This is a genomic window from Pseudarthrobacter sulfonivorans (assembly GCF_024391045.1).
Taxonomy (GTDB): Bacteria; Actinomycetota; Actinomycetes; order Actinomycetales; family Micrococcaceae; genus Arthrobacter; species Arthrobacter sulfonivorans_B.
In genome coordinates, this window is sequence record NZ_JANFCZ010000022.1 from 1 (window position 1) to 54,872 (window position 54,872).

Genomic DNA, 54,872 nt, shown 5'->3' on the forward strand with positions numbered 1-54,872 from the left:
GATGCCGTTTCAACTGATGCCAAGCCGCAATGCCGTTCGCGGGCAGTCCTGTTAAACCTCTTGTCGTCCGATAGATAACGATATATCTTTAACTATCGGTGATGAAGTCACCGACAAAACCATCTCAGAACACATGAAGGGACGATGCCACCATGAAAGGCATTCACGATGACAAGTTTTTGGAACCGCAGTTTGGCGCGGGAAAGTTTGAGCGCGGTCGGGGGCGCCGAGGGCCGCACGGGCACCGCGGCGGAGGGTTTGGCCCGGGATTCGGGCCGCGCAGCGGATTCGGGCCGGGATTTGGCCCGGGGTTCGGTCCGGGCGGAGGATTTGGTCCCGGGTTCGGGCCGGGCTCCCGGCGGGCCAGCAGGGGCGACGTCCGGTGGGCGATCCTGTCGCTCCTGGCCGAAACCCCGTCCAACGGTTATGGCCTGATCAAGACCATCGCGGAGAAGACCTCCGGCGCATGGCGGCCCAGCCCGGGCTCGGTCTACCCCACGCTCCAGCAGCTCGTGGACGAGGAACTCATCACACCGCTCAGCGAGGGCAGGCGGACGGACTTCACCCTCACGGACGCGGGCAAGGCCTACGTGGCGGAGCATGCGGAAGAGCTTGAAAACGCATGGAATAACGACGCCGAAGGCTCAGGGCCCGCATTCCACCAGAGTGTGGGAAAACTGATGGGAGTCATCCATCAGTTCCGGAGCGCCGCAACCGATGAGCAGCGCACCGCGGCAGTGGAGAAGCTCGACGAAACGCGCCGCGCGCTCTACCGGATCCTGGCCGACTAGCCAGGATCCGGCGTCGCGCGTTGTCTTTAAAGACTCTGGCGCGTGGTGAACGGCAGGACCAGCCGGGACGGGTGGTTGGCGTCGCGGTAGATCTTGTGGGTGACCGGGCGGCCCACGGGCAGGTGGAACGCGTCCGGGGGGAGCAACGCGTTGTGTTCGTCGGCCAGCGGCTCGTTGTTGGACAGTTCCACCGTCAGCTTGTGGCCGGGCAGGAACGTGTTGGCGAACGGGAAAAGGCGCAGCACATACTCCTCGATCTTCCCCGGTTCCACGGGCTCCGTGCGAGTGTGCGGGTGCCGCGGGTTGCCCTCCGTGGTCCGCTCATCCAGCTCACGGTGCGAGGCCTTGAGGTATCCGCTGGTGATGAGCTGGCGCTTTCCATTCGGGGCGTAATCCCAGAGCCGCATGATGAAGTTGGTGTCCGGCTGGTCGATCTCGGCGAAGATGTGTGCCGCGCCGGTGCCGATCATCTCCGTCGCCTCTTCGAACACAGGCGTGGACCAGCTGATGATTTCCACCTTGTCGGTGACCGTCAGCGGGGCCTGGTAGAAACCGTCCGGGGCGGCGTACTCCGTGTCCATCAGTTCGGGCTCGGTGGACAGTGCGCGACGCGGGCGCAGGTACAGGGCCTTGTACTCAATCTCCTTCGGCGGCCACTGGTCCGCGGTGACCACCTCGCGGGAGCCCTCCACGAAGACACTGACGGCGGGTTCGTCCATGACGCCGTTCTCGATGCCCTTGATCCAGTAGTCGTACCACCGGAACATCTTGTCGTGTTCTTCGATGAAGGGACGCGACTGCATGGGCGGGTAGGGGCCGATGTCCAGTTTCTTGGGCCCCTTCAACTCGTTGTAGAGGTCGATGGTGCCATCGAGGGTCCAGCCGCGGCCCTGGTCCAGCTGCAGCCAGACGGGGATATCGATGTTCGGGGCCAGCGTGATGGGGTTGCGCTCCTCGTACCAGTCGCCGTCGAGCTCGTTCATGACGATGTCGAACCAGGCCTCATGGTTCTTCGGGTAATGGAGGACGTGGACCAGGTTGGGCCAGGCGGCCACATCCGGATCCTGCAGGCGTTCCCGGACGAGCTTCTTCAGTTCCTCGGGGGAGTATTTCTCCACCATGCGGGACTTGACCCGGTCGGTGAAGGCCCAGCCGGAGTCGCCGCCGCGGCCTTCACGGGCAGCGCGCGGCATGAACCACATCACGCCGCCGTGGTAGGTGGTCTCGTAGAAGTCGTAGTGGCCGCCGGAGACGAAGATGGCCTTCAGGTGCGGCGGGCGTTCGGCTGCCGCGAGCACCTGCATGGAGCCGAAGTAGGAGATGCCCACCATGCCCACGTTGCCGTCGCACCAGGGCTGTTCGGCCACCCACTCAATGAAGTCGTAGGCGTCCTGTCCCAGGGACACGCCGCCGGCGTTGTAGTTGCCGATGTGCTCGCCCTCGGAGTCGCCGGAGCCGCGCAGGTCGCCGATGACGTGGACGTAGTCTTCCTTCACGATCCTGGCGATGTCGCCGGCCTCGATGCAGCCGTCCCACATGGGGCTGGGGCGGCGCTGCGGCGGGGTGGTCAGGGCGAGGGCCTGCAGTTCCTTGCCGTAGGGGCTCAGTGCCACCAAGGCAGGGCGGGGTTTGTCATCGACACCCTGGTAGGCGTCGGCGGCAAGCTCGATCCCGTCACGCATCGGAACCCGAAGGTCCTTGCGGACAGCGATCTTTTCACCGCCGGCAGTCAATAGCTGGAAGTCATCCACGAGTGCTTATCTCCTCATTCTTCGTCAAATCATCGAACGTGGTGCGGTAGCCGTGCAGCGTTGTGAAGAACGGCGACGGCTCCAGCGTGGGATCGCCCGCATAGCCAAGGTCCTCTGCCACCGTTGCGAACGGCGAGTAGGGGGAGTCGGAATCCTGCAGCCCGGCCGCGAGGCAGCCGCAGGCCGCGTCCTTGACCTTGGCTTCGATTTCCAGGCTTCCCTGCAGCGCCTCCCTGGCCTGGTCGGCGTCGAGCTCCACACCGTACGGCGTGCCGTCCGCCCGGCGGTAGGGGTGGCCCAGGTACAGGTGCTGCGGACGGATCTGCTCGCTCAGGTACTGAAGGCTGGTGCGGTACCCGTCCGGGTCCACAAATCCGGGGAATCCGTTGGCCGCGCCGTGGACCTGCACCGCGTCGCCCACAAAGACGTCGTTCTGGCCGTCGATGACGTAGGCCACCGACCCCGGGGTGTGCCCCGGGATGGAATGGACCGAAACCGTGACGTCCCCGCCCAGTGAGATCGTCTCGCCGCCCCTCACCAGGAGGCTGGGCTCCATCTCGCCGGAGATGACGGCGTTGGTGGCGGCTGTCAGCTTGGCCTCGCCGTCAGGGTCCTGCAGATACTGCGCCCGCCCGGCCAGGTACTCGTCCACGTGGGCGCGGCGCGAGCGGAGCATGGGTGCGTCAGCTTCATGGATCACCACCTTGGCACGTCGCCCCGTCAGTTCCCACAATGCGTGGGCGCCGCCGATGTGGTCGATGTGCCCGTGCGTCAGCAGGATCCAGCGGACGTCCTCGATCCGGCGGCCGATCGCCTCCAGCGCCGGCACCATGCCTTCGGCGGGCGAGGATGCGATGCCGGTGTCCACGATGGCCGGCTCCGGCGCATCGATGAAGAAGCTGTAGAGCCCGAACCGGCCCCACGGCGAGACCAGGGGATGGACGGCAACCGGCGCCGTCATCGCCCGGCCTGCGCGTTCAGGATCTCAGCGTTCGGGATTTCAGCGTTCAGGATTTCAGCGTTCGGGATTTCAGCGTTCAGGAAGGCGCCGGTCTCCTCGAACGCCCGGTGGTATTCCGGCAGCCAGGAGAAGTGCTGGACGAAGCCGTGCCCGGCGCCCGCGTAACGGCTGACGGTGGCCGGCACGCCGGCCACCGTCAGCCGCTGGCCGTAAAGTTCGCCTTCATCGCGCAGGGGATCGAGCTCGCCCGTAATAACCAGCGCCGCCGGCAGGCCGGTGAGGTCCTCGCGCTTGATCGGTGAGACGAGGGGATCCGCCGGATCCGCCCCATTCTCGAGATAGAAGGAATTGAACGGCTTGAGGCCGGCCGTCTCCAGACCGTACCCGACGGCGTTCTCCCGCATCGAGGGGTACCGGTCTTCGTCGAAGTCCAGGTCCAGGGACGGGTAGAACATGACCTGGTGGGTGATCGCGTCAAACCCGTCGTCGTGGGCTTTGGCTGCGACGGCGGCCACGAACGTCCCGCCCGAGCTGTCACCAGCGATGGCGAGGTTCTTCCCGTCCCAGTTGAGGCTTTCACCGTGCCCGGCGGCCCAGCGGACCACGCCATAGCAGTCCTCGAGCCCTGCCGGGAAGGCGGACTCGGGCGCCAGCCTGTAGCCGACGGAGATGACCTTGTGACCTGTTTCCTTCGCCAGGGCCCGGGCCACGTGGTCGTGGGTGTCGAGGCTGCCCAGGAAGAACGCGCCGCCGTGGAAGTAGACCAGCAGGCCGTAAGCGTCGGCATCAACGGGGGTGTAGATCCGGACCGGCACGTCACCGGTGGGCGTCGCGGCGGTGGCGTCCTCAACGGAGTACAGCGGGAGCCGGTCTTCCAGCGGCGGAACCTGCGCTGCCTCGCCGGCGCGCATGGCCCCGGGGTTCAGCGGGCCGGGAGGGGGCGGCGGCAGGGTGCCGAGAATCCGGGCGATTTCGGGGTGCAGGGCCATGCCTTATACCTCCGCCGGCGCGGCGGGCTGCTGGGACTTGGGCTTCTGGCCCGGGAAGACGTCGTTGACTTCTTCTTCGCTCCAGCCTTGGCGGGAGATGCGCTGCAGTTCGTCCGTCGCGGGCTTGCGGGTGGCCTGGAACAGTGCCAGCGCTTCCTTTACGGAGCCGGCCTGGGCCAGCGCGTCGGCGAGTGCTCCGGCGTCCTCGATGGCGGAGTTCGCGCCCTGGCCCTGGTGGTGCAGCATGGAGTGCGCAGCGTCGCCCATCAGGACCACGGAGTCGGTGTGCCAGGTGTCCACGGGGTCGATGTCGTACACGGCACGGATGTTCACGGTGTCCATGTCCAGGCCGCGGGCGATCGCCACGATCCGGTCGTCGAAGCCTTCCACGGTCTTCAGGAGGTCTTCCTTGGTGATGCTGGGCGCCCAGGTGCCGTCCGGGTTCAGGGCGGTGATGTCGAAGGACATCTGGTTGCGGTGGCGCAGCGGCAGCAGGTAGACCTTGGTGCCCTTGCCGATGTACATGCGCAGGTTGTCGTCGGTCACCAGGCCGTGGGCGTCGTCGGCGGAGATCACCACGCGGTAGGCGTGCTCGCCGGAGAATACCGGGCCCTTGTCGCTGAAGAGCTGCTCGCGGACGGAGGACTTGATGCCGTCGGCGCCCACCACCAGGTCCGCTTCGGCGGTCTCCCCGTTGGCAAACGTCAGGACGGACCGGCCGCCCTTGTCTTCAATGGTCTGCAGCCTGTGGCCGAGCTGCACCATGCCCTCGGGGAGCACACCGAGCAGGGCTTCAATGAAGTCGCGGCGGTGGATGAGGTAGGTGTGCTTCTCTTCGCCGAACTCCGGCCAGGTGTCCTTCATTATCGGATCACCGGTGGCCGTGAGGATCTCAAAGTAGTCGCTGGCCGAGCTGACCTTGGCGATGGCGTCGAAGATGCCCCACTGGCGGAACCGGGCCATGGTGGCGGGACGCAGGCCGATGCCGGCGCCCACCTCGCCCATCTGGGGAGCCTGTTCGTAGACCGTGACGTCCGCGCCGAGCAGGCTCAGGGCCTTGGCCGCGGCAGCGCCGCCGTAGCCTGCGCCGACGATGGCGATCTTGAGGTTCTTGATGTCTTCAGCCTTCATTGGATAAGTCTCTTTCGTGAGCCAGGCGGGCCTGGGGAGGGGTAAGTTGTGGTGGTCCGTAAGGGGTCAGGCGTGGAGCGACAGGAAGTCGGCCGGGTTGTCCTCGAGCAGGAGTTTGAGCGTGGCGTCGTCGATGCCGGCCGCGCGCATGTCCGGGATCATGTCCTCGAAGATGTAGTTGATGGTGTGGCCCTTCACGCCCGGCCAGCCCAGGGGGCTGCAGTTGGCGTCGGCCGAGACGAGGAGCTTGTCCGCGTAGCCCTTGTTCACGAGCTTGACGAAGTGTTCCATGCGTTCGGCGCGCTTGCGGCCCCAGAACGGCGGATCCGGCAGTTCAAGGTCGTACCCGAAGGTGTCGAAGCCGATGCGGCCGCCCTGTTCGTAGATCCAGTCGTGCGGGGTGATCGGTGCGTTCAGGCCGTCGTCGGCGTGGCCGAACAGGACGCGGTCCAGCGGGAGGCCTTCTTCGTTGAAGATGGTCACCGCCGGTTCCGGATCGATCGCCAGGTGGGTGAGGATGGGTGCGCCGGTGACGACGGCGGCGCGGGCCGCGGCGCGGTAGATCCGCTTGTCGAGGTCCGTCATGCGTCCGCCGCGGCTCACGCCGACCTTGATGACGCCGGCCTTGGCGCCGGTGTTGCCGATGCCCACGGTGATTTCGTGGATGAAGACCTTCGCGAGGTAGTCCACGGTGGCGCGGGAGAAGTGCGGGAGTGCGGTGTCGCCGCCAACGAAGCCGGTGCAGGCCACGATGTGCACGCCCGTCTTCCGCGACAGGGACTTGTAGTAGTCGACGTCGCGGCCATTGCAGATGCCGGTGGCGTCCACGAAGGTGCCGCCGCCGTATTCGCGGAATTTCCGCAGCTTCGGCACCGTCTCCTCGTAGGCCTGCTCCGGCGACTTCCACCATTTGGTGTCCAGTTCGGAGCCGGGCATGCCGTAGCCGATGTGTTCGTGGACCGCCACGATTTCCAGTTCTTCAGCCGGGATGGTTCCCAGCACGGTGTTGACCTTGGTCATTCGTTCACCTCAGGGGTTCGAAAGCTTGTTATGGGTGGGGTGCCGCGTGCTTAGCGCACGGTCAGCAGGTTGCGCGGGTTGCCCTCGAGGATGCGCCGGGCGTCGTCTTCACTCAGGCCCTTGGACTTGAGGAAAGGCACAAACGTGGTCAGCACGTGGCTGAAGGGCAGGTTGTATTCCGGCAGGCCCTTGGCGACGCCGATCGAGTTGCCCGAAAGGATGATCCTGTCCGCATGGCCCGCCTCGACCAGTTCAAGGACCAGTTCAGCGCGTTCGTTGTCGCTGAGGTAATCGGCGTGGTCGTTCAGGCCCACGTGGTCAATTCCAATGAACGCTCCACGGGCGGCCACTTCGGCGGCGGAGCCCTTTGCGTCCCGGCGGTCGAGGTCGCCCACCAGCACCCGGTCGGCCGGAATCTGCTCGTCCAGGACAATGTCCAGGTCGTGCAGGACGTCTGCGCCGAAGCGGATGGAGACCGGGACGCCGGTGTCTTTGGCCGCGCGGGCTGAACCGCGGAACAGGCTTTCCTCCGTCGGGGTCATGCCGGCGCGGTCCGCGACGGTGGCCACGATGCCGGCCGCGGCCCGGCGCTCGACGCGGGGAACCACCATGCCCTCAGTGACCTCCTTGCCGAAAAGATCGGCGAACTTCTCCGCGGGCCACGGAGTGGGCGGATTGGTCTGGGGCGTCAGGAAGTAGCCGCCGAGTTCCTCCTCCGGGCCGAGGCCCGTTGAAGCGACAATGTGGACACCCGTTGAGCGGGACAGTGCTTCGTAGAGCTTCAGGTCGCGGCCGTGGAACATGCCGGTGCTGTCCACGATGGTCCGGCCGCCGTGGCTGCGGAAGTCCTGGAGTTTCGCAGCGAGTGCGTGGAAGATCTCCGCCCGGTCCATGGAGATGTCGGGTGCGTACTGGGCCCCGGGGAGTACTGACAGCAGGGCCTCATGGACCGCAACGACGCCCAGTTCGGCAGCGGGAACGGGACCCAGGACGGTGTTGACCGTGGGCCCGGCCGGGGCGTGGTTCGCGTCGCCGGTAGCGACGGGTGTGGTGTGACTCACTTGGCTTCTCCCTTGGGAAATGGGGGGCTGAATGCAGGGGCGCCGCGGAGCTGGACCATGCCGTCGCTCCGTTGCAATGTAGCCAGCATCACATAATTCTTTACACGGTGTCAAGGAAATAGTCGAAGCGTTTTCCTTGCCGCATCAAACCGTTTATGAAGCCAACGTTCCGTCCGTCCTCTTGACATCGTGTAAAGAATGACGTCAGAATGTGGGCAGCGCCACATCAGAATTCGCCCTGCCGGATACCGGTTCCTGGGCATACGTGAAAATCGATCCGGAGACAAGGAAGTTTCATCGATGAGTCAGACCTTGAAGTCGTCGAGCCGCGGCTCGATACGTGCCACCTTCGTGGCCGCCTACAGCGCGGTCACGCTGGCCCAGATTACCAACGCCCTGCCAGGCGCACTCAGCGGCACGTTTGCGGTGGAATTCCACACCTCGGGTGCTGGCCTGACCTGGATCGCCGGCATGTTCCTCATGGGGATCGTGGTCTTTGAGCTCAGCTGGGGCCTCCTGGGCGACATGTTCGGTCGCAAAAAGCTCTTGTACGTCGGCGCCGCAGTCAGCATTGTCGGCTCCGTGCTGGCCGCACTGGCGCAGACCACCGAAATGATGATTTTCGCGCAGGCAGTGGGCGGCATCGGGGCGGGCATCCTGTTCCCCATTTCGCTGTCCATGATTGCGGCGATCACTCCGGACCACCGGGCACGGGCAAAGGTCATCGCCACCTGGGCCGGGTTCCTCTCGCTCGGCGCGGTGATCTCACCCGTGCTCGCCGGGTTCACGGCACAGGTCTTTACCGTGCCGGGTGCTGCTCCGGGGGCACCGAACGAGTTCAGCGGCTGGCGGGCGGCCTACCTGATAGCGGCAGCAATCGCCGTGCTCGTCCTCATTGTCGCGCTCCGGGCCAAGGACTCAGCGGCCGCTGAGGGACGCAAACTGGATCTGCCCGGCCAGGTCACGCTCGCCCTCGGCCTGATCGCCGTCCTCTACGCCACGGTGACAGCCGTGGATGCCGGCTTCGGCAGCCCCCAGGTGATCGCAAGCTACGTGGCCGGCGTGGTCCTCCTCGTCGCCTTCGTCATCATTGAATCGCGCACCGACCAGCCACTGATCCACCTCTCCCTGTTCAAGAACAGCGCCTACTCCATCACTGGCATCGTGGCAGTCACGGGCATGTTCGCCTTCCTCGCGATTTGCTTCAGCACAAGCGTCGCGGTGAGCGGGCTCGCCCTGGCCGAGACCTGGAAGATTGGCGTGCTCTTCGTCTTCATCCAAGGCCCCGCCTTCGCCTTTATCCCTGTGGTGGGATGGCTCATTCACCACGTGGCCCCGCGCTGGGTACTCACCGCCGGTTTCGCACTGATGGCCATCTCCGGTTTCTGGCTTTCGACCTTCGCACTCGGTACTCCCGAGGCTTTCGGGGGCACCCCCTGGACGGCGTTCATCCCGCCGCTGCTGGTCCTGGGCATTGGGTTTGCCCTCACCGTGGGCTCCGTCACCGCGGTGGCCATCAACACCGTCCCGCCCCAGCAAATCGGCATGGCGTCGGCCACCACCAACCTCCTGCGCGACCTCGGCTTCGCCCTTGGCCCCGTCGTCGGCTCAGCCATCGCCTTCGGCATCGGAGCGACTGCCTTCGCGGGTCCGCTAGCCGGGATTCTGAATGGCGCCGGTCTTCCGGCGGAAGCCGTTGCGGGGCTGTCAAACGTGCCACCGCTGGGATTCCTCTCCGGCTGGGACGGCATCATTGCACAGTTCACGGGCCAAGCAACTGCCGGCGGCGCACCCGCCCAGGCGGTCGACGGCATGATCCAGGGCCTCACCGCCGCGCGGCCGCAAATCCAGGGTGTGGCAGGGACCTCGCTCGGCCAAGGCTTCCAGACCGTGTACCTTACCGCGGGCATCGCCGCGACCCTCTCCGCCGTCCTGACCCTCTTCATCTCCGCGCGCAGCTCCGCCCCGACAGCAGACGCCATCGCCGAAACTACCGAAGCAAACGCCGAAGCCGCCGTCTAGTACTGCCGCGCCGGCCCGCGCTCAACAAACCCCCTGACCTATTCCCAAGGAGAACACCATGACTGCAGCCACCGAATCAGACATCGACATCTGGGATGACGCTATCCTCGTCGATCCCTACCCCACTTACGCCCAGCTCCGCGAGCAGGGCGCCGTGGTCCACCTGCCCAAGAATGATCTCTACGTCTTGACCCGCTATGACGCCATCCGTGATGCGCTTGGCGATCCTGAAACGTTCTCGTCCACCAGCATCGGCTTCAACCCGATGGTGAACGAGGCATTGCAGGGCACCTCGCTGGCCTCCGATCCGCCCGTCCACACCCAGCTCCGCGCCACCCTGTCGCAGAACCTCACCCCCCGGGCACTTCGCGGCCTGAAGGTGGTCATCGACGAAAAGGCCGACAAGCTTGTCGCCGAGCTCGCCGCCAGCGGCAGCTTCGAAGCCATCGATTCCCTGGCCCGTGCCTTCCCGATCGAAATCGTCGCCGACCTGATCGGGTTCCAGGGACACGTCAAGGACAACATGCTCCGCTGGGGCCAGGCCGCCATGCAGGTCCTCGGGCCGCTGAACCAGCGCACCCAGGAGAGCTTCCCCATCGCCGGCGAGCTCTACGGCTGGTGCTCGTCGGTCACCGCCGAAGACCTCGCCCCCGGCTCCATTGGCCGCGGAATTTTCGACGCCGAGACCCGGGGTGAGATTCCGGAAGGCACCGCAGGGCACATCATCCACCAGTACCTCGGCGCCGGCGTGGACACCACCATCGCCGCGATCGGCAACATCGTGGCGTTGTTTGGCCGCCACCCGGAGCAGTTTGACCTCGTTCGTGAGAACCCGGACCTCGTCCCTGCGGCCTTCGCCGAGGTGCTGCGCTACTGGGCTCCGGTCCACATCTGGGGCCGGAAGGCGACCCGCGACGTCGAAATTGACGGCGTGACCATCCCCGCCGGCGCGCAGGTGGGCATCCTGTTTGGGGCCGGAAACCGCGACCCGCGGCACTACGAGAACCCGGACACCTTCGATATCAGGCGCAACCCCGTGGACCACCTGGCCTTCGGCTACGGACCGCACGGCTGCGCCGGCCAGGGCCTGGCGAAGCTTGAAGCTCACGCCGTCATCGACGCCCTGGCCCGCCGGGTGCAGTCGCTGACCATCGGGGATGCGGTCCGCGAGCCCAGCAACATCACACGGAGCATCGAAAAGCTCGAAGTAGAAAAGGTAGTGGCAGCATGAAAATCGAACTGGATCGTCCCCGCTGTGAAGGACACGGACTCTGCGAGGAAGCCGCCCCGCAGCTGATGCATTTGGATGACGACGGCGAACTGGTCATCGATGTGCCCGAGGTGGAAGGCGCCGAGCTTGATGCGGCCAAGGCGGCGGTCAGGGTCTGTCCGGTGGCCGCACTGCGTTTGGCTGCGGCATGACGATGGACAGGATCGTGGTGGTTGGCAACGGCATCGCGGGGCTGACAGCCTGTGATTCGCTGCGCTCGGCAGGCTTCGACGGCGAGCTGACCGTTGTGGGCGCCGAGCGCCACCACCCCTATAGCCGCCCTGCCCTTTCCAAAGCACTGCTGCACGATTCTGACGGGAACGGCGACGATGCCCTTCAGGCCCACGAGCTCCCGGACCCGACGCACGAGGCAACCGAACTGCTCGGCGTCAGCGCCACGGGCCTGGACGCCGAAGCCCGCCTGGTCCGCCTGGACAGGGGAGAGGCCCTGCCGTATGACGGCCTGGTCATCGCCTCCGGCTCCCGGGCCAGGCGGCTTGGCCACGGGCCCGCCGGCCCGCAGGCGTCCGGCTCTCCGCAGGAGCTGACCCTGCGCACCATCGAGGACGCCATCCTCCTGAAGGAGCGGGTTGCCGCCCGCCCCTCGGTCATCGTGATCGGCGGCGGACCGCTCGGCATGGAGGTGGCCTCCGGGTGCCTGCACTTGGGCTGCGAAGTCACGCTGGTCTCGGAAGGCAAACCCCTGGCACTCCAACTGGGGGACCACCTGGCCGGCATCTTCACGTCCGCCGCCATCGGGCACGGGCTGCGGGTGGTGGAGGGCGGACGGGCCAGCCTCCTCGAGCGTGGCACCGGCGTTGTCCTGGCCGACGGCACCGAACTCCGGGCGGACCTTGTGGTCACGGCCGTCGGCGACCAGCCGAACGTCGAATGGCTGGCCGGCTCGGGCCTGCTCACCGAGGGCCAGCTGCGGGTTGACTCACGCGGGCGGCTCCGGCCGGACATCGTGGCCGCCGGTGACGTGGCCTTCTTCCCCTCCAGCCGCGGCGTGCACCGGGTTCCCCTGTGGACCAGTGCCATCGACCAGGCCAAGAATGCCGCCGTCGGCCTGCTGCAGGGTGACGCGGCTCCCGAGCTCAGCTTCCAGTCCTATTTCTGGACCGAGGGCTTCGGCCTGTCGCTCAAGGCGGTCGGCTTCACCCCGGTCGTGGGAACTCCCGATTTCTGCGAGCCCGGAGACGGGCCGGACTCCATGCTGCTGCGCTGGGACAACCACGACGGCTCCGGCACGGCTGCCGCAATCAACTACCGGATTCCGGTCCCCAAATTGCGCCGGCTGGCCAACACCGGGCCCGCGGCTCTGCAGCGGACCGCGCCGGTGGGCGTCTGATGTGCCCGGCACGGTTTCGGTTTCACCAGGCGCCGGCGGTCCACGGACGCCGGCGCCCTGTGTGCGTTCCTGCACCACCCACCACGGATAGGATGTACTCATGTCGTCGCTGCGAGAAGCCCAGAAGCAGCTGACCCGTGACGTGATCGTCGAACGGGCGCTGGAGCTCTTCACCGAGAAGGGGTACGCCGCCACAACCATCGACGAGGTGGCCGCTGCCGCCGGAACCACACGCGCCACGTTCTATGCGTATTACCCGTCACGCAGCGACCTGATGCGGGACTTCATGGCCCGCGTCAACGCCGTCCTGGACCGTGCCGATGCTCCTGACCAAGGCAGCACCGCCCCCGAACTGGTGGACGTGGTGCGCGAGGGGACGCTCTCCGGCATCCTGGCCTGGCTGGAGTCACGGGCCGTCCTGTGGCCGGTCTTCCGTCCCTACCTCGACATCCTCGACGAAGCCGCCGCCGGCGACCGTGAGGTGCGGGCCATGCTGGAGCAATGGCATGAAGAAGTCATTACGGACATTGTCCGCGGCATGGAACTGGCCGGGCGCTTCGCCGAAGAGACACGGCACATCCGGGGAACACTGGCCTTCACCTCGCTCGACTACGTGGCCACGCTCTGGACGCGGCGCAAGTTCGAACCCAACCGTGAACATGCGCTCGATGTCCTGGCAGACAGCTGGTACCACCTGCTGTGCGATGAAGGCTGACGCTTAGGCGAAGGTGTCTTCCTGGACCCGCCGGGATACTGCGCTCCCGGCGGAACCCGACACGGCGGGCACCGGGAGCCGGTGGTCAAGCGGGCTGAAGTGGCCGCCGGAGAGTTCCCCGAAGGCGTAGGCGGTCTCGGCGTGCTCGGCCAGGTCCACTCCTACCGTTTCAGCCTCGTGGCTGACGCGGAAGCCGATGAACCGGTTAATGACCCGTCCAATAACCAGGGTGGCGATGCCGGACAACAGCACGGTCACCACCACGGCGGCCGCCTGCGCCACCAGCTGCTGGAGGCCGCCGCCGTAGAGGAGCCCGCCGCCTTCACCGTCAACCGGGAGGGCGATGAAGCCCAGGGCCAGGGTTCCGATCAGGCCGGCACCGAGGTGGACACCCACCACATCCAGGGAATCATCCAGGCCGAAACGGTATTTCAGGTCAACAAACACGCAGCAGGCCGCGCCGGCCACCAGGCCCAGGCCGATGGCGGCCACTGGGCTGATGTTGGCGCAGGAGGGCGTGATGGCCACCAGGCCTGCGACCACGCCGGACGCTGCTCCCAGCGACGTGGGGTGGCCGTGGCGGACCTTTTCCACGACCAGCCAGCTGAGCATCGCGGCGGCCGGAGCAACCAGGGTGTTCACCCAGATCAGGCCGGCCTGCGCCGCGGAGGTAGCGGCGCCGCCGTTGAACCCGAACCAGCCGAACCAAAGGATGGCCGCACCGAGCATGATGAACGGGACATTGTGCGGGCGGTGGCCGGGGTCCTTCGCAAAACCGTGGCGCTGCCCCACCACCAGCGCCAGGACAAGGGCCGCCGTGCCCGAGCTGATTTCCACCACGGCGCCGCCGGCAAAGTCGATCACCTGGCCGAAGACTGCCGTCATGGCGCCCCCTGCGCTCATGAGCCCGCCGCCCCAGATCATGTAGGCCAGGGGGCAGTAAACCAGCGTGACCCAGACCGGCACAAACACGGCCCAAGCACCGAACTTGGCGCGGTCAGCGATGGCGCCGCTGATCAACGCCACAGTAATGATCGCGAACGTGGCGCTGAAGCCTGCCTTGATCAGATCGGGTGAGCCCATGAGGTTCTGCAGGCCGAAGTTGGCGAACGGGTTGCCGAAGATGCCCAGGACGCCGTCGCCCGTGGTCATGGAATATCCCCACAGCACCCAGACAACGCCCACGATTCCGGCGGAGATGAAGCTCATCATGATCATGTTGAGGGCGGCCTTGGCCCGGGTCATGCCGCCGTAGAAGAGGCCAAGCCCCGGGGTCATGAACAGCGCCATTGCCGCCGCGATCATCAGCCAGACTTGTTGCGCAGTGATTTCCACCGGCGTCCCTTCCCATTGATCCAGATCGCAGGGACTTCTGCCCGTGCAATCCCCCTGTTCAATGGTGGTGGGGCCGTGTTTCGTTCTGTGCAGCAGCAGATTGCGTGCTTGTTACGTAACGGGCCGGCGCGTGAAGACCGCGTGACCGGCATGTTTCGCGCAGGTTAAATGGCTGCCCGCCGGAACCCAAACGCCGGCCGCGGGTCGCCATATTTCCGCAGCGTCACCAGCGGCTCACCATCCCGGGGCTACTGCTTGTAACCTTCCACTTCCCGGACCGGGCGCGCGGACGCCTCATCCGGATTCTCGCCCGACTCCAGCTTGGCCCGGCGCTGCCGCAGCAGGTCCCAGCACTGGTCCAGGCTCTCTTCCAGGTGCCTCAGCCGTGACCCGTCCGGTGCTTTTCCGGCCCCGGACGCTTCGCGGAGTTCATGTTCTTCCGCGACCAGCGCCTCAATGCGGCCCAGGATGTCATGTTCGTTCACGGCTTCTCCTTTACTCCATGGCGGATCTCCTCAGGCTAATCAGTCCTGCTGGAAGTCACCAGCGATCTTTTCAGACGCCAACCACCGGTAGCATCGAGTCCATGCCCACCGTGCTCGAAATGGCAGGTCCCATCCTGGAGATCCTGACCTGGCTGTGCCTGCCTGCCGGGCTCGCCCTGCTCGTCTACTCCGGCATCCTGCGCCGTTTTGTGCACCCGTGGTCCGTGGCTGAAGCCGTGGTCTACGCGGACAAGAGCGGAACAGGGTTTCGCTGGTTCGACCGCAAGTTCCAGGTCCACCACGCGCCGATGTCGCCCTACGACATCAGGGACCTGGCCGTCGGCGACACCCTGCCCATCTACTACCACCCCAAGCGCCCCACCCAGTGGCAGACCGCAGCCCCCGAGGACGTGGGGAGAACCGCCGTCGTGCTTGGGCGCGTGCTGACCGGAATCGGAGCCGTGGCGTTCATCGTCGGGTTCCTGCTGCCGATGTTCTGAGCAGGCCCGATGTAACGGGCAGGGGCACGGAAGTGCCGCCGGGCCCTAGTCTTAACCACTGCCATGGCCTAGCGTGTTGCCCATGGCAGCCGGACCCAACGCGGGGTTAGACGGACCCGCATCTGATGCAATGCTGAAGCTGGGCCGTTTTTTCACGAAATGGGACCAGACCGACGACGGCAGGGCCGTGTTCCGGGAAGGCGGCCGCCAAGGCGACATCTTCTACCGGGACCGCTGGAGCCACGACAAAGTGGTCCGCTCCACGCACGGGGTGAACTGCACCGGCTCCTGCTCCTGGAAGGTGTACGTCAAGGACGGCATCATCACATGGGAATCCCAGCAGACCGATTACCCCTCGGTGGGCCCCGACAGTCCTGAATATGAACCTAGAGGCTGCCCCCGAGGGGCAGCTTTTTCGTGGTACACGTACTCACCCACGCGGGTCCGTTTCCCGTATGCCCGCGGAGTGCTGGTGGAGATGTACCGGGAGGCCAAGGCCCGGCTCGGTGACCCGGTGCTCGCCTTCGCGGAGATCGCGGCTGACCCGGAAAAGCGCCGCCGCTACCAGCAGGCCCGCGGCAAGGGCGGCCTGGTCCGCGTCTCGTGGCAGGAAGCGATCGAGATCGCCGCCGCCGCGCACGTGAACACCATCAAGACCTACGGGCCGGACCGGTGCGCCGGCTTCTCGCCCATTCCCGCGATGTCCATGGTCTCGCACGCGGTCGGCACCCGCTTCATCCAACTCATCGGCGGCGTGATGACCTCCTTCTACGACTGGTACGCGGACCTCCCGGTGGCCAGCCCGCAGGTCTTCGGCGACCAGACGGACGTCCCGGAATCGGGGGACTGGTGGGACGCGCGGTACCTCATGATGTGGGGCTCCAACGTCCCCGTCACGCGGACCCCGGACGCGCACTGGATGGCCGAAGTCCGGTACCGCGGCACCAAGGTGGTCACCGTCAGCCCCGACTACGCGGACAACACCAAGTTCGCCGACGAATGGCTTCCCGCCCAGGCCGGCACCGACGCCGCGCTCGCCATGGCCATGGGCCACGTGATGCTCAAGGAATTCTTCGTGGACCGCGAGGTCCCGTTCTTCACCGATTACGTGAAGCAGTACACGGACCTGCCGTTCCTGGTCCGGCTGGTGAGGAACGACGACGGCGAGCTGACGCCGTCGAAATTCCTCACCGCCGCGGACGTCCCGGCGGAGTCCAGGGCTGAGGACGCGGCGTTCCGCACCGTGCTGTTCGACAAAAACACGGGAGGCCCCGCCGTCCCGAACGGTTCCATGGGGTTCCGTTACTCGGGCAGCGGCGAGGGCAAATGGAACCTTGATCTCGAGGGGATCGACCCTGCGTTGTCCTTGCGGGAAGTGTCGGGGGAAAGCGCCGAGATCCTGTTGCCCTGCTTCGAGCAGGCGGACGGCACGGGCAGCGTGCTCCGCCGCGGGGTGCCGGTGATCGAGGTGGAAGGCCAGCTGGTGACCACCGTCTTTGACCTGATGCTGGCCCAGTACGGGGTGGGCCGGGAGGGGCTGCCGGGGGAGTGGGCTGCAGGCTACGACGATGTATCAACGCCGTACACCCCGGCGTGGCAGGAGGAAATCACGTCCGTTCCGGCACAGGCCTGCATCCGGGTGGCGCGTGAATTCGCCCGCAATGCCGAGGAATCCAAGGGCCGCTCCATGATCATCATGGGCGCGGGGATCTGCCAGTGGTTCCACGGTGACACCACCTACCGGGCCGTGCTGGCGTTGGTGATGCTGACCGGCTGCATGGGCCGCAACGGCGGAGGCTGGGCGCACTATGTGGGGCAGGAGAAGACCCGGCCGGTCACCGGCTGGCTGTCGCTCGCGAACGCCCTGGACTGGGCCCGGCCGCCGCGGACCATGATCGGCACCGGGTACTGGTACATGCACACGGACCAGTGGCGCCAGGACGGCTACTCGGCCGATGCCCTGAAATCCCCGCTCTCCACGGGCGCGCTGGACGGGCTGCACACGGCCGACGCGATGGCGCAGTCCGCGAGGCTCGGCTGGATGCCGTTCTACCCGCAGTTCGACTGCAACCCGCTGGACCTCGCGGACGAGGCGGAAGCCGCCGTCGCCGCCGGTTCCGCGAAGGACACCCCCAGTTACATTGCGGATGCCCTCAAGAACCGCACCCTGAACCCGGCCATCGAGGACGTGGACGCCCCGGAGAACTGGCCGCGGACCCTGGTGCTCTGGCGCTCCAACCTGTTCGGCTCCTCCGCCAAAGGCAACGAGTACTTCCTGCGGAACCTGCTGGGTACCCATAACAACGTCCTGGGCAAGGACCACGCCGAAGGGCTCAAACCGAGGGACGTGAAATGGCATGAGCAGGCCCCGGAAGGAAAACTCGACCTGCTGGTCTCTGCAGACTTCCGGATGACCTCCACCACGCTGCTGTCCGACGTCGTGTTCCCCGCGGCCACCTGGTACGAGAAACACGACCTCTCCTCCACGGACATGCACCCGTTCGTGCACGCGTTCAGCCCGGCCATCGACCCGCCGTGGGAGACCAAGACGGACTTCGACGCCTTCCACCTGCTGGCGCGCGAGTTCTCCCGGCTGGCCAAAACCCACCTCGGCGTCCGCCGGGACCTGGTCAGTGTGCCGCTGCAGCACGATACCCCCGGCCAGCTCGCCCAGCCCGGCGGGATCGTGCGGGACTGGCGGCAGACGGGCATCCCGGCCGTGCCGGGGCAGAACATGCCGGTCTTTTCCGTGGTGGAGCGGGACTATACGGCCATCGCGGACAAGCTAGCCGCCGTCGGGCCCCTGGCCGACAAGCTGGGCTTCACCGTCAAGAACGTCACCTACAAGCTCGCCGGACCGTTGGACCGGCTCAGCCGCTCCAACGGGGTGATGCTCGGCGGGGCCGCGGACGGCAGGCCGGCGATCGACACGGATGCGAAGATGGCCGAGGCAATCCTGGCGTTCTCCGGAACCACCAACGGTGCACTGTCCGTCCAGGGCTTCAAGGATCTGGAGGTCCGCACCGGCCGGAAGCTGGTGGACCTGTCCGAAGGCTCCGAGGAAAAGTTCATCACCTTCGCCCAGACCCAGGCCGGGCCGGTGCCGGTGATCACCTCGCCGGAATGGTCCGGCTCGGAAACCGGCGGCCGCCGCTACGCCCCGTTCACCATCAACATCGAACGGCTCAAGCCCTTCCACACCCTGACCGGACGGATGCATTTCTTCCTCGACCACGACTGGATGACGGACATCGGCGAGGGCCTTCCGATTTACCGGCCGCCGCTGGACATGCACCAACTCTTCGGCGAGCCCAAGCTCGGCGGGGACGGGCAGCTCGAAGTAGTGGTCCGGTACCTTACCCCGCACTCGAAGTGGTCCATCCACTCCGAATACCAGGACAACCTGCTGATGCTTTCGCTGTCCCGCGGCGGGCCCACGGTCTGGATGAGCCCGGCCGACGCCGAGTCCATCAAGGTCAGGGACAACGACTGGGTGGAGTGCGTGAACATCAACGGCGTCCTGGTGGCCCGGGCCATCGTCAGCCACCGGATGCCCGCCGGGGTGGTGTACGTCCACCACGCCCAGGAGCGCACCATCGACGTGCCGAAGTCCGAAGCCACGGGCAGGCGCGGCGGCATCCACAATTCGGTCACCCGGCTGCTGGTGAAACCCTCGCACCTGATCGGCGGCTATGCCCAGCTGGCCTACGCGTTCAACTACCTTGGCCCCACCGGGAACCAGCGCGACATGGTTGCCACGGTCCGCCGTCGTTCCCAGGAGGTGCAGTACTGATGCGTGTTATGGCTCAAATGGGCATGGTCATGAACCTGGACAAATGCATCGGCTGCCACACCTGCTCCGTGACCTGCAAGCAGGCCTGGACCAACCGTGCCGGCACCGAATATGTCTGGTTCAACAACGTGGAGACCCGGCCGGGGCAGGGTTATCCCCGCCGGTACGAGGACCAGGAGAAGTGGCACGGCGGCTGGGAGCTGAACAAGCGCGGCAAGCTGGTCCTCAAGGCCGGCGGCCGGGTCAAGAAGCTCTTCGGGATCTTCGCCAGCCCGGTCCAGCCGGAGCTCAAGGACTACTACGAGCCTTGGACCTACGACTACAAGACGCTGATCGACGCACCCCTGGGGGATGACTTCCCGGTGGCCCGGCCCAAGTCCCTGATTACGGGGGAGGACACCAAGATCACCTGGTCCGCGAACTGGGACGATGACCTGGGCGGTTCCACCGAGCACGGCCACCTGGACCCGATCGTGGAGAAGGTCCGGCGCGAATCCGAGGACAAGATCAAGTTCGCGTACGAGCAGACGTTTATGTTCTACCTGCCGCGGATCTGCGAGCACTGCCTGAACCCGTCCTGCATGGCGTCCTGCCCTTCCGGCGCGATCTACAAACGTGTGGAGGACGGGATTGTCCTGGTGGACCAGGACAAGTGCCGCGGCTGGAGGCAGTGCGTGACCGGCTGCCCGTACAAGAAGATCTACTTCAACCACAAGACCGGCAAGGCCGAGAAGTGCACCTTCTGCTACCCCCGCGTGGAGGTGGGGCTCCCCACGGTCTGCTCCGAGACCTGCGTGGGCCGGCTGCGGTACCTGGGGCTGTTCCTGTACGACGCCGACGCCGTCACCGCGGCCGCCTCGGTCACGGATCCGAAGGAACTCTACGACGCCCAGATGGACGTGCTGCTGGACCCGAACGATCCCGCCGTCCAGGCTGAAGCCCGCGCCCAGGGCATCCCGGAGGACTGGATCGACGCTGCCCGGCGCTCGCCGGTGTACGCCCTGGCCAAGGTGTACAAGGTGGCCCTGCCGCTGCACCCGGAGTACCGGACCATGCCGATGGTCTGGTACGTGCCGCCGCTCTCACCCGTGGTGGACCTGTTGCGGGACCAGGGGCACGACGGCGAGGATCACCGCAATCTGTTCGGCGCCATTGACGCGCTGCGCATCCCGGTGGAATACCTCGCCGAACTTTTCACCGCCGGGGACACGGACCGGGTCACCGCGGTGCTGCGCAAACTCGCGGCCATGCGCTCCTTCATGCGCGGCATCAGCCTGGGCAACGATCCCGACGACTCCATCCCGGAAACCGTGGGCATGGACAGCCAGACGATGTACGAGATGTACCGGCTGATGGCCATCGCCAAATACGACGAACGCTACGTGATTCCCAAAGCCCATGTGGAACAGGCGCATGACCTGGAAGAGATGGGCTGTTCGCTGGATTTCGACGGCGGACCGGGCATGCAGGACTCCTCCCCGTTCGGCGAGGCCAGCGGCAGGCCCGTCCCGGTGGCGGTGGAAACGTTCCACGCCCTCCGGGACCGGCAGACCACGGACGAGATGGGGTCCGGGACCGGCCTCAGCGGGCGGGTCAACCTTCTGAACTGGGACGGCCGCGGGGCGCCGCCCGGGCTCTTTCCGGAGCGGTCGCACCCCGCCCCCGGTCCGTCGGCTGACGGCGAGCAGCCGTGAGCCGGCGCGATCAGGTGGTCTACCTGGCCGCCGCCTGGTGCCTGTCGTACCCCGACGCCGACCTGCTGGACAAAGTGCCGCTGATGCGGGCCGCCTTGGCTGAGTTTGCCGGCGCGGTCCAGGACTTTGCCGAGGTCCTGGACCTGCTTGAATCCTCGGAGCCTATGGACCTCCAGGCCCACTACGTGCGCGAGTTCGACCTGGGCCGGCGCCACGCACTGCACCTGAGCTACTGGACGGACGGCGACACCAGGCGCCGCGGCGAAGTCCTGGGCAACTTCAAAAAGGCCTACCGGCACAGCGACATCCTGGTGGACACCCAGGGGGAGCTGCCGGACTACCTGCCCATGGTCCTCGAATACGCCGCCCGCGTGGACATGGAGGCGGGCCGGGAGCTCCTCATCCGATACCGGGCCAGCCTGGAGATGCTGAGGTTTGGCCTGCTGCGCGACGACCTGCCGCATGCACGGATCCTGCAGGCCATCTGCGCCACGCTGCCGGGGAAATCGCCGGCGGATGAACAGGCCGTGATGCGGATGGCCGGTTACGGGCCGCCCACTGAAGCCGTTGGGCTAGACCCCTACGATCCCCGCCTGCTGCCCGTGAAAGGGGCCTGACCATGCTGACCTTCGAGAACGGGCCCGGAGCCGCCGTCGCACTGTCCCCCTGGGACATCCTGCTGTGGGGCGTCCTGCCGTACGTCATGGTGGTGGTGCTGGTTGGCGGCAGTATTTGGCGGTACAAGTACGACCAGTTTGGCTGGACCACCAGATCGTCGCAGCTGTATGAGTCCCGCCTCCTGCGGATCGCGTCCCCGTTGTTCCACTTCGGTCTGCTGGCGGTCATCGCAGGCCACTTCTTCGGCCTGGTCATCCCGATGGCCTGGACGCAGGCCGTGGGCATGAGCCAGGAGTTTTACCATTTCAATGCCTTGCTGGTGGGTGGCATCGCCGGAGTGGGGACGCTCGGCGGCATCCTGCTGCTCATCTACCGCCGCCGCACCACGGGGCCGGTTTTTATGGCCACCACCAGGAACGACAAGACCATGTATGTGGTGCTCACCGCGGCTATCCTGTTCGGCCTGTGGACCACCCTGGCCAGTGTTCTTGAGGGCGAACACGGGCACAACTACCGCGAAACCGTGGCCCCGTGGTTCCGTTCCCTGTTCATCTTCCAGCCGGATATCGCGGCCATGGCGTCCGCCCCGTTCTCCTTCCACCTGCACACGCTGGTGGGCATGGCGTTGTTCGTGCTCTGGCCCTTCACCCGGCTGGTCCACGCCTTCACGGCACCGCTGCACTACCTGTTCCGGCCCTACATCGTTTACCGGTCGAGGGACCGGGACCGCCGGGTCTCGCAGCCAAAGCGCAAGGAAACCGCGGGGACCTCAGCCGCACGCACCACCGGGACTGCGGCACGGCGCGGGTGGTCCGCCGTCGGAACCCATGACAGGGACACCCGGAACCGCTAGCGAAACCAGGACGAAAAGTAGGGAAGGGGGAACGCCGTGGCCGGATCCGCCGCTGCAGCGCCAGCCGATTCAGCCCGGACGGCCACCGCCGGACGGACGCTCAACCTTGTGCTCGCAACCGCCGCCTCGGTGGTGGGCTTCTGGGCGTGGAACTCGGTGGCGACGCTGGGTTCGTTCTACACCCAGAACCTCCACCTCAACCCCGCCGCCACCGGGGTGCTGGTGGCCATGCCTGTGTTTGTCGGCTCGCTCGGCAGGATCGTCGTCGGCACGTTGACGGACAAGTACGGCGGCCGGGCGATGTTCACCTTTGTGCTGCTCGCCTCCATCCTGCCCATCCTCCTGGTCTCCGTCGGCGGACTTCTCAGCTCCTTCGCGCTGGTGCTCGGCGCCGGCCTGATTCTGGGCGTCGCGGGTACTGTCTTCGCCGTCGGGATTCCCTTCGTGAGCGCCTGGTACGAGCCGTCCCGGCGGGGCTTCGCCACCGGCGTGTTCGGTGCCGGGATGGGCGGCACAGCCCTCGCGGCCTTCCTCAACCCGCGGCTGGTTGCCGGCATCGGGTACTTCCCCACGCACCTGCTGATCGCCGCGGTCCTGCTGGTAATGGCGGCCCTGGTGTGGTTCCTGATGAAGGAGTCACCGGGCTGGACCCGCAACAACGCCCCGGTGCTGCCCAAGCTGCTGGATGCGGCCAGGACGCCGGTCACGTGGAAGATGTGTTTCCTCTACGCGGTGGTCTTCGGCGGCTTCGTTTCGTTCGCCACGTACCTGCCCACCTACCTGCGGGACGTGTACAGCTTTGACCCCAGCGGCGCCGGGGCCCGCACCGCCGGCTTCGCGCTGGCGGCCGTGCTGGCACGGCCGGTGGGCGGCGTCCTCGCCGACAAAATCGGGTCCAAGCCGGTAGTTCTCGCTTCACTGGCGGGGGTGGCGGTGCTCGCCTGGGTGGTTAACCTGCAGCCCGACGGCGAAGTCCCCGCCGGCCTGACCTTCGTGGCCATGGCCGCAGCGCTCGGCTTGGGAACCGGCGGCGTGTTCGCGTGGGTGGGCGTCCTGGCCCCGCCCGGCAAAGTGGGCAGCGTCAGCGGCGTGGTCAGCGCGGCCGGGGGCCTGGGCGGCTACTTCCCGCCGCTCGTGATGGGCGCCACGTACGACGCCGCAACCCGCAGCTACTCCATCGGACTGCTGCTCCTGGTTGCCACCGCCCTGGTGGCCTTTGCGTTCACCGCGCTGGTGCTCCGTGGTCCGTCGAAATCCGTCCAAACAGTGAAGGCCTGAGCCCCGCGGGCACTCAGTTGGCCAGGACCACACCGATCCCGAGCAGGCCGAGAAAGACGCCCGCGAAGGCGGTCCACAGGATGGCTGAGGTGTCGGCCTCAATACTTTCGTTGGCAACGCCATGAACCCGGGCCCGGTAGCGCCGGCGCTGGGTGAAGTAGATCGCCGCCGCGGCGCTTGCCGAAACAGCGAACAGCAGCAGGATGGGCAAGCCGTGGCGGGGGAGCCAGCGCATGAAGATGGCGCTGACGGTCACCAAGGCGAGCATAGTCCGGCCCCACGCCAGCGTGGTCCGTTCGGGCTGGAGCCCGGGATCCCCGTGCGGTGCCGGGTCCGGCACCCTGGTGCGGGCCATGGCGCTAACGCCAGAGGATAACGACGAGGACGACGGCGGCAGCCAACGCCCCGGCGCCGGCCAGCAGCGGCACGATGAGCGGCAGCGGGAGCGGAGTTTTGTTGCGCATGCTCCGTTCCACGCGGAGCCAGCGTCCTGCGGCGCCGGCGCTCAGCAGCATGCCGAGGAGCAGCAGAAGCACGGCGAGGATCTTCCGGACCGGCTCCAGGAAAAGGTCCGAGGTGAAAGCCTCGATGGCGATGCCGCCTGCCAGGAGCGCCAGCGCCGTGCGGATCCAGGCGAGGAAGGTCCGTTCGTTAGCGAGGGTGAAGCGCGGATCGGGTTCGGTGCCGCCGGGGAGCAGCCGTTCGGCTACCCGTCCGCGGGACGGCTGGGACGGCTGGGACGGCGGGGGCGCCGGCGGCACGGGACCGCTGGGCGGCTGGTTGCTGGACACGGGGTCAGTTTAGCTGCCGGGCAGCGGGGGTGCCGGGGCGTCAGCCGGCGTTACGGGGCGCGAACATGATCACGGCGACGCCCACCAGGCAGATCACGGACCCTGCAACGTCCCATCGGTCCGGCCGGAAACCGTCAAAGACCATGCCCCAGACGAGCGAGCCGGCCACGAACACGCCGCCGTAGGCCGCAAGGATCCTGCCGAAATGGGCGTCCGGCTGCAGCGTGGCAACGAAACCGTAAAGGCCGAGGGCAATGACGCCGAGTCCCGCCCACCACCAGTCCTTGCCTTCGCGGACTGCCTGCCACACAAGCCACGCCCCGCCGATTTCAGCCACCGCGGCGAGCACGAACAGCACAACCGTTTTGCCAATCGACACCGTCTCAGCAGGAATATTCACAGGTTCATCATGCCAGCCGGGGACGTTCCCCTCCTCCACGTCTGCGCCCCCTTAGACCCCGCTGGGCCTTCCGCTGCGGAAGTAATACCCTAAGAGCTACCGGGCGTTGCTCATTTCCGTGCTGCCCTGTTGCTAGAGAGGCACCCCATGTCCGAGAAGCTCCATTTGACGCCTGACGACGAGTTTCCGGATGATCTCTCAACCCTGCCTGACCAGGAGCTGCAGGTGTTGGACAGCCAAGTGCAGCGCCAGCTGGACTACGAGTATGTGGCCGAAGGCGAACCGCATCCCGAGACGGAGTTCAGGCACCACGACATCGACGAAGAGTTCCAGGAGCGCGACAACCGCTGACCGGGGAACTATCCGCGGTCCGCACCCGTTAGGCTTGTAGCGGGCTCTGGGGGTTTTTTGTGCCCAACTAATACAGCATGACTGCGGAACGGTCAGGAGAGAGAAATATGGCTCGCGCCGCTTTAGGTTTTACTGCATGATCCGGCTTCGACAGCTGGCCCAGGCGGCCTCCGTCTTGACCACACCTTTGGCGCCCGAAGACATTCTGGCGCTATTCAACCCTGTTTTCTCCGCGCGCCAGCTGCGCGGCGTGGTGACCCGCGTGGTCCAGGAAACGGCCCAGTCGGCCACCATCTTCTTCCGCCCGGGCCGCGGGTGGCATGCACACCTGGCCGGCCAATGGGCACGCATCGGCGTCGAACTCAACGGCGTCCGCCACTGGCGCTCCTACTCGCTGAGCGCCCCCGCGGGCAAAGACCCCGCCATCACCGTCACCGACGTCGGTGCAGTTTCGGGCACCTTGGTGCGCACCACCAAACCAGGCGACGTCCTGTTCCTCGCCCCGCCGCAGGGTGACTTCATCCTCCCGGAGCACCCGCGGCCCCTGCTGATGGTTACCGCGGGAAGCGGTATCACTCCGGTGATGTCCATGATCCGCACGCTGGTCCCGCGACGCCCGGATGCCGACGTCGTGCTTGTCCACTCGGCCCGCACGCCCAGCGACAGCCTGTTCCACGAGGAACTCGCCGAACTGGCTGACCAGTTTCCCAACTTCCGGCTGGCCCACTGGTACACGGGCGAGCAGGGCAGGATGGACCTGACCACCACGGCAGAGCTGGACCAGATCTGCCCGGACTGGAAGGAACGCGCCGCGTACGCCTGCGGCCCGGACAGCTTCCTGGACGACGCCGAGGCGCTGTGGAGGCAGGCCGCGCTCACCACCGCTGCCCCCGGTTCGGACATCGCAGTGGCCGGAGACCCCGGCAACCTGATGATCGAACGCTTCAACACCACTTTTGCCGGGGGTGTGGGGCACGACGGCGGCCTGGTCACCTTTGAGGCCTCCGACCGGGAAGTTGACGCCGACGGCGATACTCCGCTGCTCGACGTCGGCGAGGACGCCGGGGTGCTGATGCCCAGCGGCTGCCGGATGGGAATCTGCCACAGTTGCCTTACTCCGCTCCTGGCCGGACAGGTCCGTGATCTCCGCACCAACGAGATCCACGGCGAGCCCGGCCAACTGATCCAAACGTGTGTCTCGGCAGCCGCCGGACCCGTCAACCTCGAACTCTGAGGAGCTTCACCGCATGTCAGTAGTTTCAGAAGACAAGACAGTTTCAGAGCGCAAGACCATCCCGGTCGGGGCGTCAAGGACGCGCCCCGGCGCGTTGGCGGACTCCGGCAGCCCGTCGGTCCGCCCTCCCACCGCCGCGCACCTTTCGGACGAGCAGGTGGCTGAGCTGGGCCGGGAACTCGACGCGATCCGCGACGATATCCTCGCCAAGCGCGGCGCCTCCGACGCCGCCTATATCCGGCGCCTGATCAAGATCCAGCGCGGCCTGGAGATCTCAGGCCGCGCCGCACTCCTGGTCAGCAAGAACAAGGCGGCCTGGGTTACCGGCACCACCCTGCTGAGCCTCGCCAAGATCCTCGAAAACATGGAGATCGGGCACAACGTCCTGCACGGCCAGTGGGACTGGATGCGGGACCCGGACATCCACTCCACCACCTGGGAGTGGGACTTCGTCACGCCGTCGCGCTCGTGGCAGCACACCCACAATGACCTCCACCACCGCTGGACCAACGTGGTGGGCAAGGACAACGACGTCGGGTACAACCTCCTGCGCATGGACGAGAGCCAGCCGTGGGTGCCCATGAACCTGGGCAACCCGGTGTACAACGCCATCCTGGCGCCCCTCTTTGAGTGGGGCATCGCCATCTACGACCTCGAGCTCACCGAGTTCAAGGAGGGCAAGAAGTCCAAGGAAGCGCTGCTCAAAGACCTCAAGGCGCTGGGCAAAAAGGTGGTCACCCAGTTCACGAAGGACTACGCCGCCACGCCCGCCGTCGCCATGCTCACCGGATCCGGCAAGCAGGCGCTCTACGGCACCCTGACGGCGAATGCCGTCCGCAACGTCTGGGCACACGCCGTGATCTTCTGCGGCCACTTCCCCGAAGGTACGGACACCTTCAGTGAAGAGATGGTGGAAGGCGAAACCCGCGGCGACTGGTATGTGCGCCAGATGATCGGCTCCGCCAACATCTCCGGCTCCAAGTTCATGCACCTGATGACCGGCAACCTGTCGCACCAGATCGAGCACCACCTCTTCCCGGACCTGCCGTCCAACCGGTATGCCGAGGTGGCGCCCCTGGTACGCGAAATCTGCCAGCGTTACGGCCTGAAGTACACCACGGGTCCGCTGCTGAAGCAGGTGGGATCCACCTGGGGCAAGATTTTCAGGCTGGCACTGCCGGGCAAGGCCGCAAAGGCCTAACGCAAGGCAGCAAAACAAAGACAAAACAGTGGAGGGGCCGGGCGATTCACATCGCCCGGCCCCTCCACTGTTTTGTCTTTACTGTTTGTCTTTAATGCGCTGAGTTTTTAGGCGTCCACGGGCGCGGCCGCGCCCGGAGCCGGCTAGGCGAGGGAAAGGAAGAGCTTCTCCAACTCTTTCCGGTCCATGGTGGTGTCTTCGCGGACGATGCACTGTTCCAGGCCGCTGGCAATGATGGCGAATCCGGCGCGGTCCAGCGCCTTTGACACGGCGGCAAGCTGCGTGACGATGTCCTTACAGTCCCGGCCCTCCTCCAGCATGCGGGTGACGGCGGCGAGTTGGCCTTGGGCCCGCTTGAGGCGGTTGACCACGGGTGTCAGTTCAGTCGAATCAAGTTGCATGGGGTCTCCAATGGTCGTGTTCCTGACTCCACAATATACCCCACCGGGTGTTTTGACTACCCCCGGGGGTATCTGTAATACTCGGTGGGGTATCCACCGATCCCGATGAAAGGCCCCCTATGACATCCCCTTCCGCCACAGCAGCTGTCACCGTCCTCGGCCCGGAAGCTCTCCGCAGCTGGATCGTCGAGCACCAGGACCTGGTTGTGATCGACGTCCGCTCCGCAGCTGAATTCGACGCCATGCATATCCGCGGTTCCTACAACGTGCCGCTGCCTCTGCTGTCCGAACACACCGATGAGCTTGCCTCGCGACTGGGCAGCCGCGTGGTGCTCGTGTGCCAGTCCGGAGCCCGCGCCGAGCAGGCGCGCCAGCGCCTCGGTGCATCGGGGATTGAAGGTGCTTACGTCCTGACGGGCGGTGTGCCCGGGTTTGCGGCGGCCGGGGGCGACGTCGTCAAGGGGAAGGGCCGCTGGGACCTTGAGCGCCAGGTCCGCCTTGCCGCCGGGTCCTTGGTGGTTCTGGGCCTGGCCGGAGGGAAATTCGTTTCGCCGAAGGTCCGGACGCTCGCCGGCGTGATCGGCGCCGGCCTGACCTTCTCCGCTGCCACCAACACCTGCGCCATGGGCAAGGCCATCTCGGCCATGCCGTGGAATAAGGCCGCCCAGGAGCCCACCCGGGAAAGTGCCATCTTGGCGCTGCCGGTTTCCGAGGCCAAGCCGGCCCCGGCAGCATGATCGCGGCGCTGTCGCTGGGGCTCCTGGCCGGGGCGGTGCTTGGTGTGGTGGGCGGCGGCGGTTCGATCATCGCCGTTCCCGCGTTGGTCTATGGCGTAGGCATGAGACCGGCGGCAGCCATTCCCACGTCCCTCCTGGTGGTGGGAACCTCGTCCCTGGTGGCCCTGTTCCCGCGCCTCCGCGAAGGGATCAACTGGCCCGTGGTCCTGATCGTCGGAGCCGCCGGAATTCCGGCGGCCTGGGGCGGGGCGGCGGTGGGAAGGCTGCTGGACCCCAACATCCTGATGCTCGCGTTCGCCGTCATTATGGTGGCCGCGGGGATCCGGATGCTGATGCGGACCACCGAAACCGAAGGATCGTGCAGCATCGGCCCCACGAGGGCCTTTCGCTCCTGCGCTCCCAAAGCTGTGGGGGTGGGGCTCCTGGTCGGCTTCCTTACGGGGCTGCTGGGCGTCGGCGGGGGCTTCCTGATCACCCCGGCCCTCACGTTGTTCCTGGGCCTGCGCATGAAACAGGCTGTTGGGTCCTCTTTGGCCATTATTGTCATCAACTCGGCGGCGGGCTTCAGTGCGCATGCCGCTGGATTCACCATTGACTGGCCCGTTGTCCTCAGCTTCGCGGTCCCCGCGATCCTGGGATCACTTGTGGCGGCGCGGCTGGCCCGCCGCCTTAAGGAAAAGCACATCCGTGTGTCGTTCGCGATGCTCATCTTTGCGGTTGCCGCCTGGGTCACGGCAACCACCGTTACCGCCTGACGGCAAGCACTCTTGCTGCCTGACGGCAACCCCAAACACTTCACACCCCAAACGCCTGAAAGAGAAGACCATGGCTGAAACCACCGTTACCGAAACCGACCGCCGCCGTTCCACGGCCACGATCCTCGACGTCCGGGAGGACTTCGAGGTCGCCGAGGGCATGATCCCAGGGGCCCTGCACATCCCCATGGGTCAGCTGCAGAGCCGCCTCGGCGAGCTGGACCCGAAAGTACCCGTCATTGCCGTCTGCCGCAGCGGCAACCGCAGCGCCGCCGTCGCCGACGCCCTTAACGGGGCAGGCTACACCGCGGACACCATGGCCGGCGGCATGACCGCCTGGACCCGTGCCGGCCTGCCCACTACCTGATCTCCCACCCCCGCAGCAGCGGCGCAAACTGCGCCAAAAATTAGCGGCACATCCAGCATTGCAAGATACCCCCTGGGGTATGTAATATTGAATTCAGAACAACCTCCCAATCCCCTTTCCCGAAGGAGCGCACCAATGCTTATCGAGCGTATTTACGACGAAGATCTCGCCCAGGCCAGCTACCTGATCGGCTGCCAGGCCAAGGGTGAAGCGATCGTGGTGGACGGCCGCCGCGACATCGCGGTGTACCAGGAGTTGGCTGAGAAGAACGGCATGAAGATCGTGGCGGTCACCGAGACCCATATTCATGCGGACTATCTCTCCGGTACCCGGGAGCTGGCTGCCGCTACGGGCGCCACGGTCTACGTTTCGGGCGAGGGCGGGCCGGACTGGCAGTACGGGTTCGAGGGCGAGCGGCTGTACGACGGCGACGCCATCACCCTGGGCAACATCAGCATCAAGGCCGTCCACACGCCCGGGCACACCCCGGAACACCTGTCCTTCCTGGTCACGGACGGCGCGTTCAGCGACCAGCCCGGGTACCTGCTCTCCGGTGACTTTGTCTTCTCCGGTGACCTGGGCCGGCCGGACCTGCTGGATGAGGCAGCCGGCGGCGTGGACACCCGCTTCGTGGGCGCCAAGCAGCTCTTCGCGAGCCTGCGGGACAAGTTCCTCACCCTGCCGGACTACGTCCAGGTCCACCCCGCGCACGGGGCCGGCAGCGCCTGCGGCAAGGCCCTCGGGGCTATCCCGTCCTCCACGGTGGGTTACGAGCGCCTCTACGCCTGGTGGGGCCCCTACCTGGCCGCCAACGATGAGCAGGGCTTCATCGATGAGCTCCTCGACGGCCAGCCCGACGCCCACGCCTACTTCGGCCGGATGAAGCGCGAAAACCGTGAAGGCCCGGCCGTCATGGGCGGACGTGCCCCACTGGCGGAACTGGACACGGAGACCGTTGCCGCAGGCCTGGCCCAGGACACCCTCACCTTCATCGACACCCGGTCCAACGCCCAGGTCCACGAGGGTACCGTGACCCGGTCGCTGAACGTTCCGGCCGGCAAGTCCGTGGCCAGCTACGGCGCCTGGGTGGTGAACCCCGAGACGGACAAGAACCCGCTGGTGCTCCTGGCCAAGGACCAGGAGCAGGCCCAGGACATGCGGGACCACCTGGTCCGGGTCGGCATCGACAACGTGGCCGGCTACCTCACGAGCATCGACGGGCTGCCCACCTTCACCCCCAAGCTGATCCAGCCGGCCGAACTCGAAGGTTTCGACGCCGCCATGGTCCTGGATGTCCGCAACAAGACCGAGTACCAGGCCGGGCACGTCCCGGGCTCGTACCAGCTCAGCGGCGGCCGCCTCATGTGGCACCTCGATGAACTGCCCGCCGGCGGCACCATCGTGTCCTACTGCCAGTCGGGCGTACGGAACTCCGTAGCCGCCAGCGCCCTGCGCCGCGCCGGGTATGACGTCGTCGAACTCGACGGCAGCTACGCCGCCTGGAACTCCTGGCAGCAGACGCGGCAGAACGCTGCCGCAGCGAAGTAACCCCGATGACCGCCCGGGTAGGTCCCCCCTCCCACCCGGGCACCCGGCCCGGGCGTGCCCCCGCACGTCCGGGCCACCTTACGCCTGAAGAAAGAAGCAGGAATGCGGTCCCATCCCTTCGCCTCCGGTACTTCCGGTTCAACCGCAGTTGTACTGGGCCTGCGGCAGAACCTCGCCCAATTCATGCTGCTGGTTGCCGTCAACGCCCTGGTGGGCGGCACCCTGGGCCAGGAACGCACCGTCCTGCCGCTGCTGGCCTCCCAAACATTCCATCTGGACCTGTACACGGGCGCGCTGACGTACATTCTCGCGTTCGGTCTGTCCAAAGCCGCCACCAACTACTTCGCCGGCACCCTCTCGGACCGGTACGGCCGGAAACCCGTCCTGGTGGCCGGCTGGCTGGCGGCGGTGCCGGTCCCGTTCATGCTCATCTTCGGGCCCTCGTGGGGCTGGATCGTTGCAGCCAACGTGGTCCTTGGCATCAGCCAGGGCCTGACCTGGTCCACCACCGTCATGATGAAGATGGACCTCGTCGGGCCCGAGCGCAGGGGCCTCGCCATGGGCCTGAACGAGGCCGCGGGCTACCTTGGCGTGGCTGGCACGGCATTGGCGACCGGCTACATTGCGTCCACGTACGGGCTGCGGCCGGGCCCGTTCCTTCTGGGCGCAGCGTTTATCGCCGTGGGACTCGGGCTGTCAGTGCTGACTGTCCGCGAAACACACCACCACGCCCGCGCGGAGGCCACCAGCCACGTCCCGGTGCACAGTGGAACCCGCGCAGGCCTGAGCAGCCGTGAGGTCTTCACCCTGACAAGCTTCCGCGACCGCTCGCTGTCCTCCGTGAGCCAGGCCGGCATGGTGAACAACCTCAACGACGGGCTGGCGTGGGGCCTGTTCCCGGTGCTGTTCGCCACCGCGGGCCTCAGCCTTGAACGCATCGGCATCCTCGCCGCCGTCTATCCGGCCGTCTGGGGCGCGGGGCAGCTGATCACCGGTGCGCTCTCGGACCGGATCGGCCGCAAGCCGCTGATCGTCGCCGGCATGATCGTCCAGGCCGCAGCGCTGGCCATGGTGGCCGTCGGCGAGGACTTTGGAATCTGGCTCGCGGCGGTCATCCTCCTCGGCGCCGGCACAGCCATGGTCTACCCCACCCTGCTCGCGGCAATCGGCGACGTGGCCCACCCACACTGGCGGGCACGCTCCGTGGGCATCTACCGGTTGTGGCGCGATGGCGGGTTCGCCGTCGGCGCGCTCCTCTCCGGACTCATCGCCGATGCTTATGGCATCCCCGCAGCCGTGGGCGCCGTCGCCGCCCTGACGGCGGCGTCCGGCGTCCTCGTGGCCGTGCGAATGCGGAGGGCGGACCACATCTCCGCTGGATGAGCGCCCTTTACCCGTCTACTTCTTCAGGAAGGCGAGCAGGGCCTCATTGACCTCCGCGGTGTGCGTCCACAGCATGCCGTGCGGGGCCCCGTCGATCTCCACGTAGTCGGCGCTGGGCAGCGCCTTGGTGAACCGGCGGCCGGTCACATCGATGGGCAGGATATTGTCCGCCGTGCCGTGCACGATCAAGGCAGGAACATCGATCTTGGGGATGTCAGCCCGGAAGTCGGTCAGCCAGGTGGGCTGGGCTGCGACCAAGGCGGTTGCCCCGGCGGCGGCCGCGACATTCCAGCTTGCATCCACCGCTTCCTGGCTCAGCCGCGGGGTGCCCAGGAACGTGTCGGTGTTGTAGAAGTTCTTAAAGAACTCCCGCAGGAACGCGTACGGGTCGGCGGTGACGGCTTCGGTGAGTCCGTCAAAGACTTCCTGCGGAACGCCGTCGGGATTGTCGTCGGTCTTCAGGACGAAAGGTTCGAGCGATCCCAGGAAGGCTGCCCGGGCAACCCGGGCCGATCCGTAGGTGCTGATGTACCGGGCCACTTCGCCGGTGCCCATGGAGAAACCCACCAGCACGGCCTCGTTCAGGTCCAGGGCGGTCATCAGGGTGTCCAGGTCGGCGGCGAAGGTGTCATAGTCGTAGCCTTCGGTGGGCTTGCTGGACTTGCCGAAACCCCGGCGGTCGTAGGTGATAACCCTGAAGCCGGCCGCCAGGAGCGCGGTGGTCTGCCTCTCCCAGGAGGCGCCGTTGAGGGGGTAGCCGTGGATCAGGACCACCGCCTGTCCACTCCCGTGGTCCTCGTAGTAAAGCTCGATGTCCGTGCTGTTCTCGGTTCCAACGGTGACGTAGGCCATCTGTAAGGTCCTCTCGAGGGTTCGGAATCAGGTTCAGGGCCTAAGGCGCACAGCGGCGCCCGGCATTTCCTACTCTAGGCAACGCCCGGGACGGCTCCAAGGAGCTGACTCCAAGGACCGCCTAACCGGGACCCGCCTATTTGGACGGCTGGGGCAGTTCGCAGGAAATCTTGGGATTAACGCCCATGTAGTTGAGGGGACCGGCGACGATGGTCACGGCCACCGTGCCCGCCTGGGCGCAGTTCTCCGGTGCGCTGCCAAAGTAGCCGCGCTGCCAGGCGGCGATTCCGCCGATGATCAGCCAGATGACAATCAGTGCTCCGAGAAACTTCATGGTGTCCTCCCATGGCAGTGGCCGTCTGTGCGTTCAAGTATGCGCCGTCAACCGACGTGGAGTCAGCACCGCCCCACCCCATACCCCCGACGCTCTCTCACTTATCGCCGGAAAATCCCCATCGCTGTCTCACTTTCTTGAGGATAGTGAGAGGGCGTTTGGGGAAAACCGGCAATAAGTGAGAGAGCGTCTGGGAAAAACCGGCAATAAGTGAGAGGGCGTCTGAGTGGGCGCTCGTTGGGGCAGGGCCAGGGGCCGGTGTCCAGCAGCGGCAGTTCCTCCCTAACGGACTTCGATCGCTAGGATCAATCCCGTGCTCCGACTAAAACGCCTTGCAGTTTTCTGTGTGTTCGCGATCTGCGTCATCACGGCGTTGTCATTCTGGGCACTCGGGCAATCCGGCGCGGACGCCCGCGGGACCCTGGCGCCTCCCCGTGCGGAGGTGAAATTCGAGACGCTCGCCGCCGGCATTGCATCCGCGGTGAATGTCACCGCGAACGCTGACGCCCAGTGGCTCGTCCAGGCTGCCGCGCAGACTGGCATTCCCGCCCGTGCGCTGCGCGCATACGTCGCGGCGGCCGGCGCGGCCAACCATGCCAACCCCGCGTGCGGAATCGGGTGGAACACGGTGGCAGCGATTGGTTTTGTGGAGTCCGCCCACGGATCCTTTGGTGGCGGAAGCCTGACTCCCTCGGGGCAGGCGAGCGGACCAATTGTCGGCCCCAGCCTGGACGGCAACGGATTTGCCGTCATCGCCGACACTGACGGCGGGGTCCTGGACGGCGATGCCCGCTGGGACCGCGCCGTCGGACCCATGCAGTTCATTCCCTCCACCTGGAAGCTGGCCGGGTTGGACGGGAACGGCGACGGAAAAGCTGATCCCTTCAACATCGACGACGCCGCCCTCAGCGCGGCCGGCTATCTATGCGCAAACGGCCGCGACCTCACCACGTCCAACGGCTGGAATGAGGCTGTCTACGCCTATAACCAGTCCGACTCGTATGTAGACCAGGTCCGCAGCCGGGCCACGTCCTACGCCGGGAAGACGGGCACCACGGGATAGGGCCGCCTAGTGCGGCTGGCAGGAGGCAGGGTCCTGGCTGCTGCCGTCCCCGCTGCTGGCGACACTCACCGGGCAGAGCCGCAGCGCCACCTCCCGCAGTTCCTTGGGGTGGAAGGGCTTCGTCAGGTAAGCGTCAGCCCCCGAGGCCATGCCGGCCAAAATGTCATCCTGTTCGGACCTGGCGGTCAGGAACAGCAGGGGAGCCGTGTTCAGGGCGCGGATGGCGCGGGCCACCACGTGGCCGTCCATGTCCGGCAGGCCGAGATCCAAAGTGATGAGGGAAACGGCGGGATCCGCAGCGGCTGCGATGCCTTCGGCGCCGGTGGCGGCTGTGCGCACGTCAAATCCCGCGCGCGTCAGGATGACGGTGACCAGCCCGCCGATATCAGCGTCGTCTTCGATGACGAGGCAGACGTGTTGAGTTTCCATATGAGCCCCCAGAACCAGCTTCCAACCAGTGTACGGGTTGCGCGGGTGGAGAATCGCTAGTATGACGCCTTCGGAGCAACACCTGCAGCTTCTGACGGTGGGCCACGGAACTGCCGGCCGGGAGGACTTCAGCGCACTGCTGGCCAATGCCGGAGTCCAATCCCTGGTGGATGTGCGCATCGCCCCCGGCAGCCGGAAGTTTCCGCATTTCGGCAGGGACCTGCTGGCGCAGTGGCTGCCCGCGGCCGGGGTGGCCTACCGTTGGGACAAGAGGCTCGGCGGGTTCCGCAGGCTTCCTCCCGAGTCCCCGGACGTGGCACTGCGCAACGATTCGTTCCGTGCCTATGCGGCGTATATGCGGTCGCCTGAATTTTCGCTGGCCCTTGGCGAGCTCCTGGCCCAGGCAGCCAAGGAGAGGGTAGCGATCATGTGCAGCGAAACGGTGTGGTGGCGGTGCCACCGCCGGCTGATCTCGGACCACGCAATGCTGCTGGAGCACGCGGACGTGCGGCACCTGATGCCCGGTGGAAGACTGGCGCCCCACCAGCCCACGGCCGGTGTGCGGGTCAACGGAACCGAACTGGTCTACGACGGCGGGATGTAGCGTTGCAGCCGCCTACTCCTCGTAGTGGGTTTCCGCGGGCCCGTGTCCCAGCGCGTTGACTACGGCCGCGGCAACGGTGTGCAGCTTGGAGTTCCGGGTGCTGGAGGCGGCCTTGAGGAGACTGAAGGCTTCCTGCTGGCTGCACCTGTTTTGGGCCATGATGATGCCCACCGCCATGTCGATGACCGTGCGGCTTTCGAGGGTGGCGCGCAGGTGCGCGGCGGTCTCGCTGTAATGCGCGAAACGGACGGCCAGCCGGAGGGCCAGGGACGTTTGGCGGACAAATTCCTGCGCGGTTTCCAGAATGCGGCGCTCAAAGTGGCCGGCGCGGGGGGAGTACAGGAGGAGGCTGGCTTTGGTTTCCCCCTCCAGCCGGAAGGGAATGACCAGGACGGACCGAATGCCGTGGCCCAGCACAGCTTCGGCGTATTCGGGCCAGCGGTCCTCCAACTCCAGATCGGGGACGTGGACAGTCTCTTGGTCCTCGGCGGCCGTGATGCCGGGACTGTTGCCGGTTTCGTATTCAATCCGGCTGATCACGTGGGCGGTATCCCCGTTGCCGGCCATGGTGGCTGCCTTGCGTTGGCGCAGCAGCGTGATGCCGCAAAGTAACCCGTCGCCGGGCTCGCACAGGGTACGTGCTGATACGCGCGCGAGTTCGGCCAGGAACTCCTCAACGCCGGAGCTGTTGAGGAGTTCCTCATGCAGGTGATCAGTAATGGATGGAGCTGTATCTGCTGTCGACTCGCCGGCCACGGTTCTTGGTGCCATTCACTCAGGTCAAGACGACCCGGCAACTCCACCGCACATCCTGCCGCGACGGCTTCAGAGTGGCAGGGATCGCTGGATCGACGAACTGTCCAACGGCCTGCTGCTAAACCGGTAACCAGAAGTATATACAGCTCTGGCCACGGCAAACGTCATATTCGGGCCATCTAAGGGGTGCTGGAAACTACGTGGTCTACTTGGTTTGGCCCCTCCGCGGCACGGGTCAAACCTGAGTAGTCCGAGCCCAATCCAAGCAGTACCTTCTGTGGCGGCGACAGAAAGTCCAGTACCGATACGCGTTGTTTGAAGATTCTGCACCGGGAAGTATGGGCGTCATCGATCAGCCGGAAGCAAGTTCCCATCGTGGTTCCCGATGGCTGTGCGTCTCATCACCACTCTCTAATCCCCAGCCCAAGGAGTCTCAGCCATGCGCAAAATGACAAAGAAGAACAAGGTCCTGGCAGCCGCCGGAGCACTCGCCCTGGTAGCCGGCGGCGGTAGCGCTGCCTACGCCTACTGGACCACTGTCGGTACCGGTTCCGGTCAGGCCACCAACTCGTCAGGGGGCGGCACGGTAACCCTCCACGCCAACTTCACCGGTGGACTGGCCCCGGGATCCTCCAAAGTGGTGACGTACACGGCCGACAATCCGAGCTCCACCACCAGCACAAAGGTCGGTGTGCTGACTGCCAGCGTGACCACGGATGTAGCCGGGTGCCTTCCCGAGTGGTTCGACGTGACTGCCAACACCAGCAACACCACCGTCGCAAAGGGTGATGTCGGCACGGTGGTCGGCAGCGGAACCCTGACATTCAATGACAGCGCGTCCGTCGACCAGAGCCTCTGCAAGAGCGCGGTCGTCACCATCACTGTCGGCAGCGTCTAACAAACTTCGCCGGCGGGAAGGTCAGAGACTTCCCGCCGGCGATTTCCACTTCCTCCCGCTCACTCAGAACCACGCCAGAAGGGCTGAACGTGCAGAACGAATCTGGGTACTTCCGCACAATCATGCGAAGAACCACCACCGCAGCAAAGGCGCTCATGGTGGGTCTTGTGGTGATGTTGCTTTCGGCTGGCACCATCTTCGCCGCCAGTCAGGGCGGGAGCCAAGGCGACAAAACGAAGGGCGTCACCGTCCAGGTGAATCCCGTCAGCCGGACGGTTGACCAGGGCGACTCCGTCACCTATACGCTGTCGCTGACCGCCAACAATGGGTTCAGCGGTAGCGTCACCCCGGCTATTTCCGGCCTTCCTGCTAGTACGACGGCGGCCTTCGCACCTACGTCGGTATCGCTCGCTTCAGGGAAAACCGCCACCGTCACACTGACGGTGGCGACGACGGCCACCACCCCGGACGGCAAAGCGGATCTCACTATCGGCGGCACCATTCCCGCAGCGGCAGGGGTCAGCCAGCCCACCGCCGTCGTGGTTCAGCTGATGGTCCAGTCCTCCAACAAGACGTTCAGCATTTCCGGAAACCTCGGCACCCAGCTCACGCCGGGAGCGACTGTCCCGCTGAATCTTGCCATCGCAAATCCCAGCAATAAGAGCTTGGCCCTGAACAGCCTTTCGGTGACGATTACTGCCATCAACCGCACGGAGGCCGCATTAGCTGCGAGGCTTCCCTGTACGGCGGCGGACTACGCGGTGACGAACTACTCGGGTCCGTATCCGCTCACCGTTCCCACAGGTCCCAGCTCGCTCAAGTCGATCGGCATGGATGAGGCAAAGTGGCCGAAGATCGCCATGCTGGACACCACGCTGAACCAGGACGGCTGCAAGGGCGCAACGCTCCAGTTCTCATATTCCGGAGCAGGGCAGGGAAGCTGACATGCCACCGAAACACAAGAAGACTTCCCGCCGGTTGGCTGCCAAGACCGCGGCAGCAACCATCACCCTGTGCCTCGCCACGGGGGCCGGCGGGGCCTACGCCTACTGGGCCACGGTGGGGGCCGGCTCCGGCGCTGCGACGAATGGCACCATGGGCGCCGTCACCGTGGAGGCACTGATTGCCGGCGACAGCCCGCAAAGCACCCTTGTCCCGGGTGGCACCGCCGATGTTGCCGTCCGGGCGCACAACCCCAATGACTATCCGGTGCAGGTCTACGCCATCCGCGGCAACGGCGCTGTGACGGCCGACGCGAACCACACCGTCTGCACCACCACCGGCGTCAAGTTCGTTGACCCGGCGGCCCCCCTCGCGCCGGCGCTCAGCATTCCGGCGAACTCGTCCATCCTGATCACACTACCGAACGCTGCCGCCATGTCCACGGCGTCATCGTCGGGCTGCCAAGGCGCGGCATTCACCGTTCCCGTCACTTTGGAGGCACGGAAATGAGCCGCATCACCCGGACACGTATTGCGGTCGCCGCCGTGGCAGCCTTCGCCATCTCGTGCGGAGGTCCCGCGGCCAACGCCTTCTGGCAGACGCTCAGCAGCAAAGACGGCGCCGCCAGGGCGGATTCAATTCAGGCAATGGCTGCGCCTGCGGCATCCGGATCGGCAGGTGCCGCTTCCCTCAGCTGGGCTAGAGGCTCAACGGTGGCAGGCCGAACGGTTTCCGGCTACACGGTTGCGCGCTACTCGGCTGCGACAGCCGGCACAAAGGTTGAGGCCGGCGGCGGATGCGCCGGAACCGTCACTACGCTGGGCTGCAACGAAGCACTGCTGCCCGCCGGAACCTGGTTCTATACGGTCACGCCTGTGCTTGGATCGTGGGTAGGGCCGGAATCTGCCCGCAGCATTGGCGTCTTCGTCGCTGACACCACCAAGCCCGACGCACCAGCCATCATAGCTCCGGCATTCGTCAACAGCCTCAACGCGTCCAGCGTTCCTGTCCGGGGCACCGCGGAGCCAAGCTCAACGGTGACGGTCACGGCAAGAGATACAGCTACGCCACAGCACACCGCTACGCAGGTTTTATCCACTGACGCCAGTGGCGATTGGACGGCGGCCAACTTCAACATGGCGGCCTTCAAGGATGGCGCAGTCAACTACAGCGCCACAGCGAAAGATGCGGCCGGCAATGTGAGCGATCCTGGCCTAGCTAGCTCGACCAAGGAAGTGGTCGTGCCAACTGTGTCCGCGGTGATCCTTTCCAACGGCGGAAGCCAAGGCACCATGGACCAAGGCGACAAGGTCACTCTCCGGTTCTCCGAGCAGTTGGACCCTTCCACCATCTGCAGCAGTTGGACGAATCCCGGCGATCAGCTGGCCAACGGTGCGAACCAGGTGGTAGTCACCGTGAGCGGGGGTGACGTTCTCACTTTGACTGTGGAAGGCTGCACTACTCTGAGGGTCGGATCGGTCGGTCTGAATGGCGACTACGCCGGTACAGGCGGGCTGACCTTCCAGGGAACCGACACGGGTGCCTCGACACTTGCCTGGAACGCCACAGGGCGTGAACTGACCATTACCCTCGGTGGCCGAACCGGCGCGGCGTCGAACGTGAATGGAAACGTAAAGCCCACCTACACGCCCGGCGCCGGGCTGACGGACATCGCTGGAAATCCGCTGGCCACCACACCCGTCACCGGCGGCAACTCCAGGTTCTAACCCCACAGTCCAACGCCAGGCCCTCCCGTGGCATCTCGGCGAGGCTGGCGTTGTGCTGCCACTTGCGGGCAGAATGTAGCTCACGTTGGCGCTGCCGGCGATGAACCCGAAACCAACCGGCGGTGACGCCGCGGAGGGACAGGTTATGACCAGACTGCTCATCATCGGGCCGCCCGGCTCCGGCAAAGGTACTCAGGCGGTTCATATCGCCAGGCATTTCAGCATCCCGGCCGTGTCCACCGGCGAAATCTTCCGGACCAATGTCAGCCAGGAAACGCCGCTGGGCATGGAAGCCGCCAGGTACCTCCACGACGGCGCCTTCGTCCCGGACCATCTCACCAACGCACTGGTCAAGGACCGTCTCCGCGACTCCGACCTCCAGCCCGGCTTCCTGCTGGACGGGTACCCCCGCACCGCACCCCAGGTCACGGAGCTGGACAACATGCTGGCGTCGCAGGGACAGCGGCTCGATGCCGTGGTGGAGCTCCGCGCGCCGGATTCCGAACTCGAACAGCGGATGCTCCAGCGGGCCAAGGAACAGGGACGCAAGGATGACACGGTGGAGGTCTTCCGGCGCCGGCTGGATCTCTACCACCGCGAAACCCATGAAGTGGTGGCTGTCTACGCCGGCCGTGGCATGGTGGTTTCGGTGGACGGCAGCGGCGAGCCCCGTGCCATTACCGAACGGGCCATCGCCGCCGTCGAAAAGTTCCTTGCGGCAGGAGTAGCACGATGAGGATTGCGGTGACCGGCGGAAGCGGAAAACTCGGGCGGCACGTGGTCCGCAGGCTCAACGATGATGGCCACAAGGTCCTCAATCTGGACCGGGCAGGTGAGAGAAACCCGGGGCTGGCCATCGTGGACCTCCGAAACTACGGCCAGGTCCTGGATGTGTTGCTGGGCCTGGACGATAGGCACAGCGGGTTCGACGCCGTCGTCCACTTGGGCGCGATCCCGGCGCCGGGCATCATTCCGGATGCCGCCACGTTCGAGAACAACATGCTGTCCACCTACAACGTGTTCCAGGCGGCGCGGCGGGCCGGCATCAAGAAGGTGGTTTACGCCTCGAGCGAGACGGTGCTGGGACTGCCGTTCGACGTCGACCCTCCTTACATCCCCGTGGACGAGGAATACCCGGCCCGGCCGGAAAGCACCTATTCCCTGGTCAAGCACCTTGAAGAGCAGATGGCCATCCAGCTGACGCGCTGGGACCCTGCCCTGAGCATCACCGGGCTGCGGTTTTCCAACGTGATGGACCCGGAGGACTACGACCGGTTTCCGCAGTTCGACGCCGACGCCACCGCCCGCAAGTGGAATCTCTGGGGCTACATCGACGGACGCGACGGGGCGCAGGCGGTGGCCCGGGCCCTGGACCGCGGAAAGCCGGGGTTCGAGGCGTTCATCATCGCGAACTCAGACACGGTGATGTCCCGTTCCAGCGCCGGCCTCGCCGCGGAGGTGTTCCCCGACGTCCGGGTGACCAAGGAACTGGGCGAACACGAGACGATGCTGTCCATCGACAAAGCCAGGCGGCTGCTCGGATTCGAGCCCGAGCACTCGTGGCGTTCGTACCACTCGAACCGCAACACGCCCACGGAGGACTAGCCAGTCCCTGCGGTTCGCCGCGGGTTCTAACTGTTGCGTTGGGGGAGGGAGCCCGACGGCGGCTGCTGGGGGGCGTCGTCGGGCTCTCCCGCCTGCCGGGATAGGTCCTGCCGGGGCAAGTCCTGGGCGGCGCCGGCGTGGTGCACTGACCACATGTGGCCGACTTCTTCGGCGAACTGTTCAACGATCCTGCTCATGGCCGCGTGGGCAGCGCCGGCCTCGCCCCGCTGGATGGAGCTGGCCACGTCGACGTGCAGCTGCAGCGCTTCGTGGTGCGGAAGCTGCGGCATGAGACCGTGTTCCACCCTGCCGGTAAGGACTTCGGCCACCAGGTTCTGCAGCTGGGCGAACATGGCATTTCCGGAGGCGTGGAGTACCGCGGCATGAAATTCAACGTCCAGCCGGAGGAATTCGTCCTGGTCGCCGCGCTGGCCGGCGGACCACAGCCGCGCCGCGAGGGAGACGAGATCGCTGCCTGCTTCCCACGAAGCGCGTTCGGCGGCGAGCCGTGCAGCCTGCGGTTCGATGGCGCCGCGGAGCTCGTTCAGGGCCTGCAGCTGCTCAAGGCGCCGGGATGAGGCCAGCCGCCAGCGGATCACCTGCGGGTCATAGAGGTTCCACTCGTCTTCGGGCTGTACAACGGTGCCAAACCGGCGCCGCGAAGCCAGCATGCCTTTGGATGACAGGACCCGGGCGGCCTCCCGGACCACCGAACGGGACACATTGTGCTGTGCCTCCAGTTCGTCGAGGCGGACGATCGAATTCGCGGCGAGGCGCCCGTCGGCGATCGCCAGTCCCAGGCTCTGCACCAATGCAGCATGCCTGTCTGTAGGCGACTCCGCCTTCGGAATTCTCATGGATAAATCATACTCGTTCAGCAAGGGGGTTGTTTAAGTCTGCCTTATTTACCTATGATCGTCCCCAGAGCAGATGTAAAGAGGCATTTGTAGGTGGCTGAACAGTGACGTCAGCCCGGAAAAAAGGGGAAAGTCGTTATGAAGCGACGTTCGGTAGTGAAGTACGCGGCAGTAGCGGCCGCACTCTCGTTGGGGCTGACAGCCTGTGGCGGCAGCGGCAGCAGCGACGCCAAAGAATCGGGCACGGTCCGCGTGACCCTGGCCAACCACGTCTGGACCGAAGGCATCAAGGCCGCGATCCCGGAATTCGAGAAGTCCAGCGGCCTCAAGGTGGAGCTGACCCAGCTCGGCGAGGACCAGCTCTCAGACCAGTACAACGTCAAGCTCAACGCCGGCAGCGATGAGATTGACGTGATGATGTACCGCCCGCTCCAGGAAGGCAAGGCGTTCGCAAAGAACGGCTACCTCGCGGACCTGACCAGCAAGGTGTCCGCGGATTCCAGCTGGGACTGGAAGGACTACCAGGAGGGCCCGGTCAAGGCCACCACCGCGGACGGCAAGGTGGTGGGTGTCCCCATCATCACCGAACGTGAAGTCCTGTACTACCGCAAGGACCTGCTGAAGGCCGCCGGCCTTGAAGTTCCCAAGACCATGGAAGAGCTGGAAGCAGCCGCAAAGGCCATCAAGGCAGCGAACCCGGATACCGCAGGCTTTGTGGCCCGCACCGGCAAGTCCGCGGCCGTCACCCAGTTCTCCAGCTTCCTCTACAGCTTCGGCGGCGACTTCACCGATGCCAGCGGCAAGTCCGCCGTCAACTCCGATGCTGCCAAGAAGGCCTACGCCTTCTACGGCGGCCTGATCAAGAACTACGGTCCGGCCAACGTCAGCACCGACATGAGCTGGCCCGAGGCAATGGCGATCTTCACGCAGGGCAAGGCAGCCTTCTACACCGAGGCCGACTCGCTCTACAAGAACGCCACCGACCCGGCCAAGTCCAAGGTTGCGGACACAGTCGGATTCGCCGCCCTGCCGGCCGGTCCCGCCGGTTCCAAGCCGTACAACATCCCGTCGTGGGGCCTCGCCGTGAACCAGGCATCGGGCAACCAGGACAACGCCTGGAAGTTCATCCAGTGGGCCACCAGCAAGGAACGCACCCTGGAAGCACAGAAGGCCGGCGTTCCCGGACCGCGCAGTTCCGTCTGGGCTGACTCCGCCGGTACCTCCACGTACCCGAAGGACCTCGCCGAGGCCATCGCGGTCAGCGCCAAGAACGGCATCGGCCACGACCGTCCCCTGGTGGTCACCGTGGGCAAGGCCCGTGAAATCGTCGGCGAACCGATCGTTGCCAGCATTACGGGTGCCGACGCTTCGGCTGCGGCTGACTCGGCCCAGGACGCTTTCCAGAAGTTCCTGGACGGCGAAAAGAAGTAGCGCACCCCACGGGCACCCTTAAACTCCGGTGCGCCATGAGCCGGGGCGGGAGAGCAGCGAACGCTGTAATCCCGCCCCGGCACTCTTCACCCCCAACTCCTTAGGTGAACCATGTCTGTAATGACTTCTCCCCGCAGCGCAGCCCGGAACTCAGGCCGCGCCCCCACTGGCCGCGAAAAATTCTCCGACTGGGCCAACGCACACCGTAAATGGCTCTTCGCGGCTCCGGCGATGATCTTCGTCGGCGTGCTCATCGTCTTCCCGCTGGCCTGGACCCTGTACCTGAGCCTGACTGATTCGCAGGGCTCCGTCCGGGCAGCCACCGAGTTCATCGGCCTCGAAAACTACCTGACTGTCCTGTCCGACGTCGAACGTTTTTGGCCTGCGGTGGGGCGCACACTGACCTTCACCGGCGTTGCCCTGATCTGCGAGGTGGCTCTGGGCATGGGCATTGCGCTGCTGCTGTGGCGGCCCTTCCGCGGCGAGAAGTGGGTCCGCGTGGCCATCCTGCTGCCGCTGGTGGCAACCCCGGTAGCCGTGGGCATGATGTGGCGGCTGATCTTCGATCCCAACATCGGGTTCGCCAACCAGTTGCTCGCCGCCGTCGGCATTCCCGCCCAGCCCTGGCTCTCGGGCCAGGACACCGCGCTCGGCACCACCATCTTTATGGACGTCTGGCAATGGACCCCCATGGTGGTCCTCATCCTGCTGGCCGGCCTGACCTCCCTCTCCGAGGAGCCCGACGAGGCAGCCCGGATGGACGGCGCCAACGCGTTTCAGCGGTTCTTCTACATCACCCTCCCCCTGATGATGCCCACGGTGATCGTGGCCGTCCTGCTCCGGGGCATCGACGCCCTGAAGACCTTTGACATCCTGTACGCCACCAAGGGCAAAGGCGGCGGATCCTTCCACGAGGTGGAGACCCTGAACGTCTACGCCTACGGCCTGAGCTTCGACTACAACCAGTACGGGCTGTCCTCGGCGGTGCTGATCCTGTTCTTCATGATCATCATCGGCTCCATGTGGCTGCTGACCATGCGCAAGAAAGCGGCAAGCAAATGACCGTAGTGAACCAGAACTCCCAAATCCAGTCCTCGGCCGGGCAGGCCCAGCCTCTCCGCCGCCCCAGGAAGCCGCTCGGAACCCGCGCCTACAAGGTCTTCCGCGTGGTGGCACTGATCGCCGTGGTGCTGTTCCTCATCGCCCCGCTGATCTGGATGCTGCTCGCGTCGCTGAAGACCAACGTGGACATCTACGACACCGCCAAGTCCTTCGTCTTCAGCCCCACGTTCGAGAATTACGCGAACGTGCTCCAGCGCAACAACTACTTCGTCTTCATATTCAACAGCTTCTGGGTGGCGTTCGTTTCCACCGCCTTCTCGCTGGTGCTCGGTGTCCCGGCCGCGTATGCCATGAGCCGGTTCACCATGCACCGCTCGGCCCTGGTGGTTTTGATGGCCCGAGTGATCCCCGGCGTGTCGCTGCTGGTGCCCTGGTACTACGTGTTCTCCAACCTGAAAATGGTGGGCGGCTTCGAGGTCCTGATCCTCAGCCACATGTTCGTGGCGCTGCCGCTGATCGTCTACATCATGATGAGCTACTTCGATTCGCTGCCGCTGGAGCTGGAGGAATCGGCCCAGGTGGACGGCCTCACCCCCATCGGCGCGTTCCGCCGCATCACGTTGCCGCTCTCCGTGGCAGGCATGGCCACCGCGGGCATCCTGAGCTTCATCTTCTCGTGGAACAACTTCATGTTCGCCCTGGTGCTTTCCGGGTCCAAAACCAAGACCCTGCCCGTTGCCATCTTCGACTTCGTCTCCTACGCCAGCATCGACTGGGGCGGGCTGATGGCGGCCGCCACGGTGGTGACCATCCCCATCATGATCATTGCGCTCTTCACGCAGAAATACATCGTCTCCGGCATGACCGCCGGCGCCACCAAGGGCTAGGCCACCATGACAATCATCAGCAGAATCGAAACCTTCCTCGTCGCGCCGCGGTGGCTTTTCGTCCGGATCGAGACGGACAGCGGGATCGTCGGCTGGGGCGAGGCAACCTGCGAGGGGCGCAGCGAAACGGTGCGCACCGCCGTCGAACAGCTCTCCGAACTGCTCATCGGCAACGATGCCCTCCGCATCGAGGACCACTGGCAAGTCATGACCAAGGGCTCCTTCTACCGGGGCGGCCCCATCCTGGCCAGCGCGGTTTCCGGCCTGGACCAGGCCCTGTGGGACATTGCCGGCAAGCACTTCAACACCCCAGTGCACCAGCTCCTGGGCGGCCACGTCCGCGACAGGATCCGGATGTACGGCTGGGTGGGCGGGGACGAGCCCAACGAGGTGGCGGAGCAGATCAGCGCCCAACTGGAAGTGGGCCTCACCGCCGTCAAGATGAACGCCAGCGGCAAGATGAGCCCGGTGGCCTCGGTGGCAGAGCTCGACGGCGTGGTGCGGCGTGTTGCCGCGGCGCGCGAAGTGCTGGGCGACCACCGCGACGTCGCCGTGGACTTCCACGGCCGCTTCAGCCTGGCCAACGCCCGCCGGGTGGCGCCGCTGCTGGAACCGTACCGGCCGTTCTTCCTCGAGGAACCGGTGGTCCCGGAAAACACGCACCTGCTGCGCGAGTTCACCTCCTCCACCACCACGCCGGTGTCCACCGGTGAGCGTCTCTACAACCGGCAGGAATTCCTGCCGGCACTCCAGGCCGGCATCGCCGTGGCCCAGCCGGACCTCTCCCACGCCGGCGGCATCACGGAGGTCCGCAAGATTGCCTCACTCGCCGAGATCTACGACGTGCAGCTGGCGCCGCACTGTCCGCTGGGGCCGCTGGCCCTGGCAGCCTGTCTGCAGGTGGGGTTCGCGACGCCCAACTTCCTGATCCAGGAACAGAGCATCGGCATCCACTACAACCAGGGCGCCGAAGTCCTGGACTACGTGGTGGACAAGACCCCGCTGAAGTTCGTGGACGGCCACATCGAACGCCTGACCGGTCCCGGCCTCGGCATTGAAATAGACGAGGCGGTGGTCCGCGCCGCAGACAAGCGCGGCCACGCCTGGCGTGGGCCGGTCTGGCGCCACGCGGATGGCGCCTTCGCAGAATGGTAAACAACATGACTGACAGCAGCACCACGCCCGAAGGCCTGCTGGCCGGAATCAAAGAGGCCCGGCTCGTGGCCATCGTGCGCGGCACCGACGGCGGTGCCGCCGCTAAGGCGGCCCTCGCTGCGATGGAGGAGGGCTTCCGGTTCGTTGAAATCGCACTGACCACGCCCGGCGCCCTCCAGGCAATCCGCGAGGTCCGCGCCGCGGCGCCGGCCGGCTGCTACGTGGGTGGCGGGACCGTGCTGACCGTTCAGGACGTGGACAAGGTGGCGGAGGCGGGCGGCCAGTTTATGGTGACGCCGGCCCTGGCTGCGTCCATCGCAGAGTCGGCCCGGCAGGGAATTCCTGTCCTGGCCGGAGCCCTCACGCCCAGCGAGGCCTACGAAGCCATGAACCGCGGCGCCACAGCAGTCAAGCTCTTCCCGGCGTCCATCGGCGGACCCGGCTACCTCAAGGCGCTGCGCGATCCGTTCCCGGAGATCCCCTTTATCCCCGTGGGCGGAGTGGGCCTGAACGAAGCCGCAGGGTACTGGGAAACCGGAGCGATCGCCGTCGGGCTCGGCGGCCCGCTCTTTGGAAACGGCGGCTCCGGCGGAGACCTCGCGCCGGTTCGGGAACGCGCCCGCGCCTTTGTTGACCTGGCGGCGGCGTTCGGTCGCCGCACCGCAGCAGCGGGCACCCGGTGAGCGCCGCCGTCGACCTTTTGACCTTCGGCGAGTCCATGGTCTCGCTGCGTTCTGCCGGGCCCCTGTCCGCCGGCGGCAGCCTGGACATGCACGTGGCGGGCGCGGAATCGAACGTGGCGGTAGGGGTTGCCCGGCTGGGACACAGTGTCAGCTGGGCCGGTGTCATCGGTGCGGATCCACATGGTGAGTACATCCTGCGGCAGCTGCGGTCCGAAGGCGTCCACGTGCAGCAGCGCGTAGACCCGTCGCGAAGCACCGGCGTGATGTTCCTCGAGCAGCGGACCGCTGATTTAACCCGGGCGTTCTACTACCGTTCCGCCTCCGCTGGCTCCACCATCAGCCGGTCCGACGTTGGTGCTGCCCTGAACGCCGGCCCCCGCGTCCTGCATCTGACCGGCATCACCGCTGCGCTTAGTGCGGACGCCCGGGAAGCGCTGGAATACGCCGTCGAGCGGGCCGCCGCCGAGGGCGTCCTGGTCTCGCTCGACGTGAATTACCGCAGCAAACTTTGGACCCGGGACGAGGCGCGCGCCGTGCTGGCCCCCGTCGCCCGGCACGCGGACATCGTTATAGCGTCCGACGACGAGCTGGACCTGGTTTCCTCCACCGCACGTCCGGGAACGTCCGACGACGCCGAAACCGCCCTTGCCGATGAGCTCCTAGGCCGCGGGGTCACCGAAGTGGTGGTCAAGCGGGGAGCCGACGGCGCCGGCGTGCACACCGTTTCCGGACGGTTCGAGTCAGCCGCCGTCCCGGTGACCAGCATCGACACGGTGGGCGCGGGGGACGCGTTCACTGCCGGCTACCTCTCCGCGCTGCTCGACGGCGAAGACGTGGCCGTGCGGCTGGAGCGGGGGACCGTCATGGGGGCCTTCGCAGTCAGCACCGCCGGAGACTGGGAAGGCCTGCCCGGCCGGGACGAGCTGGCACTGCTGGCAACCACGCAGAGCGGCGCCACGGTCCGCTGACGGGCCAGGCGGGGCGACAGCCCGGGGCCGCTTCAGAGGTCCGTGCTGAGGCTGAGGTCCCGCCACGCGTCCAGGTCGGTGCGCTCGTACTCGGCCACGGCGGCAAACGCGCCGAACGCGTCTTTGCCGAGGACCAGCAGTGCCGGCGGTTCCGGGCTTTCAGCAATGGCAATGATGGCTTCGGCGGCTTTGGCCGGGTCGCCCGGCTGGGTGCCGTCCATCGTGTCGTTCTCCTTGCGGCGTTTGCCGGCTGTCTCGGCGTAGTCCTCGATGGGCTTCGCTGACTGGGTAAGGGAGCGGCCGGCGAAGTCAGTCCGGAACGCGCCGGGCTCCACGACCGTGACGTTGATCCCGAGTGGCTGCAGTTCTTTGTGCAGCGAACCCGACAGGCCCTCCACCGCCGCTTTGGACGCGGAGTAGTATCCGGAACCGGCCGCTTTGATGCGGGCTCCGATGGACGAAATGTTCACGATTGAACCGGACCTCTGCGCGCGCATGTCCGGAAGGACTGCCTTGATCATGTCCACGGTGCCGAAAACGTTTGTATCGAACAAGCGCCGGATGTCGGCGTCGCCCGCTTCTTCAACCGCGGCGCGGTAGCCGTAGCCGGCGTTGTTGACCAGCACATCGATCCCTCCGAAGCGGGCCTTGGCCTGTTCCACCGCGGATGCGATCTGCGTGCGGTCGGTGACGTCGAGAGGTACGGCCAATGCTGTGTCCGGGTGGTCCGCCGCGATGTCCTCCACCGAGGCGACGTCACGGGCGGTGACGACAGCGTTGTGGCCGTGCGCGAGGACGGCGTGGGCAAGTGCGCGGCCGAGGCCGGTGGAGCAGCCTGTGATGAGCCAGGTAGCCATGATGTGTTTCCTTTCCGGAGTGACGAGGACTTCAGTGCCCTTGCACCAGCCAACCGCAGATTCCCCCTCTGCGGGAGGGGCGGTGTGTACTCGTATCAGGAGTACCCTCCGGGTCCTGCTCAGACCAGGACTTCGAACTCCGTATGGCCGTGCCGGACTCCGTTGATCTGCAATTCCAGGGCGTGAAGTCCGGCGTGGTGGACCCGGGTGGTCATGGGCTTGAAGGCATGGCGCTTGGCCAAGGTTCTTGTTTCGCCTGCGGCAAGCCTCACGGCCTTGAGTTTGAAGACCTTCACGGACTGGCTGCCGTTGGCTTTGCGGTAGTGCACCGCATAATCCACCACGAGGTGGGCGTCGGCGGTGCCGGTGTTGGAGATCTCGAATTCGAACCCGAGGTCCTCCGACATCGCCACTACCTGCCGGTCCAGTCGAAGTGCCGTCACCGCCACCGACGCCGGCGCAAAGCCCTGGAGTGCCAGCGCACCGGGATGGCCCTTTTTGATCAGGGTCCGAAGTCCGTGCCTTACCACCCAAGCGGTATTGGCGTCCGGGGCGTCCAGCCAGCCGGCCGCCGTCGCCACTACCGCCTCCGGCGCGTGGCGGGCCAGATCGTTGAGGTGGTTGGCAACCGATCTGCGAACGTATTCGGAAGGGTCGCGGTAGAGGGCATTGAGGATGGGAATGGTCGCCTCGGGTCTTTGCACCAGGGCAGGCACCCGCACCGCCCACGGAAGGTAGGCGCGGGTGCCTTCGGAGGCCAGGCGGCGGACGTGTTCGTCGGGGTGCGATGTCCACCCGAGGATGGCTTGCAGGGCAGTGTCCGGGTCCCTGGCGATCAGTCGCCGGATAGCGAACTCGCCGGTGAGCCGAGGAGTCAGCTCGGCGAGGAGTGCCAGGCAGTCAGCGAAATCCGCTGCCCGGCCCGATTCGAGTGCAAGAGTCACTGCGGCCTCGGAGACGGGCCACAGGATCCAGCCCGTGAAATCCGGGTTCTCCAGGGCCGCACGGAAGGTGCCGGCCGCCGTCGAATAATCACTTTCCGGGACGAGCCGGAAATCGGCCAGCAGCGCGCCGCAGACCTGATCCGTCCGTCCGCGGAGACTGAGTTCGTCAAGAGCAGATCCTGCCAGGGCCACGTTGGACCATTGGGTGCCAGGTGCCGCGCCAACCAGAATGCCGGCGAGCCCTTCCACATTCCGGCGGTTGATCAGTTCGTTCATCGCACCCATCCGGTCAGGCTACAGGGATAGTCTTCTTCTCAAGGAAATTCAACAGCGCAGGGACGGAAGTCGGACGTGGCAGAGCAGGCAGGGTCAGTAAAATCAGGAAAAGGCCAGCATTGGTGGCGCATATTCCATGACAAGTTCGTGGTGGAAGAACGCTTCATGGAGCCGGGGTCGCGCGCGGGCCTTTACCGCGCCGCAATGATCCTGATGGGCGTGGGCACCCTCCTCTTCATCATCACCTTGGTGGGCGTGGTGCAAAGCGGCACCGGGCCGTGGGGACCGGACGAGCCGATCCGGGACTGGCTGCTGGGTATCCGTTCCGAGACGCTCACCGGCGTCATGATCTTCCTCGCCGTGATCTTCGGACCGATAGCACTGCCCATCATCGTGCTGGTGGTCACGGTGGCGTGGGGGTTCGCGGCCAAACACGCCTGGCGGCCGATTCTCCTGGCCGCTGCGATGCTCACCGGTGTGATCGTTTCCCAGATCATCCTGCAAATCATCAGGCGGTCCCGGCCGCCGGTGGACCTGATGCTTTTTGGTGCCGACCATACGTTCTCGTTTCCGTCCGGCCACGTCCTGGGGGCGTGCGACTTCCTGCTGGTTGGTGCGTTCCTGATCTTCTCGCGGCGGCAGAACCCACGCTCTGCGGTGCTGGGCTTTGTGGGGGCTGGAATTGGCATTGTGCTGGCCATCGGGAGCCGGCTTTACCTCGGGTACCACTGGTTCAGCGACACCTTCGCTTCGCTGTCCCTGTCTCTTGTCATCCTGGGCGCCTACATTGCCCTGGACACTTGGCGGACCGCCCGGATCCCCGGGGAGCGGATCACCGGCGAGCTCTCCAAGGCCGACGCCCCGGGCGATTAGCCGCCATGCCAAATGAGGCGAACGTCCGCCGGGGACCCGGACCGGCCGGCGCCTGCGCCCCGGCACCCGGTATCTAACTCCCGGGTGCCGAGCGCGCGCGTTTGAGTGCCCGCAGCAGTTTGGCGTTGGCGGCCTCAAGCTCCAGGACCTTCGAGACGCCGGCCAGGTTGAGGCCTTCTGCCAGCAACTCCCCGATGTGCAGGAGGAGGGCGATGTCGGAGTCGCTGTACTGGCGTGTGCCGCCGGCCGTGCGGACCGGAGTGAGCAGTCCGCGGGTCTCGTAGAGGCGGATGTTCTGCTGGCCGGTTCCGGCCAGTTCCGCGGCCACGGAGATGGCGTAGAGTGCCCGTCCGGCCCGGGGCTGCGGTGCACGTCCGGCGGGTGGTTCAGTCATGCTTGCTCCCAAAAAAATTCCTGTCGAAACGTCTTGCTTGAGTTTGGCACGGGTGCTATAAAAAATCTATACCAGCCACCATAGATATCGGGGCGGCGGGTATGACCTGGATCCATCCAACTGCATGCTGAAGGAGTGAAGATGATGTTAATGCGTACGGACCCGTTCCGTGAGCTGGACCGGCTCACCCAGCAGGTCTTTGGAACCGCGGCCCGGCCGGCGGCCATGCCTATGGACGCGTGGCAGGAAGACGGCGAGTTTGTGGTGGCGTTTGACCTGCCTGGCGTCAAGGTGGACACCGTGGACCTGAATGTCGAGCGGAACGTCCTGACTGTTCGTGCGGAACGCCTCGACCCCACCCAGCCCAACGTCGAACTGGTGGCTTCCGAACGCCCCCGCGGGGTTTTCAGCCGCCAGTTGATCCTGGGCGACACGCTGGATGCGGACAACATCAAGGCCAGCTACGACCAGGGCGTGCTGACCCTCCGGATCCCGGTTGCCGAGCAGGCCAAGCCGCGCAAGATCGAGATCGAAACAACGAGCCATATGCACGAGATCGGAAAATAAACCACTTTCCGGGGCGCCGACAGCCTGTTCACGGCGCCCCGGGCACGCCCTGCGAATTTCTCCTGAACCGCCATGACCAGCCAACCGGATTATTACAAGGTCCTGCGCGTGGAGCCCGCTGCCAGCCAGCAGGAAATCTCCCGCGCCTACCGGGCCCTGATGCGCACTCACCATCCTGATGTCGAGGGCGCCGGAACGGTAAGCCCGGTGGCCGGCGGCGAGCCCAATGGTTCCGAGCTGCTGCAGATCATGCACGCCTACTCAGTCCTCCGCGACCCGGCGCGGCGTGCCGAGTACGACAGGAGCCGTGCCGGGCACAGCGCTCGGGAGGCCGCGCCGGGCACAGCGCCTACGGTCATTCCCGTCCGCAAGGTGGCGGACCGTGGAGCCCGGGCCAACAACACCATCAGGATCAGCCCGGTCCATTGGGAAAGCGGACCTTGGGCATAAACCGCAACCAGAGCGTAGGAGCAGCCCCATGAGCGATTGGCGTCGCTATGATTCCCACCTGATCCCCGCTTTCCACGAGCGTTTCGAGACCCGTTGGGGCAAAGGCACCGCCCCGTTCCTGGACCCCGAGGCGCACGAAGAACCGGTTCCGCGAGCGCAGTGGATCAACCCCGCAACGGGTGCGGCGCTGGCAGTGGTGCCGGTGTGGACCACGGAGGACCGCCAGCAGCGTTCCTTCGGGGTGTTCTATCTCCCGCCTGCCGGTGACATCTGGCTACTGCGGCCCGGCTATACGGGCTACCTGGAACCGGCCGACGGCGACACCGAACACCTCGTCACCCTCCGGAACGACGCCTACCGCAAGGCCGTGGCACACGCCAAGGAATTCCTCTTCGGCTCACAGTGAGCCCGGGAACCCCGGTGGAACCCCGGGCCCCGGGAATCCGTGCCCCGGGAACCCGGGTCCGGCCGCCGGCTCCGAGCCGCTCCCCAGCAGGCTGCGGGTGAGGGTCTCGGCGTCGGCCATCAGGTCCTCGACGGCGGCAGCGAGGTGGGAGTCTGACACCGGTTCGTCCGCCAGGGCAGCGGCCACCACCGCGCGGCGGACCAGTTCGCGCGCGAAGGACGCGGTGGTCCCCGCGGTCTGTTCTGCGGCGGCAGCAAGCGCCTCGGGGGTGAACGCCACCAGGCGCCCGTACAGTTCCAGCAGCCGGACCCGCTCGGCGTGCGCCGGCAGCGGGATTTCGACCGCGAGGTCCACCCTGCCTGGCCGCTGCGCCAGCGCCCGCTCCAGCATGTCCGGCCGGTTGGTGGTGAGCACAAAGGCCACGTCCGCATCCGGATCCAGCCCGTCCATGGCGTCCAGCACCTCAAACAGCAACGGCTGCGGGCCGTGCCCGAAGCTACGGTCCTCAGCGATGAGGTCGCAGTCCTCCAGCACCACAATGGACGGCTGCAGCGCACGGGCCATGCGGGCCGCTTCCGCGATCCGGGCGAGCGAACCGCCCGAGAGGAGGATCGCCGTCGACCCTTCACTCTGGCTGAGCAGGTGGCGCACGGTGTGCGTCTTGCCCGTTCCCGGCCTGCCGTAGAGCAGGATGCCGCGTTTGAGGTGCTGGCCGTGCTTCCTGAGGGACGCGCGGTGGGTGGCGATTCCCACGGTGTGGTCGGCCACCTTCTGCAGCAGCCCATCGGGCAAAATGACGTCCGACGCCGGGAGGCTGGGGCGGTGATGGAACGTCACCCCCGCAGTGCTGGGGCCGTACTCGGACATCACCAGGGAAATGATCTGGCCTTTGAGGACGCTGTTGTTCTCCATCCGGACCCGGAACTCGGCCAGGAACTTCGTGGCCGCGTCCGGGCTGCCGGCCATGACCTCCAGCGATGCTGTCTGGCGTCCGGAGCGTGGTTCGGCGTTGCGCTGCAGGACCGCCAGCGGGCTCCCGCCGAAGGTGAAAAGCCACAGGCCCAGG

59 protein-coding genes (1 of these 59 running past the window's edge) are annotated in these 54,872 nt (G+C 66.0%); 38 read left to right on the plus strand and 21 right to left on the minus strand.

Annotation, left to right across the window (positions count from 1 at the left end):
* The first annotated feature begins 152 nt into the window (after positions 1–152).
* Positions 153–791: a PadR family transcriptional regulator gene (locus NQJ30_RS14150; RefSeq protein WP_255770596.1), complete on the plus strand. Its 639-nt coding sequence runs from the start codon at positions 153–155 to the stop codon at positions 789–791.
* Between the two features lie 26 nt (positions 792–817).
* Here the strand turns inward: NQJ30_RS14150 and NQJ30_RS14155 are convergent, their stop codons facing one another.
* The 6 genes from NQJ30_RS14155 to NQJ30_RS14180 all read right to left on the minus strand — a co-directional run bounded on the left by NQJ30_RS14155 (position 818) and on the right by NQJ30_RS14180 (position 7,704).
* Positions 818–2,542, minus strand: a complete 1,725-nt coding sequence (locus tag NQJ30_RS14155) for a CocE/NonD family hydrolase (RefSeq protein ID WP_255770597.1) — start codon at positions 2,540–2,542, stop codon at positions 818–820.
* Positions 2,535–3,503 carry an MBL fold metallo-hydrolase gene (locus tag NQJ30_RS14160; RefSeq protein ID WP_255770598.1) on the minus strand — a complete coding sequence of 323 codons (969 nt, stop codon included), beginning with the start codon at positions 3,501–3,503 and terminating at the stop codon, positions 2,535–2,537. Before NQJ30_RS14160 ends, NQJ30_RS14155 begins: the two co-directional genes overlap by 8 nt.
* Positions 3,500–4,492 (minus strand): alpha/beta hydrolase, encoded by a 993-nt coding sequence (locus tag NQJ30_RS14165; protein WP_255770599.1) that lies wholly within the window; start codon positions 4,490–4,492, stop codon positions 3,500–3,502. The genes NQJ30_RS14160 and NQJ30_RS14165 overlap by 4 nt, the downstream gene beginning before the upstream one ends.
* Positions 4,493–4,495: 3 nt before the next feature.
* A complete protein-coding gene (locus NQJ30_RS14170) occupies positions 4,496–5,623 on the minus strand; it encodes an FAD-dependent monooxygenase (RefSeq protein WP_255770600.1) in 1,128 nt (375 codons plus the stop codon).
* A gap of 66 nt (positions 5,624–5,689) precedes the next feature.
* Entirely contained in the window at positions 5,690–6,643 is a 954-nt protein-coding gene (locus tag NQJ30_RS14175; RefSeq protein ID WP_255770601.1) for a phosphotriesterase family protein, read from the minus strand.
* A 50-nt stretch (positions 6,644–6,693) separates the two neighbouring features.
* On the minus strand, positions 6,694–7,704 hold the full coding sequence (locus NQJ30_RS14180; RefSeq protein ID WP_255770602.1) for a phosphotriesterase: 1,011 nt from the start codon (positions 7,702–7,704) through the stop codon (positions 6,694–6,696).
* A 300-nt stretch (positions 7,705–8,004) separates the two neighbouring features.
* Here NQJ30_RS14180 and NQJ30_RS14185 point away from each other — a divergent pair, with 300 nt between their 5' ends.
* The 5 genes from NQJ30_RS14185 to NQJ30_RS14205 all read left to right on the plus strand — a co-directional run bounded on the left by NQJ30_RS14185 (position 8,005) and on the right by NQJ30_RS14205 (position 13,062).
* Entirely contained in the window at positions 8,005–9,726 is a 1,722-nt protein-coding gene (locus NQJ30_RS14185) for an MFS transporter (RefSeq protein WP_374113271.1), read from the plus strand.
* Between the two features lie 58 nt (positions 9,727–9,784).
* Positions 9,785–10,957, plus strand: coding sequence for a cytochrome P450 (locus NQJ30_RS14190; RefSeq protein WP_255770604.1), 1,173 nt, complete (start codon positions 9,785–9,787; stop codon positions 10,955–10,957).
* On the plus strand, positions 10,954–11,148 hold the full coding sequence (locus NQJ30_RS14195) for a ferredoxin (protein WP_255770605.1): 195 nt from the start codon (positions 10,954–10,956) through the stop codon (positions 11,146–11,148). Before NQJ30_RS14190 ends, NQJ30_RS14195 begins: the two co-directional genes overlap by 4 nt.
* The gene (locus tag NQJ30_RS14200; protein WP_255770606.1) at positions 11,145–12,347 is read left to right on the plus strand and encodes an NAD(P)/FAD-dependent oxidoreductase; all 1,203 of its coding nucleotides are present in this window, start codon (positions 11,145–11,147) and stop codon (positions 12,345–12,347) included. Before NQJ30_RS14195 ends, NQJ30_RS14200 begins: the two co-directional genes overlap by 4 nt.
* A gap of 100 nt (positions 12,348–12,447) precedes the next feature.
* The gene (locus tag NQJ30_RS14205; RefSeq protein WP_255770607.1) at positions 12,448–13,062 is read left to right on the plus strand and encodes a TetR/AcrR family transcriptional regulator; all 615 of its coding nucleotides are present in this window, start codon (positions 12,448–12,450) and stop codon (positions 13,060–13,062) included.
* Positions 13,063–13,065: 3 nt separating this feature from the next.
* On the opposite strand, the gene NQJ30_RS14210 is transcribed toward NQJ30_RS14205, so the two are convergent.
* Positions 13,066–14,397: an ammonium transporter gene (locus NQJ30_RS14210; protein WP_255770608.1), complete on the minus strand. Its 1,332-nt coding sequence runs from the start codon at positions 14,395–14,397 to the stop codon at positions 13,066–13,068.
* A 248-nt stretch (positions 14,398–14,645) separates the two neighbouring features.
* Positions 14,646–14,882 carry a DUF2630 family protein gene (locus NQJ30_RS14215; protein ID WP_255770609.1) on the minus strand — a complete coding sequence of 79 codons (237 nt, stop codon included), beginning with the start codon at positions 14,880–14,882 and terminating at the stop codon, positions 14,646–14,648.
* Between the two features lie 101 nt (positions 14,883–14,983).
* Here NQJ30_RS14215 and NQJ30_RS14220 point away from each other — a divergent pair, with 101 nt between their 5' ends.
* The 6 genes from NQJ30_RS14220 (at position 14,984) to NQJ30_RS14245 (ending at position 23,618) form a co-directional block, all read left to right on the plus strand.
* On the plus strand, positions 14,984–15,382 hold the full coding sequence (locus tag NQJ30_RS14220) for a DUF3592 domain-containing protein (protein ID WP_255770610.1): 399 nt from the start codon (positions 14,984–14,986) through the stop codon (positions 15,380–15,382).
* Between the two features lie 82 nt (positions 15,383–15,464).
* Entirely contained in the window at positions 15,465–19,175 is a 3,711-nt protein-coding gene (locus NQJ30_RS14225; RefSeq protein ID WP_255770611.1) for a nitrate reductase subunit alpha, read from the plus strand.
* Positions 19,175–20,869, plus strand: a complete 1,695-nt coding sequence (gene narH, locus NQJ30_RS14230) for a nitrate reductase subunit beta (protein WP_255770612.1) — start codon at positions 19,175–19,177, stop codon at positions 20,867–20,869. The genes NQJ30_RS14225 and narH overlap by 1 nt, the downstream gene beginning before the upstream one ends.
* Entirely contained in the window at positions 20,866–21,486 is a 621-nt protein-coding gene (gene narJ, locus NQJ30_RS14235; protein ID WP_255770613.1) for a nitrate reductase molybdenum cofactor assembly chaperone, read from the plus strand. The genes narH and narJ overlap by 4 nt, the downstream gene beginning before the upstream one ends.
* 2 nt (positions 21,487–21,488) lie before the next feature.
* A complete protein-coding gene (gene narI / locus NQJ30_RS14240) occupies positions 21,489–22,340 on the plus strand; it encodes a respiratory nitrate reductase subunit gamma (RefSeq protein ID WP_255770614.1) in 852 nt (283 codons plus the stop codon).
* 36 nt (positions 22,341–22,376) lie between these two features.
* Positions 22,377–23,618, plus strand: coding sequence for an MFS transporter (locus tag NQJ30_RS14245; protein ID WP_255770615.1), 1,242 nt, complete (start codon positions 22,377–22,379; stop codon positions 23,616–23,618).
* A 13-nt stretch (positions 23,619–23,631) separates the two neighbouring features.
* Here NQJ30_RS14245 and NQJ30_RS14250 read toward each other — a convergent pair whose 3' ends face one another.
* From NQJ30_RS14250 to NQJ30_RS14260, 3 genes are all read right to left on the minus strand, one after another.
* Positions 23,632–23,973, minus strand: a complete 342-nt coding sequence (locus NQJ30_RS14250; RefSeq protein ID WP_255770616.1) for a DUF202 domain-containing protein — start codon at positions 23,971–23,973, stop codon at positions 23,632–23,634.
* Between the two features lie 4 nt (positions 23,974–23,977).
* Complete coding sequence (locus NQJ30_RS14255) at positions 23,978–24,379, minus strand: YidH family protein (RefSeq protein ID WP_255770677.1); 402 nt, start codon at positions 24,377–24,379, stop codon at positions 23,978–23,980.
* A gap of 70 nt (positions 24,380–24,449) precedes the next feature.
* Positions 24,450–24,788 carry a YnfA family protein gene (locus tag NQJ30_RS14260; protein ID WP_255770678.1) on the minus strand — a complete coding sequence of 113 codons (339 nt, stop codon included), beginning with the start codon at positions 24,786–24,788 and terminating at the stop codon, positions 24,450–24,452.
* A 168-nt stretch (positions 24,789–24,956) separates the two neighbouring features.
* On the opposite strand from NQJ30_RS14260, the gene NQJ30_RS14265 reads away from it, so the two are divergent.
* From NQJ30_RS14265 to NQJ30_RS14275, 3 genes are all read left to right on the plus strand, one after another.
* Positions 24,957–25,160, plus strand: coding sequence for a hypothetical protein (locus NQJ30_RS14265; RefSeq protein ID WP_255770617.1), 204 nt, complete (start codon positions 24,957–24,959; stop codon positions 25,158–25,160).
* Positions 25,161–25,296: 136 nt separating this feature from the next.
* Complete coding sequence (locus NQJ30_RS14270) at positions 25,297–26,394, plus strand: ferredoxin reductase (RefSeq protein WP_255770618.1); 1,098 nt, start codon at positions 25,297–25,299, stop codon at positions 26,392–26,394.
* Between the two features lie 13 nt (positions 26,395–26,407).
* Positions 26,408–27,595, plus strand: coding sequence for a fatty acid desaturase family protein (locus NQJ30_RS14275; RefSeq protein WP_255770619.1), 1,188 nt, complete (start codon positions 26,408–26,410; stop codon positions 27,593–27,595).
* 143 nt (positions 27,596–27,738) lie between these two features.
* On the opposite strand, the gene NQJ30_RS14280 is transcribed toward NQJ30_RS14275, so the two are convergent.
* Positions 27,739–27,996, minus strand: coding sequence for a metal-sensitive transcriptional regulator (locus NQJ30_RS14280; RefSeq protein ID WP_056626479.1), 258 nt, complete (start codon positions 27,994–27,996; stop codon positions 27,739–27,741).
* Positions 27,997–28,115: 119 nt separating this feature from the next.
* Here NQJ30_RS14280 and NQJ30_RS14285 point away from each other — a divergent pair, with 119 nt between their 5' ends.
* From NQJ30_RS14285 to NQJ30_RS14305, 5 genes are all read left to right on the plus strand, one after another.
* Complete coding sequence (locus NQJ30_RS14285; protein ID WP_255770620.1) at positions 28,116–28,733, plus strand: rhodanese-like domain-containing protein; 618 nt, start codon at positions 28,116–28,118, stop codon at positions 28,731–28,733.
* Positions 28,730–29,488 carry a sulfite exporter TauE/SafE family protein gene (locus NQJ30_RS14290; protein WP_255770621.1) on the plus strand — a complete coding sequence of 253 codons (759 nt, stop codon included), beginning with the start codon at positions 28,730–28,732 and terminating at the stop codon, positions 29,486–29,488. Before NQJ30_RS14285 ends, NQJ30_RS14290 begins: the two co-directional genes overlap by 4 nt.
* Before the next feature lie 70 nt (positions 29,489–29,558).
* Positions 29,559–29,855, plus strand: coding sequence for a rhodanese-like domain-containing protein (locus NQJ30_RS14295; RefSeq protein ID WP_255770622.1), 297 nt, complete (start codon positions 29,559–29,561; stop codon positions 29,853–29,855).
* A 135-nt stretch (positions 29,856–29,990) separates the two neighbouring features.
* Complete coding sequence (locus NQJ30_RS14300) at positions 29,991–31,403, plus strand: MBL fold metallo-hydrolase (RefSeq protein ID WP_255770623.1); 1,413 nt, start codon at positions 29,991–29,993, stop codon at positions 31,401–31,403.
* Positions 31,404–31,505: 102 nt separating this feature from the next.
* Positions 31,506–32,786, plus strand: a complete 1,281-nt coding sequence (locus tag NQJ30_RS14305) for an MFS transporter (RefSeq protein WP_374113272.1) — start codon at positions 31,506–31,508, stop codon at positions 32,784–32,786.
* Between the two features lie 15 nt (positions 32,787–32,801).
* On the opposite strand, the gene NQJ30_RS14310 is transcribed toward NQJ30_RS14305, so the two are convergent.
* Entirely contained in the window at positions 32,802–33,638 is an 837-nt protein-coding gene (locus tag NQJ30_RS14310; RefSeq protein WP_255770624.1) for an alpha/beta fold hydrolase, read from the minus strand.
* A gap of 136 nt (positions 33,639–33,774) precedes the next feature.
* Positions 33,775–33,972 carry a hypothetical protein gene (locus NQJ30_RS14315; RefSeq protein ID WP_255770625.1) on the minus strand — a complete coding sequence of 66 codons (198 nt, stop codon included), beginning with the start codon at positions 33,970–33,972 and terminating at the stop codon, positions 33,775–33,777.
* A 313-nt stretch (positions 33,973–34,285) separates the two neighbouring features.
* Between NQJ30_RS14315 and NQJ30_RS14320 the strand changes: the two genes are divergently transcribed.
* Complete coding sequence (locus NQJ30_RS14320; protein WP_255770626.1) at positions 34,286–35,035, plus strand: lytic transglycosylase domain-containing protein; 750 nt, start codon at positions 34,286–34,288, stop codon at positions 35,033–35,035.
* A 6-nt stretch (positions 35,036–35,041) separates the two neighbouring features.
* On the opposite strand, the gene NQJ30_RS14325 is transcribed toward NQJ30_RS14320, so the two are convergent.
* Complete coding sequence (locus NQJ30_RS14325) at positions 35,042–35,464, minus strand: response regulator transcription factor (protein ID WP_255770627.1); 423 nt, start codon at positions 35,462–35,464, stop codon at positions 35,042–35,044.
* A gap of 61 nt (positions 35,465–35,525) precedes the next feature.
* Here NQJ30_RS14325 and NQJ30_RS14330 point away from each other — a divergent pair, with 61 nt between their 5' ends.
* The gene (locus NQJ30_RS14330; protein WP_255770628.1) at positions 35,526–36,068 is read left to right on the plus strand and encodes a DUF488 domain-containing protein; all 543 of its coding nucleotides are present in this window, start codon (positions 35,526–35,528) and stop codon (positions 36,066–36,068) included.
* Between the two features lie 12 nt (positions 36,069–36,080).
* Here NQJ30_RS14330 and NQJ30_RS14335 read toward each other — a convergent pair whose 3' ends face one another.
* The gene (locus NQJ30_RS14335; RefSeq protein WP_255770680.1) at positions 36,081–36,824 is read right to left on the minus strand and encodes an ANTAR domain-containing protein; all 744 of its coding nucleotides are present in this window, start codon (positions 36,822–36,824) and stop codon (positions 36,081–36,083) included.
* 439 nt (positions 36,825–37,263) lie between these two features.
* On the opposite strand from NQJ30_RS14335, the gene NQJ30_RS14340 reads away from it, so the two are divergent.
* The 6 genes from NQJ30_RS14340 to NQJ30_RS14365 all read left to right on the plus strand — a co-directional run bounded on the left by NQJ30_RS14340 (position 37,264) and on the right by NQJ30_RS14365 (position 41,996).
* Complete coding sequence (locus tag NQJ30_RS14340) at positions 37,264–37,722, plus strand: hypothetical protein (RefSeq protein WP_255770629.1); 459 nt, start codon at positions 37,264–37,266, stop codon at positions 37,720–37,722.
* An 89-nt stretch (positions 37,723–37,811) separates the two neighbouring features.
* Positions 37,812–38,666 (plus strand): hypothetical protein, encoded by an 855-nt coding sequence (locus NQJ30_RS14345; protein ID WP_255770630.1) that lies wholly within the window; start codon positions 37,812–37,814, stop codon positions 38,664–38,666.
* A gap of 1 nt (position 38,667) precedes the next feature.
* Complete coding sequence (locus tag NQJ30_RS14350; protein WP_255770631.1) at positions 38,668–39,174, plus strand: hypothetical protein; 507 nt, start codon at positions 38,668–38,670, stop codon at positions 39,172–39,174.
* Entirely contained in the window at positions 39,171–40,391 is a 1,221-nt protein-coding gene (locus NQJ30_RS14355) for a hypothetical protein (protein ID WP_255770632.1), read from the plus strand. Before NQJ30_RS14350 ends, NQJ30_RS14355 begins: the two co-directional genes overlap by 4 nt.
* A gap of 145 nt (positions 40,392–40,536) precedes the next feature.
* Positions 40,537–41,127 carry an adenylate kinase gene (locus tag NQJ30_RS14360; protein ID WP_255770633.1) on the plus strand — a complete coding sequence of 197 codons (591 nt, stop codon included), beginning with the start codon at positions 40,537–40,539 and terminating at the stop codon, positions 41,125–41,127.
* Positions 41,124–41,996: an NAD-dependent epimerase/dehydratase family protein gene (locus NQJ30_RS14365; RefSeq protein ID WP_255770634.1), complete on the plus strand. Its 873-nt coding sequence runs from the start codon at positions 41,124–41,126 to the stop codon at positions 41,994–41,996. Before NQJ30_RS14360 ends, NQJ30_RS14365 begins: the two co-directional genes overlap by 4 nt.
* A 26-nt stretch (positions 41,997–42,022) precedes the next feature.
* Here the strand turns inward: NQJ30_RS14365 and NQJ30_RS14370 are convergent, their stop codons facing one another.
* On the minus strand, positions 42,023–42,853 hold the full coding sequence (locus tag NQJ30_RS14370) for a FadR/GntR family transcriptional regulator (protein WP_255770635.1): 831 nt from the start codon (positions 42,851–42,853) through the stop codon (positions 42,023–42,025).
* A gap of 138 nt (positions 42,854–42,991) precedes the next feature.
* Between NQJ30_RS14370 and NQJ30_RS14375 the strand changes: the two genes are divergently transcribed.
* The 6 genes from NQJ30_RS14375 to NQJ30_RS14400 all read left to right on the plus strand — a co-directional run bounded on the left by NQJ30_RS14375 (position 42,992) and on the right by NQJ30_RS14400 (position 49,039).
* A complete protein-coding gene (locus NQJ30_RS14375) occupies positions 42,992–44,284 on the plus strand; it encodes an ABC transporter substrate-binding protein (RefSeq protein WP_255770636.1) in 1,293 nt (430 codons plus the stop codon).
* A gap of 120 nt (positions 44,285–44,404) precedes the next feature.
* Complete coding sequence (locus NQJ30_RS14380) at positions 44,405–45,346, plus strand: carbohydrate ABC transporter permease (RefSeq protein WP_255770637.1); 942 nt, start codon at positions 44,405–44,407, stop codon at positions 45,344–45,346.
* On the plus strand, positions 45,343–46,233 hold the full coding sequence (locus NQJ30_RS14385; protein WP_255770639.1) for a carbohydrate ABC transporter permease: 891 nt from the start codon (positions 45,343–45,345) through the stop codon (positions 46,231–46,233). Before NQJ30_RS14380 ends, NQJ30_RS14385 begins: the two co-directional genes overlap by 4 nt.
* Before the next feature lie 6 nt (positions 46,234–46,239).
* Positions 46,240–47,388 (plus strand): galactonate dehydratase, encoded by a 1,149-nt coding sequence (dgoD, locus tag NQJ30_RS14390; protein ID WP_255770640.1) that lies wholly within the window; start codon positions 46,240–46,242, stop codon positions 47,386–47,388.
* Positions 47,389–47,393: 5 nt separating this feature from the next.
* Entirely contained in the window at positions 47,394–48,071 is a 678-nt protein-coding gene (locus NQJ30_RS14395; RefSeq protein ID WP_255770641.1) for a bifunctional 4-hydroxy-2-oxoglutarate aldolase/2-dehydro-3-deoxy-phosphogluconate aldolase, read from the plus strand.
* On the plus strand, positions 48,068–49,039 hold the full coding sequence (locus NQJ30_RS14400) for a sugar kinase (protein WP_255770642.1): 972 nt from the start codon (positions 48,068–48,070) through the stop codon (positions 49,037–49,039). The genes NQJ30_RS14395 and NQJ30_RS14400 overlap by 4 nt, the downstream gene beginning before the upstream one ends.
* Positions 49,040–49,071: 32 nt before the next feature.
* Here the strand turns inward: NQJ30_RS14400 and NQJ30_RS14405 are convergent, their stop codons facing one another.
* Both NQJ30_RS14405 and NQJ30_RS14410 read right to left on the minus strand, forming a co-directional pair.
* Complete coding sequence (locus tag NQJ30_RS14405) at positions 49,072–49,896, minus strand: oxidoreductase (RefSeq protein ID WP_255770643.1); 825 nt, start codon at positions 49,894–49,896, stop codon at positions 49,072–49,074.
* A 119-nt stretch (positions 49,897–50,015) separates the two neighbouring features.
* On the minus strand, positions 50,016–51,125 hold the full coding sequence (locus NQJ30_RS14410) for a DNA alkylation repair protein (protein ID WP_255770644.1): 1,110 nt from the start codon (positions 51,123–51,125) through the stop codon (positions 50,016–50,018).
* A gap of 66 nt (positions 51,126–51,191) precedes the next feature.
* Here NQJ30_RS14410 and NQJ30_RS14415 point away from each other — a divergent pair, with 66 nt between their 5' ends.
* Positions 51,192–51,989, plus strand: coding sequence for a phosphatase PAP2 family protein (locus NQJ30_RS14415; RefSeq protein ID WP_255770646.1), 798 nt, complete (start codon positions 51,192–51,194; stop codon positions 51,987–51,989).
* A 73-nt stretch (positions 51,990–52,062) separates the two neighbouring features.
* Here NQJ30_RS14415 and NQJ30_RS14420 read toward each other — a convergent pair whose 3' ends face one another.
* Entirely contained in the window at positions 52,063–52,383 is a 321-nt protein-coding gene (locus NQJ30_RS14420) for a MerR family transcriptional regulator (protein WP_255770647.1), read from the minus strand.
* Between the two features lie 144 nt (positions 52,384–52,527).
* Between NQJ30_RS14420 and NQJ30_RS14425 the strand changes: the two genes are divergently transcribed.
* From NQJ30_RS14425 to NQJ30_RS14435, 3 genes are all read left to right on the plus strand, one after another.
* The gene (locus tag NQJ30_RS14425; protein WP_255770681.1) at positions 52,528–52,950 is read left to right on the plus strand and encodes an Hsp20/alpha crystallin family protein; all 423 of its coding nucleotides are present in this window, start codon (positions 52,528–52,530) and stop codon (positions 52,948–52,950) included.
* 72 nt (positions 52,951–53,022) lie between these two features.
* Positions 53,023–53,400, plus strand: coding sequence for a J domain-containing protein (locus tag NQJ30_RS14430; RefSeq protein ID WP_255770649.1), 378 nt, complete (start codon positions 53,023–53,025; stop codon positions 53,398–53,400).
* A 28-nt stretch (positions 53,401–53,428) separates the two neighbouring features.
* Positions 53,429–53,806: a hypothetical protein gene (locus NQJ30_RS14435; RefSeq protein ID WP_255770650.1), complete on the plus strand. Its 378-nt coding sequence runs from the start codon at positions 53,429–53,431 to the stop codon at positions 53,804–53,806.
* Here the strand turns inward: NQJ30_RS14435 and NQJ30_RS14440 are convergent.
* Positions 53,798–54,872, minus strand: partial view of an ATP-binding protein gene (locus tag NQJ30_RS14440; protein WP_255770651.1) — the 3' portion only. It continues 380 nt past the right edge of the window; only the last 1,075 of its 1,455 coding nucleotides appear in the window; its start codon lies beyond the right edge, outside the window — the gene reads right to left on this strand; it ends in the stop codon at positions 53,798–53,800. The genes NQJ30_RS14435 and NQJ30_RS14440 overlap by 9 nt on opposite strands.

Bases quoted from the DNA above. Each gene is read 5' to 3' on its own strand.
- NQJ30_RS14205 (WP_255770607.1), top strand. From the start codon at position 12,448: ATGTCGTCGCTGCGAGAAGCCCAGAAGCAGCTGACCCGTGACGTGATC.
- NQJ30_RS14420 (WP_255770647.1), bottom strand. From the start codon at position 52,383: ATGACTGAACCACCCGCCGGACGTGCACCGCAGCCCCGGGCCGGACGG.
- NQJ30_RS14325 (WP_255770627.1), bottom strand. From the start codon at position 35,464: ATGGAAACTCAACACGTCTGCCTCGTCATCGAAGACGACGCTGATATC.
- NQJ30_RS14170 (WP_255770600.1), bottom strand. From the start codon at position 5,623: ATGAAGGCTGAAGACATCAAGAACCTCAAGATCGCCATCGTCGGCGCA.
- NQJ30_RS14270 (WP_255770618.1), top strand. From the start codon at position 25,297: ATGATCCGGCTTCGACAGCTGGCCCAGGCGGCCTCCGTCTTGACCACA.
- NQJ30_RS14310 (WP_255770624.1), bottom strand. From the start codon at position 33,638: ATGGCCTACGTCACCGTTGGAACCGAGAACAGCACGGACATCGAGCTT.
- narI (WP_255770614.1), top strand. From the start codon at position 21,489: ATGCTGACCTTCGAGAACGGGCCCGGAGCCGCCGTCGCACTGTCCCCC.
- NQJ30_RS14405 (WP_255770643.1), bottom strand. From the start codon at position 49,896: ATGGCTACCTGGCTCATCACAGGCTGCTCCACCGGCCTCGGCCGCGCA.
- NQJ30_RS14285 (WP_255770620.1), top strand. From the start codon at position 28,116: ATGACATCCCCTTCCGCCACAGCAGCTGTCACCGTCCTCGGCCCGGAA.
- NQJ30_RS14435 (WP_255770650.1), top strand. From the start codon at position 53,429: ATGAGCGATTGGCGTCGCTATGATTCCCACCTGATCCCCGCTTTCCAC.
- NQJ30_RS14185 (WP_374113271.1), top strand. From the start codon at position 8,005: ATGAGTCAGACCTTGAAGTCGTCGAGCCGCGGCTCGATACGTGCCACC.
- NQJ30_RS14330 (WP_255770628.1), top strand. From the start codon at position 35,526: ATGACGCCTTCGGAGCAACACCTGCAGCTTCTGACGGTGGGCCACGGA.
- NQJ30_RS14290 (WP_255770621.1), top strand. From the start codon at position 28,730: ATGATCGCGGCGCTGTCGCTGGGGCTCCTGGCCGGGGCGGTGCTTGGT.
- NQJ30_RS14275 (WP_255770619.1), top strand. From the start codon at position 26,408: ATGTCAGTAGTTTCAGAAGACAAGACAGTTTCAGAGCGCAAGACCATC.
- NQJ30_RS14165 (WP_255770599.1), bottom strand. From the start codon at position 4,492: ATGGCCCTGCACCCCGAAATCGCCCGGATTCTCGGCACCCTGCCGCCG.
- NQJ30_RS14375 (WP_255770636.1), top strand. From the start codon at position 42,992: ATGAAGCGACGTTCGGTAGTGAAGTACGCGGCAGTAGCGGCCGCACTC.
- NQJ30_RS14265 (WP_255770617.1), top strand. From the start codon at position 24,957: ATGTCCGAGAAGCTCCATTTGACGCCTGACGACGAGTTTCCGGATGAT.
- NQJ30_RS14360 (WP_255770633.1), top strand. From the start codon at position 40,537: ATGACCAGACTGCTCATCATCGGGCCGCCCGGCTCCGGCAAAGGTACT.
- NQJ30_RS14160 (WP_255770598.1), bottom strand. From the start codon at position 3,503: ATGACGGCGCCGGTTGCCGTCCATCCCCTGGTCTCGCCGTGGGGCCGG.
- NQJ30_RS14430 (WP_255770649.1), top strand. From the start codon at position 53,023: ATGACCAGCCAACCGGATTATTACAAGGTCCTGCGCGTGGAGCCCGCT.
- NQJ30_RS14410 (WP_255770644.1), bottom strand. From the start codon at position 51,125: ATGGGTGCGATGAACGAACTGATCAACCGCCGGAATGTGGAAGGGCTC.
- NQJ30_RS14365 (WP_255770634.1), top strand. From the start codon at position 41,124: ATGAGGATTGCGGTGACCGGCGGAAGCGGAAAACTCGGGCGGCACGTG.
- NQJ30_RS14340 (WP_255770629.1), top strand. From the start codon at position 37,264: ATGCGCAAAATGACAAAGAAGAACAAGGTCCTGGCAGCCGCCGGAGCA.
- NQJ30_RS14305 (WP_374113272.1), top strand. From the start codon at position 31,506: ATGCGGTCCCATCCCTTCGCCTCCGGTACTTCCGGTTCAACCGCAGTT.
- NQJ30_RS14380 (WP_255770637.1), top strand. From the start codon at position 44,405: ATGACTTCTCCCCGCAGCGCAGCCCGGAACTCAGGCCGCGCCCCCACT.
- NQJ30_RS14150 (WP_255770596.1), top strand. From the start codon at position 153: ATGAAAGGCATTCACGATGACAAGTTTTTGGAACCGCAGTTTGGCGCG.
- NQJ30_RS14395 (WP_255770641.1), top strand. From the start codon at position 47,394: ATGACTGACAGCAGCACCACGCCCGAAGGCCTGCTGGCCGGAATCAAA.
- NQJ30_RS14370 (WP_255770635.1), bottom strand. From the start codon at position 42,853: ATGAGAATTCCGAAGGCGGAGTCGCCTACAGACAGGCATGCTGCATTG.
- NQJ30_RS14220 (WP_255770610.1), top strand. From the start codon at position 14,984: ATGCCCACCGTGCTCGAAATGGCAGGTCCCATCCTGGAGATCCTGACC.
- NQJ30_RS14295 (WP_255770622.1), top strand. From the start codon at position 29,559: ATGGCTGAAACCACCGTTACCGAAACCGACCGCCGCCGTTCCACGGCC.
- dgoD (WP_255770640.1), top strand. From the start codon at position 46,240: ATGACAATCATCAGCAGAATCGAAACCTTCCTCGTCGCGCCGCGGTGG.
- narH (WP_255770612.1), top strand. From the start codon at position 19,175: ATGCGTGTTATGGCTCAAATGGGCATGGTCATGAACCTGGACAAATGC.
- NQJ30_RS14190 (WP_255770604.1), top strand. From the start codon at position 9,785: ATGACTGCAGCCACCGAATCAGACATCGACATCTGGGATGACGCTATC.
- NQJ30_RS14385 (WP_255770639.1), top strand. From the start codon at position 45,343: ATGACCGTAGTGAACCAGAACTCCCAAATCCAGTCCTCGGCCGGGCAG.
- NQJ30_RS14355 (WP_255770632.1), top strand. From the start codon at position 39,171: ATGAGCCGCATCACCCGGACACGTATTGCGGTCGCCGCCGTGGCAGCC.
- NQJ30_RS14195 (WP_255770605.1), top strand. From the start codon at position 10,954: ATGAAAATCGAACTGGATCGTCCCCGCTGTGAAGGACACGGACTCTGC.
- NQJ30_RS14280 (WP_056626479.1), bottom strand. From the start codon at position 27,996: ATGCAACTTGATTCGACTGAACTGACACCCGTGGTCAACCGCCTCAAG.
- NQJ30_RS14225 (WP_255770611.1), top strand. From the start codon at position 15,465: ATGGCAGCCGGACCCAACGCGGGGTTAGACGGACCCGCATCTGATGCA.
- NQJ30_RS14425 (WP_255770681.1), top strand. From the start codon at position 52,528: ATGTTAATGCGTACGGACCCGTTCCGTGAGCTGGACCGGCTCACCCAG.
- NQJ30_RS14250 (WP_255770616.1), bottom strand. From the start codon at position 23,973: ATGGCCCGCACCAGGGTGCCGGACCCGGCACCGCACGGGGATCCCGGG.
- NQJ30_RS14300 (WP_255770623.1), top strand. From the start codon at position 29,991: ATGCTTATCGAGCGTATTTACGACGAAGATCTCGCCCAGGCCAGCTAC.
- NQJ30_RS14175 (WP_255770601.1), bottom strand. From the start codon at position 6,643: ATGACCAAGGTCAACACCGTGCTGGGAACCATCCCGGCTGAAGAACTG.
- NQJ30_RS14315 (WP_255770625.1), bottom strand. From the start codon at position 33,972: ATGAAGTTTCTCGGAGCACTGATTGTCATCTGGCTGATCATCGGCGGA.
- NQJ30_RS14350 (WP_255770631.1), top strand. From the start codon at position 38,668: ATGCCACCGAAACACAAGAAGACTTCCCGCCGGTTGGCTGCCAAGACC.
- NQJ30_RS14200 (WP_255770606.1), top strand. From the start codon at position 11,145: ATGACGATGGACAGGATCGTGGTGGTTGGCAACGGCATCGCGGGGCTG.